This window comes from Candidatus Poriferisodalis sp. (assembly GCF_965205175.1).
GTDB lineage: Bacteria > Actinomycetota > Acidimicrobiia > Acidimicrobiales > Poriferisodalaceae > Poriferisodalis.
Genome location: NZ_OZ242038.1, coordinates 401,888 through 459,558, shown reverse-complemented (window position 1 = coordinate 459,558; position 57,671 = coordinate 401,888). Strand labels below are relative to the sequence as shown.

Below are 57,671 nucleotides of genomic sequence, written 5' to 3'. Positions count from 1 at the left end.
TGCCCGTGAATCACCGTCTGTGTCCACAATCACGGCTGGGTCCACCGCACCCATTGGCAGGCCTGTGTGCTGCCGTCGGGCCATACGATGCAGTCGGTGCCCGAGTAGCTCAACGGCCAGAGCACCGCTCTTGTAAAGCGGGGGTTGTGGGTTCGATTCCCACCTCGGGCTCGCCGGCTGCCGCGGACGGTCGGTGCCGGCGGTCAGCCGCGGCCGGCGGGGATCAGCTCACGCGAGGCAGTCGAGTCCGACAGGTCACCGACGCCAGCTCAGCTGCTGCAAGCCCCGAAACACGTCGCCGGCCCGAAGCCAGCCCCAGCAGGCAGCGCTGCCGTCTGAGCGCACGCCGCAGGCGAGGTCATTGCTGACAGACACCGTGGCGAATGGACCATCGGACGGGGTCTCATAGCCGTAGCTCCAGGACCATGTGTCACCCCAGCACGCGACAGCGCCGTCGGCACCGATAGCGCACGCAACCCCGTCGCCCACCGACACAGCGGTATGGGTCCCGCTGGGCGGCTGCATCTGAAACAGTCCCATCTCGCCGACGAACCACAGGCTGTCGCCCCAGCAGGTGATGGTGCCGTCGGTGCGTATGGCGCAGGCGTGCTCTCGGCCGACGGAGACGGCGGTGAACGTGCCTGACGGCGTCTTGCGCACGAGTTTCTGGTTGGTTCCCCAGCAGGTGACGGTGCCGTCGCTGCGGATGCCGCATGCTTGGTTGGTGCCGACGGAGACGGCGGTGAATTGGCCTGTGGGTGTCTTGGCAACGAGTTTCTGGTTGGTTCCCCAGCAGGTGTTGGTGCTGTCGGTGCGTATGGCGCAGGCGTGCTCTCGGCCGACGGAGACGGCGGTGAACGTGCCTGACGGCGCGTTCAGGTGGCCGCCGCCCAATTTGGCGGTGTCGCCCCAGCAGGTGATGGTGCCGTTGGTGCGCAGCCCGCACGCGAAGGAGGGAGCGAAGCTGTCGGGGTTGTCCACTGAGCCCCCGTCGATCGCTGTGAATTGTCCCGACGGCGGCTGGTACACGCGGCTGCGTATGGATCCCCAGCAGGCGACGGTGCCGTCGGTGCGCAGCCCGCACGCGTTTTCGTTGCCAGTCGGAACCACCACCGTGAACGTCTGCTTGGTCCGTGTCGGAAGCTGTTCGCCGGGCGACAGTGCCTTGCCGTAGTAGTTGTCGCCCCAGCAGGCGACGGTGCCGTCGGTGCGCACGCCGCACGCATGGTCGCGCCCGACGGAGATGTCGGTGAACTGGCCTGACGGCGCATCAGCCCGTCCGTCGTACACGGAACCTCGACAGGTGACGGTGCCGTCGGTGCGCAGCCCGCAGCTGTAGCTGCTGCCGACGCCGTATTCGACGTAGGTTCCGGAGAGCGGCGAGGAGTTCGCGCCGAGCCAGCAGGAGATCGAGCCGTCCGCGCGCAGTCCGCATCCTGTCGATGAGACTGCAGTGAATGTGCCTGAAGGCTGGTCCCATTCCTTGCTGTAGTCGCCCCAGCAGGTGACGGTGCCGTCGGTGCGCAGTCCGCAGGCGGCGTAGCCGCTCACCTTCACGTCGGCGAACTGGCCGGTCGGCACAGCGAACGTGAGTCCGGCGATGCCTTGCGGATAGAGGACCTTGTTGCGGAACGACCGGGGATTGACAATCCTGCCCCAGCAGGTGACGGTGCTGTCGGTGCGCACACCGCAGGTGCTGCTGCCGCCCGCCGACACGGCGGTGAACTTGCCGGACGGCGCGTCCGTCTCCCCGCCTCGGCCGTCGCCCCAGCAGGCGATGGTGCCGTCGGTGCGCAGCGCGCAGGCGTGAAAGCTGCCCGCAGAGACGGCGGTGAACGTGCCCGAAGGCGCGTCCAATTGGTTGCCTTGATGTCCCGCACTGGTGTCGGACCAGACTTGGCTCCAGCCATAGCTTCGGCCCCAGCAAGTGATGGTGCCGTCGGTACGCAGCCCGCACGAGAAGTCGCCTCCCGCGGCCATGGCGGTGAACCGGTCCTGGGTCGGGTCGGCGACTGTGCTGCCGGGCGCTCGGGACTGGCCGTAGTGGTCGCTGCCCCAGCAGGCAACGGTGGCGTCAGTGCGCACCCCGCACGCGAACGAGGCAGTTCCGATGCTGACGGACACCGAGGCGAATTTGCCGGATGGTGGGTTCGTTACGCCGAAAGCGTCCTCGCCCCAGCAGGCGACGGTGCCGTTGGTGCGGACCCCGCAGACTTGGGTATGGCCGGCGGAGATGGAGGCGAACTCGCCCGACGGCACATGCTGGCGCGGGTACGGGTTGTGTCCCCAGCAGGTGACGGTGCCGTCGGTGCGCAGACCGCATGAGTACGAGCGCCCCGCAGACACTGCGGTGAACTTGCCGGACGGCGCGTCCGTCTCCCCGCCTCGGCCGTCGCCCCAGCAGGTAATGGTGCCGTCGGTGCGCAGTCCGCAGGCATGCAGCAGGCCGACGTCAACAGCGCTGAACTCTCCCGCAGGACCGTTGACCCGCGTACGGTCGGGCTCGTCTGTATTGGGGTCTCGTCCCCAGCAGGCAATCTTCGCGTCGTCGCTGAGCGCGCACGAGAAATCGTCGCTGCTCGAGATAGCGGTGAACGTCCCCGATGGCGGGTCCGACTCGCCGCTTCGGTTGTAGCCCCAGCATTTGATCGTGCCGTCTGTGAGCAGTCCGCACGAGTGCCAAGCGCCGGTGGATACTGCGGTGAATTGTCCGCCGGGTGTGTTGGTTTGGGGCGCGTTGAGTTGGCCTTGTCGGTTGTCGCCCCAGCAGGTGATGGTGCCGTTTGTGCGCAGCCCGCAGGCGTGGTGGCCTCCGGCGGCGACTGCGGTGAAGGTGTTGGGGGGTGTGGGGTCGGTGGTGGAGGCGCCGTAGGCTTCGGGGTCGTCGTCGGTGATGGTGCCGGTGGCTTCGAGGGAGGCTCGGCCGCCTGCGAGGGTGACGCGGCTGTCTGAGGTTCGCAGGTTCTTGAGCCGCAGGATCAGTGTCTCGTCCTGCTCGGCGGCGGTGTCGCCGATGACTTGCACGGTGACGGTCTGGGCGAGCTGAGCGCCGGCGGCGCCGGCGGGGAACACGACGCGTTGTCTGGCGAACCCGAGGTAGTCGCGTCGGTCGTTCTTGTGGGAGCGGGTCGCGGTGGCGCGGCCTTTGGGCGACACCGCGGACGCCTGCACGGTCACCTCGTCGGTGGGCGTGCCGCTCAGCGTGACGGTGAACGTCAGGTTCGCGTGGCCGACGTCGCCCTCGGTCACGCTCGCGTCGCTGACCGACACGGTCAGCACCGCGGGCACCGCCGCCGTCGTCGTCGTGGTGGTGGTTGTAGTGGGCGGCGCGGTGGTCGTCGTTGTCGTCGTGGTCGGAGGCGCGGTCGTGGTCGTAGTGGTTGTGGTGGTCGTGGTGGTTGTGGGCGGCGCGGTCGTCGTTGTCGTAGTGGTGGTGGTCGTCGTTGTGGTGGTGGCGTTCCTTTGCGTCTGCGCGGCGGCGGGTTTGACTTTGGCGGTGGCGGAGCTTCCCCAGCGGTTGCAGTCCTGGGAGTAGGCGTGCACGTCGATTTGGTGCTTGCCGGTTCCTGTCAGGTCCAGCTCCAGGCCGCTGCCCGGGTGCTGCACGCTGTGCTGGGCGACCGCGTCGCCGCTGCTGTCGTACACGTACACCCAGTAGTGCGAGGTGGCGCAGCCCGGCTTGTTTGCTTTGCTGCGCTTGTTGCGCGGCTCGGCGCCGCGTGTCCACCACAGCGACACGCCGCCGTCGCGCACAGACGCGGTCAGCTCCATCGAGGCGTCCACCGACACCGCAGCCTCCTGCGCCGCGGCAGCGGGCGGCACCACCGCCGCCGTGCCTGCCAGCAGCGCCGACACCATCACGCCACGCAGCAGCCGCATCGCCACACCAGCCCTTCAGTCACCGCACACAGTCAAGCGTGCGAACGGTCATCCACAGGGCCACAGGGCCACAGGGCCACAGGGCCACAGGGCCACAGGGCCACAGGGCCACAGGGCCACAGGGCCACAGGGCCACAGGGCCACAGGGCCACAGGGCCACAGGGCCACAGGGCCACACTGACCCTAGCACAACACGACCAACACGCAACGACCAACACGCAGACCCGCGCACGCACGCCCGGCAAACGCCGTGCAGTTAACGCGAACCGCAGCCAGCCGCACACTGGGATTCAGGCACACTGGGAACCAGTGGAAGGCCAGCAGGAACCGGCACCGCGCATTGCCGTGGTCGGCAGTCTCAACGCCGATGTCACGCTGTGGGTGCCGAGGCGCCCGTCGCCGGACGAGACGATGCATGCCGAGCGCATCGCATGGTTCCGTGGCGGCAAAGGCGCCAACCAGGCAGTGGCCGCTGCCCGGCTGGGCGCAGAGGTGGCCATGGTGGGTCGGGTCGGCAACGACGAACACGGCCGATGGCTGCGCTCGGGCTTGGCAGCGGAGGGGATCGACTGCACGCAGGTGACAGCCGTGGAGGCGGCGACCGGTCTGGCGGTGATCACGGTGGACCCCCACGACGTGTCGATCGTGGTCGCCGCAGGCGCCAATGCGTTGCTCGATGCCAACGACGTGCGGGCGGCCGGTGCCGCCATCGCTGGTGCCGATGCGCTGCTGCTGCAGGGCGAGGTGAGCGCAGGCGCCGCTGCGGCGGCCGCCGAGATTGCGCGCGAGCACAGCGTGCTCGTGGTGGCGAACCCGGCCCCCTACAACGACGTCGCTGCGGCGGCGGTGCCGCTGGCGGACGTCGTCATCGTGAACCGGGACGAGGCACGGCGTCTGCGTGACGACATGGCCGCGGGTACCGCACCGGCGCTGCGCCCCGATGCCGTGCTGGTCGAGACGCGCGGCGCGCAGGGCTGCGTGGTGGTTGCGCCACGAGCGGCCGGCTCAGCGCGCCGGTCGGCGCCAGACGGGCCTGTGGATGCATCTGCTTCTGGGTATGCGACATCCCTCGTGTCAGGCGGCACTGCCCGGGGCGACGTCGTCGTAGCGGCGCCGCGTGTCGAGGTCGTGGACGCCACCGGTGCGGGAGATGCCTTCGCGGGAGCGTTCGCCGTCGCCATGGCGTCAGGTGCCACCGTCGAGGAGGCGGCACGGCTGGCGGTTCGTGCCGGCGCGTGGGCGGTGACCGTCGCCGGGGCGCAGCCGAGCCTGCCGACCATGGACCAGCTGCGCAGACTGGAAGACCACGCTGTCTCGGCTGTTTCGACTGCGCCCGCGTCAGGCTGAGCCGTAGAGCCGGTCACCGGCGTCGCCGAGGCCGGGGACGATGAACGCACGCTCGTCGAGGCGGCTGTCGACGGCTGCGGTGACGATGCGGACATCTGGGGCGGTGCGCTGCATCGACGCGACTCCCTCGGGCGCAGCGAGCACGCACACCATCGTGATCGGCCCCACGCCTGCCGCTCGGAGCACCCGAATCGCCGCCTGCGCCGAGCCGCCGGTGGCCAGCATCGGGTCCATTAGCAGCACCGGAGCGCCTTCCATCACACCTGGCAGCGATTCGAGGTAGCACTCGTGGCTGATGCCGTTGTGGCCCGAGCCGCCGGACGCTTCGATCCTTCGCATCCCGATGAATCCCACCGGCGCACCGGGTACCAGCCGGAGCGTCGCATCCAGCATGCCCAGCCCGGCGCGCAGCACGGGCACGATGGCGGGCAGCGGCTCGAGACGTAAACCCTCGGCCCGCCCCAGCGGCGTTTCCACCGGATCGGGGACCGTCGTTGCGTCGCGGAGCGCCTCTGCCACCAGCAGCAGCGTCAGCGCGCTCAGCCGTTGGCGGAACTCCTCTGTGGCAGTCTGCTTGTCACGCAGGCGGGTGAGCAATGCGGCTGCTGCCGGATGCGCGACGACACTGACGCTCGTTGAGTTGACATTCATAGGGCTGGTGCTCGGCCGGAACTCGTGATCTGGTGTGGAGCGGGCGGTTCGGCCCATCGGCAAGCTAGATGCTCAGGGGTACACCAGTCGGCGCCGCTTTGCCCCTACGCTCACGGCGATGAACAGCCAAGCTGGCGAGTCCAACAGCGGCGCAGCGGTGCGCGGGCTGCTGCTGGTGCTGGTGGCCGTCGTGGTGGGCGTGCTGCTGCTGCGCTCCGTGGACGATCCCGATGCCACCGCAGCCACCGACACGACGGCGCCTGCGCAGCCCGGCGACACGCTGCCGGCGGTCACGCAAGCGCCGACGCCCACGACCAGCCCCGCCGATGCGGCCCAGCCCGATCCCGGCACTGCAGTCACGGTCGCGTCCACGGTCACTGCGCCTCCCACCACGGCCGCGGCAGCGCCCTTCCAGCCTCGGCCAGTGTCGGAGGTGTCGGTGCAGGTGGCCAACTCGACCACAGTCCGCGGTGCCGCAGGCCGGCTGACGGACCGGTTCAAGACGCTGAGCTACATCACCAATACTCCCACCAACTACGCCGGGACACCGCTCGAGAAGACACGCATCTACTACCAGCCAGGTTCTTTGCTTGAGGCGCGTGCGATCGCAGAGGTGCTGCAGCTCGATGCGGACGAGGACGTGTCTCCGATGATGTCCGACACGTCGGCCATCCAGACGTTTGAATCTCCGCATGTGCTGGTGGCGCTGGGCAACGATCTGGCCGAGTAGGCGGCTGACCGTCACGATGCGACGGTGCGCCTGCGATGGCGCGGCATCGTGGCCCGACGGGTCGGCGGGCCTCCAGAGGTGAGTTCAGGTGAGGTTGTCGGCGCGCCATGCGGGTAGTCGCTTGTCCGGACAAGTTCCGCGGCACGGCATCGGCCGCGCAGGCAGCAGCGTCCATAGCGGCGGGCGTGCGTCGGCGCGCTGCCGCTGACGCCGAGGTCATCTGCCTCCCGGCAGCCGACGGCGGAGAAGGCACCCTCGATGCTCTGGGCGGTCCGAATCGCACCTCCACGGTGACCGGGCCGCTGCGTGATCGGGTAGCAGCCGGCTGGCGACTCGACGGCGACGAAGCGATCGTGGAGATGGCGCGTGCGAGCGGTCTGGCGCTGGCCGGCGGTGCCGACGGCAACGACCCGCTCACGGCGACCACGGCCGGCACTGGCGAGCTCATCGCAGAAGCGGCTGCGCGCGGCGCCAGACAGATCGTCGTGGCGGTGGGCGGCTCGGCCTCCACAGACGGCGGGCTCGGTGCTCTCGACGCCATGGCGCCGCTGTCTCGCCTCGCCGGAGTCTCGGTGGTGGTGGCGTGCGACGTGCGTACCGCCTTCTGCGATGCGGCGCGCATCTTCGGCCCGCAAAAGGGTGCCTCCCCTGCACAGGTCGAGCTGCTGACCCGCCGCCTCGTGCGGCTGGTGGATCTGTACCGCGAGCGCTACGGCGTCGACGTCAGTGAACTGCCCGCCGCCGGCGCGGCAGGAGGCTTGGCGGGCGGTCTGGCGGCCGGTCTCCGGGCTGAACTGGCGGCGGGCTTCGAGGTGGTGGCAACCCGGATCGGGCTGCGGGAAGCCATCGAAGGCGCCGATCTGGTGGTCACCGGCGAGGGTCGGCTTGATGCAGGCTCGTTCGACGGCAAGGTGGTGGGCGGTGTGCTGGCGCTGGCCGCCAAGGCCGGTGTTCCCGCCGCTGTCATCGTCGGCTCTCGTGCAGCAGGCACCGAGCTTCCGGACGGGCTTCGCCCCGGGGGCGGTGCTGCGCCGGCGAGTCTGGTGGTGCTGGCGGAGCGCTTCGGGGCGGACCGGTCCATGAACGACACGCTCGGGGCCGTCAGTGACGCAGCCGCCGAGGTCGTTGCGGATGTCTTTGGGTGAGCCTGCCTTGGGAGGAGCGATGGTGCTGATGCAGTGCGGTGCTGATGTAGTGCGGTGATGCCGAGTCGTGATGCCCAGTGATGCTGGCCAGTGGCGAGCTGACTGAGCGAGTTCGCCCAGTGAAATCGACGAGGGAAGTTGACGGGGCAAGTTGACGGTTAGCACTCTCGGCCCTAGAGTGCTAAACGCGCTGCCCGAAGCAGTGCAGCACAGAGCAGTGCCACCCAACGACAGGAGCCGCTTCACATGGCCAAGATGATCACCTTCGACGACAACGCTCGCCGCGCACTCGAGTCGGGCATGAACCAGCTCGCCGACGCGGTCCGCGTCACGCTGGGCCCCAAGGGCCGCAACGTGGTGCTCGACAAGAAGTGGGGTGCGCCCACCATCACCAACGACGGCGTGTCCATCGCCAAGGACATCGAGCTGGAGGACCCGGTCGAGCGCATCGGCGCTGAGCTGGTCAAGGAAGTCGCCAAGAAGACCGACGACGTCGCAGGCGACGGCACCACCACCGCCACCGTGCTGGCGTGGACGATGGTGCGCGACGGCCTGCGCAACGTGGCCGCCGGCGCCAACCCGATGGCGGTCAAGCGCGGCATCGAGGCCGGTGTCGAGGCCGCCGTGGGTGCCATCGAGGACATGTCCATCAGCGTCACCGACTCCAAGACCCACGTCGCGCAAGTGGCTGCGATTTCTGCCGCCGACAGCGACATCGGCCAGCTGATCAGCGACGCGTTCGACAAGGTCGGCAAGGACGGCGTCATCACCGTCGAGGAATCGCAGACGTTCGGCCTCGAGATGGACTTGGTGGAGGGCATGCGCTTCGACAAGGGCTACATCTCGCCCTACTTCGTGACGGATCCAGACACCCAAGAAGCCGTGCTCGAGGATGCCTACCTGCTGTTCATGCAAGGCAAGATTTCCGCGGTCCGCGATGTGTTGCCGGTGCTGGAGAAGGTGACCCAGGCAGGCAAGCCGCTCGTGATCGTCGCTGAGGACGTGGAGGGCGAGGCGCTCGCCACTCTGGTCGTCAACAAGATCCGCGGCACCATCCGCTCTGCTGCGGTGAAGGCACCCGGATTCGGCGACCGCCGCAAGGCGATGCTGGCCGACATGGCGATTCTCACGGGCGGCCAGGTCATCAGCGAGGATGTCGGCCTCAAGCTGGAGAACACCACGCTGGACCTGCTGGGTACGGCCCGCCGTGTGGTCGTCACCAAGGACGAGACGACCATCATCGAGGGCGCCGGCGACGAAGCCGAGGTCCGCGGCCGGATCGAGCAGATCAAGAACGAGATCGAGAACACCGACTCGGACTACGACCGCGAGAAGCTGCAAGAGCGGCTCGCGAAGCTTTCCGGCGGCGTGGCTGTGCTGCGCGTGGGCGCGGCCACCGAGGTCGAGCTGAAGGAGAAGAAGCACCGCATCGAGGACGCGGTCAGCACCACCAAGGCGGCCATCGAGGCCGGCGTGGTGGCCGGCGGCGGCGTCACCTTGGTGCGCGCTGAAGCCGCAGTGGGTGCAGTGGCGGACGGCCTTGAGGGCGACGAGTCCACCGGCGCCCGGCTGGTCCAGCGCGCGCTGGCCGGCCCGCTGAAGCAGATTGCCGAGAACGCCGGCCTCGAAGGCGGCGTGGTGGTCAGCAAGGTGCGCGAGCTCGAAGGCAGCACTGGCCTGAACGCCGCCACCGGCGACTACGAGGACTTGGTTGCGGCGGGTGTGATCGACGCTGCCAAGGTGACGCTGTCGGCGCTGCAGAACGCTGCGTCGATCGCGGCGCTGTTCCTCACCACTGAAGCGGTGATCTGCGACGAGCCCGATTCCGGCGGCGGCGCTGCTGGCATGCCGGACATGGACTTCTAGCCTTCGACTGCTCGGCATCAATTTTCCGACATCGGCTGCCAGCGGACGTTTCGAAGCGTCAGCTCTCTGGCACATCGGATCCGCCGGTGCGTCCGGCGCAGTCCGGCGTGACGACACGGCCCGGGTCCTGTACTCGGGTCGTGTCGCGTCGCGCACGGTGCCGCTGTCGCGCTGAGTGCATTGTCGAAGGACGATGCCGTGGCGAGTTTTTCGCGCTGCATGGCGATCGGTTCATGCCCCACGAGGCCCCGGCCCCGAGCGCTCTGCGCAGCCACTTGCACTGGGCCGTTGCGGGACTGCGGGTACGCTGAGCGCATGCGGCGCGGGCGCACGATGCGGGTGCTCGTGGACCGGTTGCGCGGGGGCACTTGGGCGCGTTCGCCGGATGAGGTCGTGGTGGAAGAGCCGCTTGAGATTCGCTTGGACGGCCACGTGGTGGCCACCACGATGCGCACCCCGGGCCACGACTACGAGCTGGCGGTGGGCTTCTGCGCGGGTGACGGACTGCTTGGCGGCGCGCTGGTGACCGGCGTGCGCTACTGCGGCTTGGGTCCAGCCGCGGAGTTCGAGTACAACGTGGTCACCGTCGAGACCGGCGGCAAAGCGCCCGTGCCCACGCCGCGCCTCGGCAACGTCAGCGCTGCGTGCGGCATCTGCGGCAGCACGGCCATCACCGACATGGCCGTGCGACTCGGGCCGCTCGCTGGCACCCGCCAATTCAGCGTCGCCGCGGTTCACGCAGCCGTCGTCGCCATGCCCGTAGCGCAGGAGATGTTCGGCCGCACCGGCGGGCTGCATGCCGCCGCCACGTTCGACGCTTGCGGCCGTATCGACATCGTGCGCGAGGACATCGGCCGGCACAACGCGGTGGACAAGGTCATCGGTCGCCGCTTGCTCGACGGGCGGCGCGATGGAGCCGACGTTGCACTGTTCGTGAGCGGGCGGGCCAGTTTCGAGATGGTGCAAAAGGCGTGGGCGGCCGGCATCGGGACGCTCGTGGCTGTCAGCGCCCCCAGCTCGCTGGCCATCGAATCGGCGCGGGCCGCTGCCATCACGCTGGCAGGCTTCGCACGCGGCGATGAGCTGAACGTCTACTGCGGCAGCCTGGCCGGCGTTTCGCAGCGCGCCGCTGAGGCTCGCCGGCGGGTCGCTGCGAGTTCCTGAGCGCCAGCGCATGTGAGGCAGTCGACTGCCTGATGCGGGCGCGCCGCTTCGCGTTCCATTGTCGTCCTTTGGGTCCGGGCGGGTGGGGGCAAGGCCTCCGTGCTCAAACAGTTGCGACGCATGTACTACGGGCTGGGGAGGGTGTGGCGTCGCAAAACTGCGCGCGGAGGCCCCTGCCCCCACCCGCCTTGGTGCCGTGGCACTGTCCGCAGGCCTGATCGCACTGCGCCGACCCGCTTTGGTGGCCCGCGTCCGATAGCTCTTGGGGCCGGCCATCTAGGCTGCGCTAGTGCTGCCGTCGCCGGAAGTGACCACCTCGGTCGGGTGGGGTGTGTTGCATCTGTTCTGCAAGCTGACGCCCGCAGCGGAACGTGCAGCGGTGCTGGCGGCCGTAGACGACACGGTCGACCGCGAACATCAGGTGCTGACGGTGGCGGTGCTGGGGCACAAGGCCGACGTGGCGTTCATGGCGCTCGGGCCGGATCTGTGGCGGCTGCGCAGCTTGCAGACACGGCTGCAACAAGCGGGCCTCGAGGTTGTCGACAGCTATGTGTCAATGACCGAGGTGAGCGAGTACGCGCCGGACCTGCCGCCGGAGATGAAGACGCCTCGGCTCTACCCGCAGCTGCCGCCCGAGGGCAAGCGGGCGTTCTGCTTCTATCCCATGTCGAAGCGACGCGAGGCGGTAGCCGACGGCAGCGGCAACTGGTTCACGCTGCCGTACGACACAAGACGGGAGCTGATGTACGACCACGGCAAATCCGGCCGACGCTTCCGCGGCCGGATCCTGCAGGTCGTCACCGGGTCCACCGGAGTCGACGACTTCGAGTGGGGCGTCACGCTGTTCGGCGAGCACCTCGACGACCTCAAGGACGTTGTGTACACGATGCGTTACGACGAAGCCAGCGCTATCTATGGCACCTTCGGCGCGTTCTATACGGGTCTGCTGGCCGACACCGCCACGGTGGCCGACCGCATCGGCCTGCGCTAGCCCGAACAGCGCGGCTCAGCGCGGTTCGGGTGCGCGCGACCTCACGTACACCGTCGCAACGGCGATCTCGTTCGTTGCTGATGCTGTTGTGGTCGCCCGCCGTCTCGCCGCGGTGTGCGGTTCCGCGTTTGGTGTTCGTTCCCGAACCGCAGGTACCCGCCATTCTGCGGCGCGCTAAGGTGGCCCTGTGGCCCTGCGGCCCTGCGAGTGTAGTCTGTTCGCTTCGGGTGATCGGGTGATCGAGAGGGGCTGGTTCTGATGCGGTTTGTGCGTTGCGTGCTGGTGTCGGCGTTGTTGGCGGGTGTGGCGGCTGTGGTTCCGCAGCCTGCTGCTGCGGAGGCGTCTGCGGTGTCGGTGGACGCCTTGATCAAGCTCGCAGCGTCAGTCCGCGATGGAAGTGTGTCGCTGTCGTGGACGCGCGGCGACGAGCCGCGCAAGAAGCGCAAAGGGCCAAGCTGCGCGACGTCTGACTACTGGGTGTACGTCCATGACAGGAGCGGCGACGCGGTCGCGCAAGAGGGCGTGCCGTTTCCGGGCAGCGGCTTGGTGCTGGACTTGACCGCTGACGCGAAGTACGAGACGGGTGCTAGGTACAAGGTGCAGGTGTACGCATACTCGACGGAGTGCAGCCGGTGGGGCACCGCCGCCACGGCCAAATTCAAGGCCCCCGCAGCGCTCGGCGGCGAGCCCCAGGCCCAGCAGCAAGACGCCACCACGACGACGACTACCACTACCACGACCACTGCGCCGCCGACCACGACCACTGCGCCGCCGACCACGACCACGTCCACCACCACGACTACCACCACCACGACGACTACGACCACTGCGCCGCCGACCACCACGACTACGACTGCCTATCCGTCGGTGCTGACCGTGTCGGTCGGCGACGCGAGCGTGGCTGAGGGCGACAGCGGACATGCCGAACTCGAGTTCACCGTATCGCTGAGCGGGACGCCGAGCGATGCGGTGACGGTGCAGGCATCGGCGGTGTCGCCCAACGGCCGCACCACCGCGACGCGTTCCCAGAGCAGCGCGGAACGCGACTATGTCGGCTTCGCCAGACGACGCGTAGTGTTCCCAGCCGGCGCGACAGGCGACCAGCTCGCCCGCACGGTCGTGGTGAAGGTCGTCGGCGACGACACGCCCGAGCCGGACGAGACGCTGATCCTGCGGCTCAAGAACCTGCGAACAGCAGACAGCCGCGTCACCTTCGCAGGCGGCGCAGGCTCTCTCGAAGCCATCGGCACCATCACCAACGACGACCCCGAAGCCTACGGCGCCTCCACCACCGACCCCGAACCAGACAAATACGTCTCGGTAGCAGCAGGGCGAGTCCATACCTGCGGGCTGCGCACCGACGGCGCCATCACCTGCTGGGGAAGTGGCGGCCATTCCTATTATTCGGAATCCTTGGGGACCTGGGTGCGCAGCAACCTGCTCAACGCTCCGTCCGGCAAATTCACCGCAATCTCAGGACACGACGGGCATACCTGCGCATTGCGAGCGGACGGTACCATCACCTGCTGGGGAGACAACCGCAATGGGCAGCTTGATGTGCCCTCCGGCAAGTTCGCCGCAGTGTCCGCGGGTGGTACCCATACCTGCGGGCTCCGTACGAACGGCGAAATCGTTTGCTGGGGTGACAGCCGGAGAGACGCGAACCCGAAGCGGTCCAAAGCGTCTGCAATTAAGGCACCGTCCGGCAAGTTCAGCGCTGTGTCCGCTGGCTATTACTATTCGTGCGGGCTGCGCATCGACGGCACTGTCGCGTGCTGGGGTGGCCAAGCGCCGTATCGAAAAGTGGTTGACCCGCCCTCGGGCAAGTTCACCGTGGTGTCGGCGGGCGAGTCCTTTGCCTGCGGCTTGCGCGTCAGTGGCAGCATTGAATGCTGGGGAGACAACGGAGCCAACGGGTCGTGGCATTCACTCGGCCGGGTTGCTCATGCGCCTTCGGGCAAGTTCACCAATGTTGCCGTCAATGTTTCTAGTGCCTGCGGTGTGAGATCTGACGGCGACGTCGAGTGCTGGGGGAGCGAGTTGCATGGTGCAGCGGATCCTCACCCGGGTCCGTTCACTGCTGTCTTCCCCGGTGTTTCGCATTCGTGCGGGTTGCGTACTGACGGCAGCGTCGATTGCTGGGGTGACAACAGCACTGGTCAATCGAGGCCGCCTGACAGCGAGCCCGATAACTCTCCAGTGAACCACTTCACTGCGATATCGGCCGGTGAACTTCATTCGTGCGGGTTGCGCACGGACGGTACTATTGCCTGCTGGGGTTCTGACTATATGGGCCAAGTCAGCAATGTACCGACCGGCGGATTCAGCGCCGTGGCTTCTGGGTATCAGTATTCTTGCGGGCTGAGAACTGATGACGCCGTCGAGTGCTGGGGAGGACGCAAACGCGACAATCTGAGGGATGCGCCAAGCGGCAAATTCGTCGCAATAGCGGCAGGCATGAGGGATGCGTGCGGTGTGCGCTCTGACAAGACAGTCATCTGTTGGGGATCGGGCGCCTGGGGAGTGGTCAGTGACAGTCCAACCGGTCAGTTCACCGCAGTGTCGGTGGGACATGACTATGCATGCGCTTTGCGCACGAACGGCAAGATCGTCTGCTGGGGAGACACTGTGACGCCGCATCCGGACGGCCGATTCAGTGCGCTCTCTGCGGGCAGGCTTTTTTCTTGCGGATTACGCATTGACGGAACGGTGGATTGCTGGAACCATCGCTCGCACTTCCCGAATCCGTTTGGGAATCTCGATGCACCGAACGGTCAGTTCAGCGCTATCTCTGCTGGCAGATCTCATTCATGTGGGTCGCGCGTCGACAACTCCATCACGTGTTGGGGCGGTGCAAGCAACAATCCGTATTTCCAAGAAGGCCAGACGACTGCACCTGAAGGCAAGTTCACGATGGTCGCCGCAGGCGAGAGGCATTCGTGCGCCATACGCGAAGACCGGTCCGTCACGTGCTGGGGTGCGAACGAAGCGGGCCAGTTGAGGGCACCCAAGCCGCCCAAGCCCGCCGAGTAGCCTTTACGCCGTTGTTGGCTGGCTTGCTGGTAACCGCTACGCACTTCGCTTGCAGCAGTGGGCGCTCCGATTGAAGTCAAGGCGGCAAGATCGGATAACCTACGGCGCAACGCAAATGCGCAACCCTATCATATGAGTCCCAGGGCCTGATCCACGATGTCGAACGGTCGCTGATCGAACACCATCCGAAACGCACCGCGCATCGGGCCGTTGTGAACAGTCATGACACCGCAGTCCCTACCACTGTCGTCGAAGGCACTGTCGGCAGTGAACGCCTCTTCAAGCACCTGCAGCACTTTCTGCTTGTACTCCGTGTCCTCTGATCCGGCCAGATGATCGCCCTTGAGCTCGAAGACCAGTAGATGCGAACACCCGCTTTCCGGCGATGCCATGGCGATGAAATCGGGCCAGATGCGTTCCGGCTTCCAGCCACGCAAGAAGTACTCGTCGCTCTGGCGTGCCGCTACCCGGTGCCACCATTTCAGCGCGTTGTGTCCGTCTAGGTAGAAGGCAAAACGCTTTTCCAGCTCTGAATCGAACTGTTCCTCGATCATGGGCACCATCAAGGACAACTGCAGCTGCGTGCCGACGCTCGGCTGGAGTTCATGAGCGTTGGACAGCGCGATCTCGTACGGGTCGGCTCGCAGCAAATGACTGGGAAGACTCGTGTCGAGTGAGAAGCGCATCTCGCCCGTCGTCAGTTTGTCGCGGAACATTTGCTCTGATTGCGTGTTGATTTGCCGCTGTACCTCCAGCCTCAGGCTTTCGGCCAGCGCCGCGCGCTGTCCGTAGATCTGTGCGTCCGAGAGGTCACCGGCACGCAGGTCCTTGAGCGCCTCGGACGCGACGCGAGCCGCCTGCCACGGATTGGGCGCCAAGTCGGCGAGACGGCGCGCATACCACGACAGTAGCGGCGACGGATCGGGCAGCCTCTCGGTTCGGCCCGTCCCCGCTGTCAAAGTACCTTGTTCCTCGAAGTCGACGGTCCCATAGTGCATCAATGGTTGCTGAGGCAGCGACTGCCGTGTGCCGGTGATCTGGATGTCGTTCCAGTCGATGTGGGAGAGAATGTGGCGCTGGTAATCCAAGTCGATCCACGCCGGTGCCCCGGTCGAACCGTCGGTGCCCCGGTGCAACACTCGGGGAAGCCGAATTTCCGAATTCGCCAAGGCTGGCCGCCGCGACAATCGGATGACTTGCATGTCGGGCGAATCGCCGCTCACGTCATCGCTCAGGTCGCCGAGCCCCTCGTGTTCCAGGCCACTCTTCACATGTGCCATCGCCTCGCTGACGGCGGTTTCCGTGCAGTAGACGTAGCATTGATCGAGGCTCGCGATTCCAGTCCTTCGAGCGTATGGTTGACGCATCACGCGCCCGACCAGCTGGGTGATAGCGCGCTTGGAGCCGGTGTTGTCGAGCACCACCAGCAGATAGGCGAAGGCGCAGTCCCAGCCCTCCATCAAGGCCGACTTGGTGATGATCCACCGCACGGGCGAGTACGGTGACATGAGGTCAAGGCCCGTTACCTCGTCGACTTCGGCTGACTTGATTGCGATCTGATCGGCAGGCACACCCAGCGCGAGCAGATGCTCGCGTGCGTCCTCGGCGTGAATCCGGCCGGCATCGCGCTGCTCTTTGCCCGTACGCTCCACACGGACCACCGCGATAGGCCGGATGTAGCGCCCGCCGTCCTCGGCGTAGGCGACCGCCGCGTGCTCCAAGTTTTCCCGCTCGTCAAAGGCTAGGGTCAGGGTCTGCCGCCAGCCCGTGTCGGTAGTAGTGCGTACCTGGATGGGCAGCTTGATCATCTGTTCGCGCTTCAGCGCTGGTCCTCCGATGTCGACCAGCAGGTTGCTGATGCCGGCATGGGGCGTCGCTGACAGCTCGATCACGAGGCTCGGATTGAAACGGCTGATCGCTCCGACGAACTCCTCTTCCGCGCCCTTTTTCGCGCCGTATGCCTTGTGTGCCTCGTCGAGCACTGCGACGGGGCGCACCAGCTTGAACACGTTCGCGAGGCTCTGCTTCGGGCGGTTGCCGCCGACGGTCTCAAGATCGGGATGCTCTCGCATCATCTGGTGCTGTGCCACGAGGTCGTCGTCGTCCGGGAAGAAGCTGGGATACTTGGCAGTGTCGCGGAACATCCGCAGATAGTCCTTGTTCTTCTTGCGGTTCGCGCCGTGCAGCGAGATGAGCATGACGCACAGATGGTGCTGGGCGTCATCGCGTGTGAAACGATCGTCCTTCTCGAGCACCTTGACGCGGCCCCCGCTGGCGCGTTCCAGCATCTGCCGATAGGGGTGCTGGCGATTCCACAGGGCGGACTTCGTCTGCGCATAGATCGCCTTGGACGGCACGAACCACAGAACGAGCCCGGTGCTTTGGCTCAGCCGTTCCAGTGCGCCCGCGCCCAGCAGGGTTTTCCCGCCGCCGGTAGGCACTTTGAAACAGACATGGGGTATGGCCCTGCCCTGCCCGTCGGTTCGCGGTATGTGCTCGCGGCCTGCCCTCGGCAAGTCGTCAACTTCGCTCAAGTTCTTCCAGGCAGTTCGAGGAACGTTGAGCAGCAGCCGTTGATGTTCCGAATCGGAGTCCGTCAGGACCGTTCTCAACTTCTCTCTCAACTTCTCAGTCTGCGTCTGCGCCTGGCCGAGCGCGTTGCGCCAGCGTGAGAAGCGTGCGAGCGCTTCTTGCTGGTATTCCTTGAGTTCCATCATCGCCCTCGCCCCTCACTCGCCGCGATGCAACTCGTACGGCAGCTGGCAGAAGGTGATGTTGCGATGCGTGAGGTCGCGCTGGGTGATGTACTTGCCAGCGGCGAATACCACCGCAGCGTTGCCGCGCCGCGCGATGCTGTCGGCCATATAGTCGAACAGCATCGCCTCGTTGCTGCGCAGCCACTCGATGTCAGGCCGATATATCAGGTAATAGTCGGTGCCGGACGCATCGTCACTGTAGAACGGTTCCCCGTCAACTTGCGATGGCGGCTCTCGCAGCGTGATCCCACAGGAAACGTAGAGCAAGTGCGCAGCGAGGTCAGAGTATTCGGGCAGTGACTCGCCGGTCAACATGTCTTCAGCATCGATGGGTTCGCCCAGGGTGCAGTAGGTGAAAGAGCCGCCCAGACCGGACCTCAGCGTTTCGTCCTTCGCGTTCGGCGTACCGTCGATGACCCGGCGTACCCGTTCGGCGGTAATGGTGTCGGCGTAGTCCTCGCACTCGACCATGATGAACTTGCGGTTGCCGCCGTCAGCATGGTTGAGTGCCAGAACCGCATGTGCGGTCGTGCCGCTTCCAGCAAAAGAATCCAGCACCACTGCATCAGGTTTGCGAACTATGTCCAGCAAATGCTGTATCAATTCGATAGGTTTAGGTTGGGAGAAAACGCCGCCGATCCCGAAGATGCACTTCAGCAATGAGGTGCCATCTTTGTTGAAACCAACGAGCTCAGGTTCGAGAAAAGTATCAGGTGGCTGCCCCTCCTGTACCTGTATCAAATATCGCTTGGCACGGGGCTCGGTACCAGAGAAGTCTAACTCGTCGTTCTGTTCCATCTCGCTGAGAGTGTCCTGTGAGTAACGAGGATAGCTGCCGGACGGTGCGCTCCAGGTCTGACCGTTACCGAAGGTATGCGTATACGTCTCGTAGAAATTGCGTGCGTGAAGCGGATCGAGCTTGTAGGGTCCGCGCCCATCGCCGTCGTCATGGGGGTACTTGTCGGTCTTGTCCCTCACAACGCGGATGTATCGGCTACGGTCGGCACCCCACCATTCCTTGTCGAGCGCGTAGACGTGAACATAATCTGTATTCAGATTGAAGTCCTTGCTGGAGTTTCTTACGGTGTGCATTGCTCGGCGCGAGAGGGTTGCAAAGAGATTGGCTTCGCCAAAGATCTCATCAAGCATCAGTCGGAGGTGATGCTGCTCGTTGTCGTCTATAGATATGAAGATGATGCCGTCGTCGGCGAGCAGCTGCTTGAGCAACTGGAGCCGTGGCCACATCATGCAGAGCCACTTGTCATGGCGTTCCAGATCCTCGCCGTCGACGATGCCGTTGCGTTCCAGCCATTCGCGCATGAGGGGGCTGTTCACGTTGTCGTTGTAGACCCAGCCTTCCTTGCCGGTGTTGTAGGGCGGGTCGATGTAGACACAGTTGATTCTGCCCGCGAAACGCGGCAGGAGCGCTTTGAGAGCCTCGAGGTTGTCGCCGTGGATGATGAGATTGTCGTCCGGCTCGCCCGCGTGCTGACCGTGCGACCTAGCGAGGTCGGGCAGTAGGGGTCGGTAGGGCACAGTCAGGTGATGCGCGTAGACGTGCGCCTTGCCCTTGAATTCAAGCGTGGGCATGAGCGTCGGCCCGAAGCGTTGTACATTTCACACCCGTGACGCTAGTCGGCCGGTGTGACACGAGCCGAGTTCAAATTTGCGGCGCTGACGGCGGACGCGTGGCTCTGCCCTGCATGGCGGCACGCAGACGCCGCGGTGTGGGGTTGCACGTGTGACATGCAGCAGCCTCGCTAGTCTCGCGGGAGACCCTGAGCGAAGAGGCGGGCGCAGTGTCGAGCGGCGAGCGGTGGTTCTGGCAGGAGATCGACGCAGGGGTCACCGCTGTCAGCGGCGACTTCGCCAAGGAATTCAAGAACGAGCCTGTCAAGGCGCCCGGCATCTTCGCGGCGGACCGGATTCCCCCTGAAGCGTCACTGCTGGTGCGCGAGGCCATTCAGAACTCGTGGGATGCGGCGCGCGAGCGGGGGGGGGGGGGGGTCATCGGCCCGAGAACTTCGCAGCGCGATTCCGGTTCCGCCAGCTTGAAGGCGACGCGCGTCGGCAATTCGCGGAGACACTCGGGTTGGACGATCTCGGGTACCGCGCTCGCGCCGTCACGCAAGCGAACGGCCGGGACGGTCGCCGGCGCCTTGGTCTTCTGCGTGAGCGGGACTGCCTGACGCAACTGGGCGAACAGCGACCGTTGCGCGTGCTCGAAATGTCCGAGGAGCACGGGGGCGGGATGAGCGGGCCGTGGAGCGGCGACAGGTCGAAGATGTACAAGGCGATGTGTTCGCTGGGCATCACGCCTTCGACCTCAGGTCGCGGCGGCTCCTACGGGTACGGCAAGGCGGGGCTGATCCGCGGCTCGGCAATACGCACTGTCGTGGCCTACACCTGCTTTCCCGAGCAGCGCGACGACCCGGGTGTGACCCGACGCTTGCTAGGCATGACCTACTGGGGCAGCCACGAGCTCGACGGGCGCAGCTTCAACGGCACACGTTGGTTCAGCGCCCGAACCTCAGGGGGCAAGGGCAGACCATGGGACAACGACGAGGCCGACGAGGTTGCTCAACGGCTGGGCATCTCGCGCCGACGCGCGAGGGTTCCTGCTGAGCTGGGGACGACGCTGCTGGTGATCGAGCCCACCGTCGATGCCGACGGCCTGCTGCGTGCCACCGAGCGCTACTGGTGGCCTGCGCTGTGCGACCGCCTCGTGCATTTCGAGGTGTCCGTCATGGACGAGTCGAGCGGCACCGGAGAGCGGTTACCGCGGCCGTCTCGTAACCCAGACTTGCAGCCGTTCATCATTGCGTTCGACAACGCGCTGTCGCCGCCGGACGCCAAGCGGGAGCACTACCGCGAGCATCGCCTCGGCGCAGTCGAAGGCGTCAAGCAGCCGGGCACGGTGGCGCTGGCATGCGACCCGGACGGCTGGTCGTTCCCTGCCGTCGGACCGAGCGCTGGTAGCGAAAACAACGCTGCTGTCCAGAACTCGGCCGACGAGACAGGCGACGAGTCCGCAGATCGGAGCGCCGATCTGATGACCGGAGACGTGTCGCATTGCAGCCTCGTGGCGCTCGTGCGCAGTCCGCGCATGGTGGTGGAGTACTACGAGGCCGCAAGAGCAGCGCCGCACATTCGAGGCACGTTCGTGGCATCGGAGGAGGCCGACGACAAGCTCCGAGACACGGAGCCGAAGGCCCACGATGCGTGGCACGCCGACTCGGATGCCGGGGATGTGGCGCCGGAGTCGGCGGCGTTGGCCAAGGCGGTGCTTCGCCGCATCAGCACCAACGTCAACAGGTTCCGCAAGGACATCAAGCCCAAGCCCAAGCCGAACCGCGACCTCAAGCTCCCAGTCTGGGACGAGCTGGCTCGACAGCTCGACGGCAGCGATCCAGCACCGGCACCCAGGCCGCAACCGAAACCGCAGGTGCGGCCGTTCCACATCCATCCAGGTGAGCGACTCGAGCCAGCGTCGAATGGCCGCGTCTGTGTGACGGGAAGGGCGGCAGTGAGCTTCAGCGAGCATCATGCAGTTGCCGATCCCGCTGCCGATCCCGCCGGCGACGTGATCGAGGTGCGCGTGCGTTACCAGTTCGAAGGCGCTGACCGCAAGGAAGCCGACGAAGTTGCCATGATCGTGACTGGGCCGGACGGCTTCGAGCCGGTTGAGGGCCGAGACGGTGCCTACCGCGGCCGACTGCTGCAGAACGAAGTGGCCATCTTCGAGTACGAGAGCGACCCGTACAACCCGGAGTGGTCTGGTGCCCTGAGCGTTGAGGCCGATCTGGTGCCAGACGGCCCGGGCAGGCGCCAGTGAGCAGCGAGCGCCGCACGGTTCGGCCGTTTGCGATTGACCCGAAGCTTGACGGGCTCTTCGACGACTCGGTGCTGCGGTTCGGCTCGCAAACGTGCTCGGCAGGGAGTTCTGTCGCCATTGACGACGACTTTGAGCGCTGCGCCGTCGGGCTGTGCTGGGCGGCCAATGACCAATTCGGCGATTTCGTGCATCGGTTGCGCACCGGGGTGCTGGATTCTGGCCTGCGATTGGAGGACACCAGCGTGGTAGTCTCGGCGCGTTCGGGCTACCTGAAGTCGCCCCGCGTCGTGTTTCGGCACTCGCTGGAGGATCCCAGCGCGCTCATCCCCGAGCCGCGGCTGGACGTCACGCCGACGGGTGAACGGCACGACGTGTTTCGCGCATCGACCCACGGAGTGGCGGTTGACGCTTACGTGGCGCTCGCCAGAACGCTGCCGCCGGATCAACGACGGCTGCTGGCGCCGTGGCGGGCTGGCACCTGGCTTGCGCATGCACGGTTTCGGGTCTCGACGCACGACGACGCAGAGCTGTTCCGGCCGCAACCGCTCGACGACACCAAGCGCAAGGAACTGCGGCTGCCCGAGGGTGCCGTCACCCATGCCGAGTTCGTCGGCGATGTCACCGACCCAACTGCCGACAGCGCCGATGTCTGCACCTTCTGGGTCGACGAGGCACTGCTGCAGTCCATCGACGCACAAGCCCGATCCGCCGCAGCGAACCTGTTGCAGCGCTGGTTGTTCGCCGAGTTCGCCTCGGCAGTGCTGCATCAGTACCGCATCGACATGGACGATTCGTCATCGAGGTCGGGCGACCTGGATGACCTGCGCACGAGCCTGTTCGGTCGTGTCGCGCGCCAGTTGGCCGGTCGCCATGCGAGCGACGAGGAGTTCACCGAGCTCGCACTTCGGTGTGCGAAGTCGCCCCACGCCGCGAGTGCGTTTGCTCAAGATCGCTTCGGGCTTCGCAAAGCTGCCATCTCTTCGCTGACGGCGGACGCGAAATGACCTATCCGCACCTGCCTGAGCGGACGGCCGTGAAGGTGGCCACTGAACGCGTGCGACTGATGTACGGACATGGGGCCTCCGTGCTGGACGACCTTGCGACAGACATTGAAGCAGGTGTTGATTGGGTCGGCATCGGGCCGCGTGTCGAGACCGGGCGCTTCGAACACGCGCGGGAGGAGATCGAAGCGCTGCTCTCCCAGCATCAACGCAATTCCAACCCTAGAGCTGCGACCGCCACGGCCAAGTTGGACGATGACCAACTGGAAGGCAAGGCGACCGTTCACGTGTTTGACGCGGTCGAAGCATCGCAAGCCGCGCCGTCCGCGCTCGACGATCCGGGCTTCTGGCGTTACCTGGCGCTAGCTCATCTGTGGAACTTCGCGGCGTGGAGAGAGCGGCGTGCGTTCACTGCAGTGCCAGATGACAGCGGCACGCTCACGGTGCCCAAGAATCTCGGCGACTATGTTGACGGCAAAAGGCAAGCTGTATGCGTGCCGCTGCGGATGTTCCTGCGGGTGCGCTGCTTGGGCGGAACATCGCATGCAGGCCTGGCCAGCGCCGTGCGACAAGGCACGGACTTCTGGCGCAGCCACATTCTGCGTGTCGTGGCCGGCGAGCATCCGACCATCGTGCGCGCCATGGTTCGACGACAAGCTGACGAATCCACGCGACTCAACACCGGTTCAGTGCGCGAGTTCGCCAAGGAGTTGAATCGCACCTTGGTCAACGTGGTGCCTGCGATGCTCGACGACGATGCCGCCGATGAGCTGGTGGGTGAACTGTGGCAGCGTCACTTGAACACACAGCAGTCGACATGAGCACTGTCGTTGCGCAAGAACGCCGGCTGCTGCGCGTGGTCCCGGTCGGTCGCTATCGGTTGGCCGCGGCCATTGACCCGTGGGCCGTGCCAGTGCTCAACGACGAGCTTGTGCGAGCCATTGCCGACGAGGCGTGCAACGACCCGCTCGGTGCATGGTGGAAGGCGGTGCTCGCTGGCGCCGAGCCGTTCGCCTTGTGCAACGGCGGCTCGGATACCGGCGCACTGCTCTAGACTGAGGGCGACCATCCCGGGGCCTTCACCAGCGCGTCTGCGCCGCAGCCTGGCTGGATGTCGAACTCAGCGGTGGGCGAACGCCGTTTGCCAGTGCTGCGCCATGGCACGTCCCGTGACGACCCGGCGCCGCTTCGTGTCGTGGACTTGTTCTGCGGCGTGGGCGGACTGACGGCCGGGGCGAGGCTCGCGGCGGCGGAGCTGGGCCGGCAGGTGCGCTGCGAGCTGGCAGTTGATGCCGACAGCGACGCATTGGCCGTCTTCGCTCGGAATCACGGAGCACGGCGGCGCTGCGATGAGTCGGTGCAGAGCTTGGTCGACTATCGCGTGCGAGGCGAGGGCGGTGACGCTGCGTTCGTGTATCCGCCGGAACTGCTCGACCCCGACATCGCGCAGCGCTGCGCCGATGCGGATCTCGTGCTGGCTGGCCCGCCATGCCAAGGTCACTCCAACTTGAACAACCACACGCGTCGCAACGACCGACGGAACCACTTGTATCTGAGCGCAGTGGCGTTCGCACTTGCGGCCCGAGCGCGGGCCGTCGTCATCGAGAACGTGGTCTCGGTGCTGCACGATGCCGGCCGTGTGGTGGACGGCGCACGGGTGCTGCTGGAAGCGCACGGCTACGAGGTCACCGACGGCGTGCTCGCTGCCGACGACATGGGGTGGCCGCAGACCCGACGGCGGCATTTTCTGGTTGCCCGACTGCTCGCAGATCAGCCCGGCGGCGACGGGTGTGCTGACGGTCCGGTCGCACTCGATGCCGTCGCCGCAGCATTGCGAGAGCAGTCGTGCCGTTCGGTCATGTGGGCTATCGGAGGCGGCCAGCGGCTGTCGCACGATCCGTGGCTGCACGAGCAAACGGAACTGACGCAGAAGAACCGAGACCGCATTGACTGGCTCTTCGAGAACGACGAGCACAACTTGGCGCTCGAAGAGCGACCCGACTGTCACCGCAACGGCACGACCTACGGCGCAACGTACGGACGCATGCGAGCGGACCGGCCGGCGCCCACGATCACCACCGGCTACACAACACCCGGCCGCGGCCGGTTCGTCCACCCGCACGAGCCGCGCACGCTGACCCATGCCGAAGCGGCCCGTCTGCAAGGCTTCCCCGACACGTACTGCTTCGAACCGGCGCCCGGCCGCCCCGCCACGCGAGCGCAGCTGTCGAAGTGGATCGGCAACGCTGTCCCGGCCCCGCTCGGCCACGCCGCCGCCCTCAGCGCCCTCCTCCCAGCCCTCGCCCCACCCAAGGAGCCAGCAGTCAATCCGTCGGAAGCGAACCCGCAGCCGCCCCCTGAGCAGCGATAGCCGCGCGGCAATACTCAAGCCACGTGACGGTGATGTTGGCTGTCAATCTCGCTGCGGGCAGCGAACATCAACGCGTTCGGCGATCGCGCAGGCGAGATTTCGGTAGTCTTGGTGACAGCCCTTGACGGCGTTCATGTGGCCGCCTACAGCGCCATCAGCGGGCTTCAGTAAGAACATCGGCTTGCGGGCATCCTGTGCGTAAGGCATAAGGCTCCGGTAGTTCTTGAGCAGTCCGAGACAGTGTGTATCCTCCTCAACAAGCCGGGTGCCGCGTGCGTCGTGTTGACTCAAGATCGCAGTACGATACTCGGCCGGAATGGCATCCGTCCAGCGCGCATAAGCCTTGACCGGTCGATCAAGGCGAACTGCGTGTTGCTGCACGACGTAGCCGATTGGTGTCATCTGTCCGCTTGGCAGCTTCAGTTCATTGAGTTCATCAGTCGTATTCGCTTTCTCTAGACGCTGACTCCAATCCTTCCTCCAATCTCGAAGCGTCGGTCCCAAATTGCGGAGGCCTTGGAGCGAATACAAGTCGGGTGCCAAGGGTACCACGACATAGTCCGCAGCAATGAGTGCAGCTCTGTTGATGGCACCTAGGTTCGGCCCGACATCAACGAGCACAAGCTGAGCCCCAACAGCCTTGCGCGCCATGTGAAGCATGCGACCGAATGCCGAAATCACACGAAATGCACGCATCTTTCCGTCCAAACACGACGGCCATTGGCTGGAGAACTCGTCCTCGGCTACGGAAAGTTTGAGGTCGCCTGGTACGAGATATAAGTCCGTATCCGCCTCATGAGTTTCCGGGATGTTGACATCACCAGTGCCGTCCAGCTGCGGCTTCAGAGCGCCGTAGACCGTCTTCCTTGGCTGAGTTGATGACCAGAGGTCGTCGATCTCTTCTTCGTCGACGAACATGATCGTCAGGTTCGCTTGCGGATCGAGGTCCGCCGCGATAACGGTGACGCCCAGTTGTGCGTACATCCACGCGAGGTGGTATACGAGCGAAGTTTTGCCAACTCCGCCCTTGTTGTTGAAGAAGGCGACAGTGGTCATCGCGCTGGCCTCAAGGTCACGAGCACATGGCCGTGCCCGACATCGAAATCGGCTTCGGGGTTACCATTCGACGCAAGTGCCCTTCTTGCTGCGGGGATGCCGTAGCCGAAACGCTGCGCGAAGCCGAGATTGTGCATGATCTCCGCTATCAGCGGGTTGCGGTAGTCGGTGGCACGGGTGCCAAGTTGCTCTGGAGTTACACGGCCGTACAAGCCTCCCGGACTCTCGATGGCGACGCGATCTGCGTACCAGTACAACCTCGTGGGCGCATTGGTGTTCTCATAGGAGCGATGCATGATGGCGTTGAAGGCAAGTTGGCGCAACGCTTCCAGCGGGTAGTCGGGGAACCGCTGTTCGCGCGGACCCGACACAATATCGAGCCGCGTCTCGATGTTGACCTGCAGGAGCTGGCTGAGGGCTTTGAGCACGCCCTCTAGTTGACCGACCAGCGTCGTGTTGCTGCGGACGGGGTCAGTTATTTCAGTACCGTCGAATCGTACGAACTGTACGTACGCGCCGGGCAGCCAGCGTAGCGGATCGTGGCCGAATGCAAGCAGCGCACCATTGGTTGGCTCGTGGCCAACAAGCAAGCGTAGCGCATGCATTTGATCTTCGAGCGAGCGCTGATTCTCCTCGAGTACATCGGCAGCAATTGCAGATGGGATGTACTCGCGTTCGACATACGCGTCGTCCAAATCCCGTAGCACTGCCGATGACCTCGGTCGCAGATCGAAGTGAACGTCACGACCGCGCCGGCGTTCGGCGAGGCGACGCTCGTCTTCGGGCACCGCTCGCCGCACGGTGGGTCCGACTCGCACCCACACTCTCCCGTCGTAGCGAACCGGCGGATCCGATGCCGGCTGCACTGTCACGACGGCGACATCGCAGCCATTGAGGGTGCGGCGCTCGACGTCCATGGAAGGAATCGGGAGCGTCTTGCCATCGCCACGAATGTTCGCGAGACGCGTGAGGAGGTTGTCGTCGACCCGCAGGCCAGCGCACTCCCCCTCATCAGTGACACCCACGAACAGGACACCCGGCTTGTCGCGTCCAGCCAAGTCGTTGGCGAAGGCGCAGATGGTCCTTCTGGCCTTCTCGGTGTCCGACAACGATTCCTTGCGCTCAACGAGGTCCGACTCCAAGTCAGTCATCATGGCTGCAAGCTCGTCGTCGGAATATGCGAGTTGCTCCACATCGGCAGTATACACGTCAATGTCACCGAGGCTGATCCGAATGAAGGGGATCGGAGTCTGCGGCATCGGTGAGCGGGTCGGTCTCAGGGCTCAGCGGGACGTGCGCGACGGCAGCGTCAGCCCAGCCGGCTGCTCAGGCCTGCACACGGCACGGCTTGCGGCAGTGCCGCTCGCGGTACGGCTGCAGCCGGTGGCTCTCGCGGGGGCAGGCGGGTCGTAGTCTGGGACTCGGGCAGATTTCTCGGGCCGGGAACGGCTGGCCGCAGCGTGCCGGCGATGCTCCGGCTGCCGAGCAGCGACGCCAAGTTGCGATATCTGGAGGCTCTTGATGTCTGAGTACCGCGCTCCTGTGGACGACATGGCTTTCGTGCTCGAGCACGTGGCGGACCTCGGCGGCCTGAGCATGCACGAGCAGTTCGCGCACGTGGACGCAGACACCGCACGAGCACTGCTCGACGAGGCGGGCCGGTTCATGTCCGCCGAGGTCGCCCCGCTGAACGCGCTCGGCGACCAGCAGGGGCTCCGCTTCGACGACGGCGTGATCACCCATCCCGACGGCTTCGCCGATGCCTACCGCAAGTTCGTCGGCGCCGGCTGGAACGGCATGGCCTTCGACCCGGAGTTCGGCGGCGGCGGGATGCCGTGGTGCGTCGGCCTCGCCGTCCAAGAAATGCTGACCTCGGCCAACATGGCCTTCAGCCTGTGCCCGCTGCTGACCCAGGGCGCCATCGACGCCTTGGTTCATCACGCCGACGAGACGCTGCAGCAGACGTTCTTGCCCAAGATGATCAGCGGCGACTGGTCCGGCACCATGAACCTGACCGAGCCGCACGCCGGCTCCGACGTGGGAGCGCTCACCAGCCGCGCTGTTCCGCAGCCCGACGGCAGCTACCGCATCACCGGCACCAAGATCTTCATCACCTACGGCGAACACCAGCTCACCGACAACATCGTCCACCTGGTGCTGGCCCGCACACCGGATTCCCCGCCCGGCACGCGAGGCATCAGCCTGTTCCTGGTGCCCAAGCGTCTCGTGAACCCCGACGGCTCGCTGGGGCCTCGAAACGACCTGCGCGCCGTGTCCACCGAGCACAAGATCGGCATCCACGCCAGCCCCACCTGCGTGATGTCCTACGGCGACGAGGGCGGTGCCGTCGGTTACCTCGTCGGCCCCGAGCACGGCGGCATGCGCGCCATGTTCACGATGATGAACAACGCCCGCCTGTCGGTGGGGCTGCAAGGACTGTCCCTCACCGAACGGGCATACCAGCAAGCACGCGAGTACGCGCTGACCCGCAAGCAGGGCCGGGCCATCGGCGCCGAGCTGCCGCCCGGCGAAGCCTCGCCGATCGTGGATCACGCAGACGTGCGCCGGACGCTGCTCACGATGCGGGCCAACGCCGAGGCCATGCGCTGCGTGATGTACCTGAACGCAGCGGCTATCGACCGCAGCGCCGTGGCGACCGACCCGGACGAGCGCGCACGCGCCGAAGAGCTCACGGCGATCCTGACGCCGATCAGCAAGGGCTGGGGCACCGACCTCGGCGTTGAGATGACCTCGCTCGGCGTGCAGGTACACGGCGGCATGGGCTACGTCGAGGAAACCGGCGCTGCGCAGCATTGGCGCGACAGCCGGATTGCGCCGATCTACGAGGGCACCAACGGCATCCAGGCCGCTGACCTGGCGTTCCGCAAGCTGCCGCTCGACGGCGGCAAGGCCGTGGCACGACTGATCGACGAAATGGGAGCGACGGCGGGCGCCTTGGCCCGCAGCGACCATGTTGGTCTGGCGGCGATCGGCGCCGCGCTCCACGACGGCGTGGCAGCACTGGGCGACGCAGCGATGTGGCTGGGCGCCCAGCTTGCGGCGGCGCCCAACGACGTGGCTGCCGGCTCGTCGCCGTTCATGCGGCTGGCCGGCATTGTGGCCGGAGGCTGGCTGCTCGGCCGGAGTGCGCAAGCGGCCGCCGGACTGCTCGCGCAGCAGGGCCTGACCCCGGAACAGGCCGCCACAGCAGCGGGCTCGGCCTCGACGGCCCGCAGCGACGGCCCGTCGCCGCAGTTCTTGGCAGACAAGATCACGACCGCCCGCTTCTATGCCGACCAGATACTGCCGACGGCACGCGGACTGGTGCCGGCGGTCACCGGCGGCGCAGCGCTGTTCTACGCCATCCCGGCCGACCGGCTCTGAGCGACGGCTCATGGCGTGCGGGCAGCGTCGACGACACAGCACGACCGCCTGCGGCGACGCTGCGCTGCGGCTGGCGCGTCAGCCGCCGCACGTCGGGTGCCGCAGGTTAGGTGCCGCGATGCCGGACCGGGAGGGCCGCATCGAGCAAGCGACCCATGCTGAACCAGATACATGCTGAACAAGACTGAAGTACCCCACACTGCAGGCGCCGTCGCAGCGCCGCTGCCGTCGACAGGGGACAGCTACCAGCGACTTCGCGCCTTCTTTGAGCGCTCGGGGCCGGTGGTGGTGGCATTCAGCGGCGGCGTGGACTCCGCATTGGTGGCGTGGACGGCCAGCTCGGTGCTGGGCGACGATGCGCTGTGCGTAACGGCGGTCTCAGCGAGTCTCGCCTCCGATGAGGCCGTGGCCTGTGCAGCCCTCGCGGCTGAGTGGGGACTCGCATGGCAGACCGTGGAGACCGACGAGATGTCGCGGGCGGCATACCGCGTCAACGACTCCGACCGGTGCTTCCACTGCAAGTCGGCGCTGATGGACCGGCTGGTGCCCTTGGCGGCCGCACACGACGCGACGGTGGTGCTCGGTGTGAACCTCGACGACTTGGGCGATCACCGGCCGGGCCAGCGGGCCGCACGCGACCGCGGCGCTCGCTTCCCGCTGGTGGAAGCAGGCTTCGCCAAGTCAGACGTGCGCAGCCTCAGCGCCGAGCTGGGCTTGCGCACTTGGGACAAGCCGGCAGCGGCCTGTTTGGCCTCGCGGGTGCCCTACGGCACCGCAGTGACCGTGCCGCTGCTGGCGAAGCTGGACCGGGCCGAAGCAGCACTGCGCCGCCTGGGCTTCGGCCAGCTGAGAGTGCGCGACTACCAGGACACGGCCCGCATCGAGCTGCCGCTGGACGACCTGGCAGCAGCGCTGCGACAGCGTGAGGCGGTGGTCGAGGCGATACAGGGCGTCGGCTACCGCTACGTCACGCTCGACTTGGAGGGCTTCCGCTCCGGCAATCTCAACAGCGTCTTGGCTGACACCACGGTTTCTTCTGCTGTCGAGGTCGAACGATGAGTCGGGTCGAACGATGAGCGCTGTCTGTCGCCAATCGGGTTCAGGCGCCGCGCACGCCGCAGCCGCGCAGGTCGCAGCCGGCACTCTCGTCGTCAGCCGACCGATGAGCCCGACTGGGCGTCAGCACTTCGTCCAGGGACGGCACGCGTTCGGGTTCCTCGCCGTCAGCCGACTGGCGAGCGCAATTGGGTATCGGCACCGCGAGGACTCAGCCGAGGACGCAGCGCGGGTGCGGTCGGCGCTTGCGGCTCGGGCCGACCGATGAACTCACAGGCGGGCGCATGAACCCAGCGGCGGGCGCAACGGTCGGTGAACGCGGTGCTGTCTCGCCGGCCGATATCCCGATGCCTCGCACGTTGGAGGAAGCGGCGCAGCTGCTCGGCGACGCTGCGGTTGCAGCGCTGCCTGGCTGGGTGGAGCGGTGCGTCGTCGCGGCGTGCGAGCGTGCAGGGTGCAGCGCTGCGGACCTCAATGCCCGGGCGGCCGCGGCGGGCGAGCGCTGCGCGGCCGAGATCGCTCCGACCCTACGAGAGCTGCTGGCGACCGACGTTGACGAGCAGCGGACCACGCCGCTGAGCGTGCTGCGCAGCGCAGTGCGCTACCCGACGCAGGTGCTGGCCGAGGGCGGCGTGCCCGCTCCTCGGCGTGACGAATTCGACGCAGCCCGCTTCCCCGACGACCCCTACGGGCTGACGCCCGCCTCGTTCGCTGACCTCACCCCTGCGCTTGGCCCCGTCGGCATCGCGTGGGGGGCCGCCAAGGCGTTCGAGGTGCTGCAGCGCCGTCGCACGGCCGAGCCTGCGAGGCGCACAGACAGAGCCGAGCCTGCGAGGCGCACAGACAGAGCCGAGCCTGCGGGGCACGCAAACGCGGCCGAGCCGTTGGCGCGCAGCGACATCGGCGCGCAGCGGTGACCTCGTTCGGCGAGCAGCGAGCGGCGCTGGTCGCCACCGCTGACGCAAGTGAACTTCCGGCGTCGCTGTCGTCGTTGACCGACGCCTGGTTGGCCGAGCGCTTTACAGCAGAGGCCGTTGTGTGCGGTCTCGCCGATCCGCGCAGCGACCGCGCCCCGCAGACGGACGCACCTCCGGACCGCACATCGCCAGGCAGCGCACCTGAGTCCGGCGAACCCCAAGCCAGCCCACCCTGGGTCAGCGCACGCAGGGATCCTTCGCCCGAACACAAAGCCGTGATGGCCGGTGCCGGTGTCGCACTCGTGGCCGTCGGCGGATACGGCCGCGGCGAGCTGTGTCCGGGCAGCGACATCGACTTGCTCCTGGTACACGACGACATCGACACCGGCAGCTTCGCGGACCGCATCTGGTACCCGATCTGGGATGAGAAGCTCAAGCTCGGGCACGCTGTGCGCTCGCTCGCTGCCACGCTGGAGCTGGCTGCCTCGGACATCGACACGGCAACCGCCATCGCAGATGCGCGCCACCTTGCAGGCGACGAGTTGCTGACCGAACGCCTCATCAACGGCGTGAAGGCCGACTGGCGCGACAACGCCACCCAGCGGCTTGAGGCCCTGCAGCGGGCCGTGCGGCGACGGCACAGCCGCAACGGCGAAGTGGCGTTCTTGCTGGAACCCGACCTCAAGGCCGGTCGCGGCGGGTTGCGCGATGCGCACGCGATCAGATGGGCGCGTCTGGCAGGCGCACAGCTTCCCTCCGCCGACACCGAACGCCTCGATGCCGCCTACCGCACGCTGCTGCGGATCCGGACCGAGCTGCATCGCACCGTCGGCTGGCGCAGCGACGTGCTGTCCGCCGACGACCAGGACGGCGTGGCTGAGCGTCTGGGCGCAGCCGACGCAGATGCCCTCATGGCCGAGGTCGCAGCGGCCGGGCGCATCGTCGCGTTCTTGTCGGACCAGCTGTGGTCGAGCGTTGCCCGCCAGCAAGCAGAGCGCGTGGTCCCTGAAGTCGACGTCGCCGGACTGTCGGTGCGAGACGGCGAGCTGGTGATCGACGGCGACCCGGCGACTGACGTGGTGCTCGTGCTGCATGCGGCAGTGCAGTCCGCTCGGGGGAACGTGCCGATCAGCCGCGCCAGCCTCGACAAGCTCTCACAGCGGCAGGCACAGTTTCCGGATCCGTGGCCCCAAGGCGCTCGCTCGCTCTTCGTCGAACTGCTGCGTTGCGGGCACAAGGCCGTGGGCGTGATCGAGACGCTCGACTACTTCGACGTGTGGACTCGGGTGCTGCCCGAGTGGGCGCCGAACCGGCACCGGCCCCAGCGTTCCCGCTACCACCGCTTCACCGTGGACCGGCACTTGCTGGAAGCCGTAGCGGAGGCAGCGCGCCTCACCCATCGAGTGGCTCGACCGGACCTGTTGCTCATGGGCGCCTTGCTGCACGATCTCGGCAAGGGCTATCCGGGCGATCACACGCAGGCGGGCATGCGGCTGGCGGGCCCGATCGCTCGGCGCTGCGGCTGGCGTCCGGACGACGCTGACACGCTGGTGCGTCTGGTGCAGCATCACCTGTTGCTGACCGACGTCGCCACCCGACGCGACCTCGACGACCCGCTGACGGTTGCCACGGTCGCGCGTGCAGTGCAGACCTCGGAGTTCCTGGAGCTCTTGGCTGCGATGACCGAGGCGGACTGCTTGGCGACAGGTCCCATGGCGTGGGGGGACTGGACGGCCAGCCTGGTGACGACGCTGGTGGAGTTGACCGCCGAGCACCTGAGCGGTGCTGATCCGGCGCCGTCGCTCCACCATCGGCTTCATCGTCGGCTGCTCACCGAGGAGGTGATGGAGCTCATGGCAGCAGGCGACACGGCGATGCGTGTCGACAACGACGTGCTCACCGTGGTCGCGCCCGACGAGCGGGGCCTGTTCAGCCGAGCCGCAGGCGTGCTGGCACTGCGTGGACTCGACGTGCTGCAGGCCGATGCGTACTCGAGCCCGGCGGGCATGGCGGTGTCGTCGTTCCGCATCGTTCCGCCGGAAACGCCAGTGGACTGGGAGCGGGTCGTCTTCGATGTACGCCGGTCGCTGCGGGGCCACTTGGCGCTGGAAGCACGCATCGCCGAGCGAGCCCGGGTGTACCGGCGCAGGCGTGCGCTCGCTGCAACACGCGCCGCTACGAGTGTCACGTTCGACGCAGCGTCGGCAACCGGGGCGACGATCGTGGAGGTCCGAACCGAGGATCACATCGGCGTGCTGTACAAGCTCACGCGGGTGCTGGCCGAGATGGGCTTGGACATTCGATCTGCCAAGATCCAGACGCTGGCGAACGAGGTGGTCGACTCGTTCTACGTGGTGGGTCCCGACGGGCCGGTCATCGAGGAGGCGCACCAGCGAGAAGTGGAGCTGGCGCTGAGGCACGCCTTGGACTAAGGCCCGCGCAGCAGGTCATGCTGTGCTTGCAGCCGTTTACTCTGGTTCCTGCTGACGCAGCGGTTTACTCTGGTTCCTGCCGGCGCAGCCGTTTACTCTGGTTCCTGCTGACGCAGGAACTGCTCCAACTCCATGATGAGGCCGTCGGGGTTGGCGACGGTCTCACTGAAGTCGTCTACCGCTTCGGCGGCCGATTCTTCGAGAATCTGCTGCGCGTACTGCGCCAGCGTTTCATCGCCGGCCACCAGTTCGTCGATCTGGTGGCCGTAGCTGGCGGCGGCGCTGTGCAGTTCGGACTCGCCGAGCGCAATGCCCAGGAACTGCCCGACCCGCTCGGCGAGCGCCAAGGCAGCCTTGGGCGAGGGGTAGTTGTGGACGTAGGTGGGAACCGTTGCCCAGAACGAGACGCTGTCGAAGCCCGCCCGGTGGCACGCGTCGTTCAGGACGCCGATGATCCCCGTGGGACCTTCGTAGGTGGACTGGCGAAGCCCCATGTTCAAGTTGAGGGCGGTGTTGTTGGATGCGCCCACGACGTTGACCGGCGCGCTGTGGTGGGTGTCGGTGAGCAGCGCTCCCAGCGTGACCACCGTCGAGACGCCCAGCGATGTGGCCATCTCGATGATGACCTCGCAGAACGTGCGCCATCTCAGCCGAGGCTCCACGCCGAGCAGCGTCACCACGGGACGTCCGTCGTCAGCCTCGCCGATCCGCACGTCGGGCGTGGGCCAGTCGATCTGTCGTTGTCCATCGACGACGTGCACGCTGGGTCGAACCGAAGCGAAGTCGTAGAAGAACTCCGGGTCGATCTGGGCCACTGGATGGCAGCGGAATCGACGACGCAGGAACTTGGCGGATTCGGTGGCGGCGTCGCCGGCGTCGTTCCAACCCGAGAACGCTGCGATCAAGATGGCGTCGTCGGCGGACTCGGGCCGCTCGAACCACTCAAGATGACCCACGTCGGCGAGGCTAGCGGCGCGCCCCGCTGTGGTTGGCCCCTCAGCCCCGTGCCAGCCCTACGCTGCGCCTCGTGCCAGACCGTGTCAAGACAGCGGGTGTCGAAACAGCAACGCGCGATGCCGGTGCATGTGATGACGGCGCCTGTCAGATAGAGGTGTGCGAGGTCGTGGACGATGCGTTGGTGGCGGCGTTCGCTCGACTGCACCCGCAGCTGTCGAGTTCGCCGGCACCAGACGCTGCAGCGCTCGCCCGCATCGTCGAGCACCCGGCCACGACCGTGCTGCTCGCCCGCTCCACGCTCGCTGCGTCGCACAGCACAGCGGCCGCGACGGCGCCCGGTGAGATCGTCGGAGCGATGACGCTCGTGCTCTTCCCGCTCCCCAGCGGCTTGCGGGCCTGGATCGAAGACGTCGTGGTGGATGCATCGTCGCGAGGCCGGGGCATCGGTGCTGCGCTCAACCGACATGCCATCGAGATCGCCCGCGAAGCTGGCGCACGCACCGTGGATCTGACCTCTCGGCCAGACCGAGCGCCCGCCAACCGCCTGTACGCCAGACTCGGCTTCAACCGGCGGAACACCAACGTCTACCGGCTCGACCTGTAGCGGCGATGTGGGCGCGCACGCGTCAACGTGTCACCGTGGGTTGCGTCATCTCTGAACTGCAACAGCGTGAACTGCAACACTCCGAGCCGCAGCATCTCGATTCGAGCCACACCGAGGAGGCCGCCGCACCATGGATCCAGACATCATCACTCAAGACAGTCTCCGTCTGGGCCTGAATCTGGGCCTGTTCGTGCTGCGGGTCGTCGTGGGAGTCACGCTGGCGCTGCACGGTGTCGCCAAGTTCCGCGGCGGCATCCGCGGCGTGGGCAACTGGTTTGACGCAGAGGGCCTGCGCCCGGGGCTGCTGCACGCCTGGCTGGCGGCCTGCGTGGAGATCGGCGCCGGCCTTGGATTGGCACTGGGCCTGTTGACGCCGTTCAGCGCCATGGCCTTCGTCGGTGTCATGGCTACCGCCGGCTGGGTCGGTCACCGCACGAACGGCTTCTTCATCATCCGCGAAGGATGGGAGTACGTGTTCGTGCTGGCTGCTGCTGCCGCGGCGGTGGCGGCCACCGGTCCCGGCGAGTGGTCGGTAGACCATGCGTTGGGCCTTGCGTGGCACGGGCCGGCCTGGCTCGCTGTCGCAGCGGCCGGCGGACTGATCTCCGCGGTGTCGCTGCTGGCGGTGTGCTACCGGCCGAGTGCCCCGTCGGAGCAGTGAACCGCGCGCCCAGAAACCGGAACCCCATGAGCCGAGTCCCGATCAGCGATGCGCCGATGAGCAAAGCACAGTGAGCTGGTGAGGAGGTGGGGGCTGCTGAGCAGATTGCTCGGCTTCAGCGCCGTGTCGGCCGGCACCGTTGCCGTGACCCAGGCGGTGCTGCTGGTGGCGTACGCAGTGCTGGCATGGCCCGCACTCGTCGCCAATGCCGTCGCCGTGTGTGTCGCTGCCGGCCCGGCCTACTGGGCCAACCGCCGCTGGGTGTGGTCGCGCACCGACCGGCACTCGCTGTCCCGCGAGATCCTGCCGTTTTGGACCTACAGCCTCGCCGGGCTGGGCGTCTCATCTGTGCTGGTTGCAGCCGTCGAGGCGTGGTGGGAGTCTGCTGCGGCGGTGTCGGCCGCCAATCTGACGGGATTCGGCTTGCTGTGGATCGGCAAGTTCGTGCTGCTCGAACGAGTGTTGTTCGCCCGCCCGCCCTCGCCGGTGACCTCTGACGTCCCGCAACGATGATCGCAACGACCATGAGGCGCAAGACGTGCGCCCGTCCAGACGTGCGCCCGCCCAGCGGTGAGGCCGCCCAGACCTGCGCCCGCCCAGCGGTGAGGCCCCAGACGTGAGACTGCGGCATTGACGCCCGAGCTGGCGTCGTTGGCCCAGCAGGTGAAGGGCTTCATGCCCCACCATGAGGGCTTGGCGCTGTACCGCGCGGCCCGCGCCGTGGCGTCACGCGGTCCGCTCGTGGAGATCGGCGCCTACTGCGGCAAGTCGGCGGTGTACCTGGGTGCCGCGGCCGCAGAGGCGGGAGGCGTGCTGTTCACCGTCGACCACCACCGCGGTTCGGAGGAGATGCAGGCCGGATGGGAGCACCACGACCCGGACCTCGTCGATCCTCGCACCGGCCGTTTCGATTCACTGCCGCAGCTTCGCCGGACCCTCGAACGTGCAGGCCTTGAGGATGTCGTCGTGGCCGTGGTGGGCGACTCGGTCACGATCGCAGCGCACTGGTCGGATGCCGCGCTGGTGTTCATCGACGGCGGTCACGGGCCGGCACCAGCCCACGCCGACTACGAGGCTTGGTCGCCCAGAGTCATGCCCGGAGGACTGCTCGCCATACACGACGTGTTCCCCGACCCGGCCCACGGCGGCCGGCCGCCCTATGAGATCTGGCTACGAGCCCGAGACGATGGCTACCTCGAGCACGCAGCGGTGGGCAGCCTGCGCGTCCTCCAGAAGCGGGAGACGGTCAGCGGGCCGGTGCGGTGACGAGCGCGTCGGCAGCCGGCGAGCGTCGGTCGAGCGCATCGGCAGCGAGCAGCACAGCAGCAGCCGAGTACGTGGACCGCTCCGCAGGCGGGAACGTCTTGTCCTGCGGCACTACCCAGCCGGTGAAGTAGCTGCCGTCGGGGGCGCGCAGCGCTGAAGTGGCCTCGAAGAGCCGGCGGGCTGTGGTCGTTTCGCCGATGCGCAAGTAGGCGAGCGCGCATTCGCTGGTCTCGGCGGCTGTCACCCATGGTTGGTCGGCCACGCATCGCACGCCGTGGGCGCCCAGCAGGAACTTCGGCGCTCCTGCGGCGAGGCGACTGCGGGCTTGGCCGCCGTCGAGCACGCCGCACAGCACCGGGTAGTACCAGTCCATGGCCCAGCGCGCCTTGGGCTCGAAGCCGTCCGGTCGTCGGCGGATCTGGTGCTGTGTGCGGGCCAGCGTGCGAGCCCACGTGCGGCGCTCATGACCGAGCAGGTCTGCGAGTGCCGAACCGCATCGCAGGGCATGGCAGATCGACGACGAGGCGGTCAGCAGCGCGTAGGACCACGGTGTGCCGTCCACATGGACCGCCCACGGGATGTGGCCGCTGGCGGTGCGCAGGCTCACGACGAAGTCCAGCGCACGCGCCACTGTCGGCCACATCGATTCGACGAAGCCTCGGTCGCCGCTGACCAGCCAGTGGTGCCAGACGCCTGCCGCAACGTATGCGCAGCAGTTCGTGTCGATCTTGGCGTCCTTGACGTCGTGCGCGGTGTAGTAGTTGTGCCAGCTGCCCGCCGGGTGTTGGTGGGCGGCGAGCCAGTCGTATGCCCGCTCGGCAGCGGCCTCGCGGCCCGCGGAGGCCAGCGCCATAGCCGACTCGACGTGATTCCAGGGATCCGCGTGTCCGCCGTCCATCCACAAGATGAGCCCGTCGGGCTGTTGACAGGCTTCGATGGCATCTGCGGTCGCTGAGACTTGGTCGTGGGTGAGCATCGGACCAGTGCGCTCGGCCCACCCCGCGCGCCCAGCGACATGGTCGCGGCCGCGTCGGTCGGCGGCAACCGTCGGGGCCTCTGAAGCGGCGCGCTCAGCGGTCATGTGCGCTGCGGTCTGGTTGGCGAACGGTCGTGGACGGAGTTGTGTCAGTCCCAGCTGCGACGCAGGCCGCGCCGACCGGTGGGGCACCGGCCGTGACGCTCGGCGCCATCTGCTTGCAGGCGTAGAGGACACTCGACTTGGGCAACACGACGCTGAGCAGGCGATCCAGTGTGCGCGTCAGTGCGGGAGCCGCGGTCATGTCCCACACCAGCAGCCGGTGGTAGGACCGAACCCACGGGTTCTCGTCATTCTGGGGACCGGCAAGACACCGCAGCCACCAGTACGGGGTGTGCAGTCCGTGCGCGCCGTGGCTGTCGGCGACCTGCAGGCCCGCGCTCGCCAGCTTCGCCCGCAGCTCGTCGGCGCCGTAGATGCGCACGTGTCCGCCCGGCACGGCTGGCGCGTGGTAGTCGCTGGAGAGCGCCCAGCAGACCCGTTCGGAAACAGGTGCCGGTACGGTGATCGCAATCGTGCCGCCGGGGCGAAGCACCCGTGCCAGCTCGGCGATGGCCAGTTCGTCATCGACGATGTGCTCGAGGATTTCCGCGGCGATGATCCGGTCGAAGCTGGCGTCTGGGTAGGGCAGCGCTGTGGCATCGGCCACGACCGCATAGCTGAGACGCCGGCTTGCAAGCTGACCCGGCGCCGCATCGATCCCTCCGGCACTGAGTTCGGCGGCATCGGGCTCGGCGGCACTGAGTTCGCCGGCGCTGTGCATGGCCGCCAACATCTCGTCGACCACGCGCACCTCGTCCCGATCACGGTCCGAGGCCACCGTCATGCAGCCGCGTCTGGCGCTCTCGAAGGCGTGACGGCCGGCGCCGCAGCCCAAGTCCAGCACTCGGTCGCCGCGCACGGCGCCGAGGCGCTCGTAGTCGACCGTCAGCATCAGCGGGCAGCCGACGCCCAGCGACCGAGGACGCGCCGTTGCCGCAGCGAGGCGTCTGCGAGCAGCGCGCGGTACTGCTCAACGGTCTTGGCGGCTGTCGCCGACCACGAGTACTTCGAGCGCACCCGTGCCCGGCCGGCAGCCCCGACGGTGGCGCGCAGGTCAGGCTGAGCCAGCGCCCAGCCGATGCGCGCAGCGAGCGCTTCCGCGTCGCCGGGCGGCACCTGCAAGCAAGTCTCGCCGTCGGTGCCGGTGACTTCGGGCAAGGCGCCGCCGGTGGTGGTGACCAACGGCACACCGCACGACATGGCCTCGACCGCAGGCAGCGAGAAGCCCTCGTACAGCGACGGCACCACGGCCAGCTGGGCTTGGTTGTAGAGCTCGATGATGCGCTCGTCGGGCACGCCGCTCACGAACTCCACGCTGCCGCCTAGATCCAGCTGCTCAATGAGCCTGCTCGCTGCCGAGTCGTCCTTGGGTCGACCGATCACGACGAGATGCAGCGCTGGGTTCTCGGTGCGCAGCTTCGCCAACGCTTCGAGCAGGTAGGCGAGTCCTTTCATGGCGACGTCCGCGCTGGCGGTGGTCATGAGTCGCCCGGGCACGGGCGTCACGCTGTCGAGGGGCCGGAACTGCTCGGGATCGACACCGACGGTGACCACCGCCAGCCGCGCCGGATCCACCCCCATGTCGGCCACGATGTCGTCGAAGCTGCTGGTCGACACGGTCACGATGCGGTCCAGCCGTCGAGCCACCCGGCCCTGCATGCGGGTGAACGCGTAGAAACGGCGCATCGCGAGCCGCTTGCGTCTCGTGGGCGCGTGGGCGATTTCGAGGCGCCGGTCCACGGTGATGGGGTGGTGGATGGTGCCCAGCGTGGGCATGCCGCAGCGCCGCAGCCAGTCGATGCCGTAGCCGAGGCACTGGTTGTCGTGTACCAGGTCGAACGCGTCGAGCCGTCGGCGCAGTGCCCCGAACGCTCGCAGGCTGAACGTCAGCGGCTCGGCGAATGACGCCGTGGCGGTGATGGCGTACTCCGCTACGTCGACGACCGAGCGAAACTCGGCAAGCTTGGGCACGCGGAACGGGTCGGGCATGCGGTACAGGTCCAAGCTGGGCAGCCGGGTCAGCCTGACGTCGCCGTCGAGGTGCGGGTAGGGCGGCCCGCTGAACACTTCGACGCTGTGGCCCAGCGCAGTCAGCTCCCGAGCGAGGTGGCGGACGTAGATGCCCTGGCCGCCGACCCACGGATGGCCGCGGTAGGTCAGCAGAGCGACACGCAGCGGTGCCTCGCTGTCAGCCGATCCGTGAGCGGACCGCGTGCCTGCTGGTCCGGTGCCGGTAGCCATCGCTGCATCTCTCCATCGCTGACCCCACCCAACACTGCGTTGGGCCTTCACGCTCTTCGCCCGACGCTGCCTCCGCCCGCCTGCGACATCTCGGGATGGCCTTCTCGGACGTGTGTCGGCAAGGCATGCCGGCGATGCAGTCGCGTGGGTCAGGCGAGGCTAGCGGCTAGTTCGCGTGAGGCAGTTGACGGCTGCTGCGGGCTTGGCGCGGCTGATGCTGCTGTCAAGCTGGTTCATTGTGGACACGCGGGGCGGCGGGTGCTATACATGGCGCGGCGTGACTGGTGCTCGGGTTGGCGGCGTGTGCTTGCACGGAGTAGCCTACGAGGGTTCGCCGCCTACGTGTGCGGGACAATGGCGATGCGTCGAGAGTGGTGTTGATGTTTGACAGCGGTTTTGTTGCGCGTTTGGGATGCCGTCCTCGGGGGGGGGGGGGGGGTCGGTGCGTGGCTGATGGGCGGCGGTGCGGTTGGCGTGGTTGGGGCTGGGGGTTGGTTGGGGTAGTGCTGTTGGTGGGGTCGGTGGTGGTGGTTCCTACGGGTGTGGGTGGCCAGAGTTCGGTGCCTGTGGCGCCGGTGGGGTTGGTGCCGTTCGGTGGTGATGGTGCGGTGGGGCTGTATTGGCATGATCCGGGGGATGCGTCGATTATTCGGTATGAGTACGTGCTCGGCACTGCTCGGAGTCCGGTGGTGTCGTCGTCGGATTGGCTGGCGTTGTCGGGTTCGGGTGCGTCGACCACTTCGTTGACTGTGTCGGTGTCGAGCACGGAGCAGCACTTCATCAAGATTCGGGCGGTGAACGCGACTGGCAACGGCGCGGCTTCTGCGGTGATCGCGGTGCAGCCGATGATTTTTCCGAATACGTTGATCGCGATGAGTGTGAGCCCGGGGCGGACGGGCGAGGGCAATGCGGGTGTGACGGCGGACGTGACGTTGTCGGTGACGTTGCCTGCTGCGGCGCCGTCGGGAGGCAGGACGATGGCCTTGGAGAACGCGTCGGGATCGGCGACGGCGGCGGCGACGTGGAACTCGAATTACACGAAGGCGACGTCGTGTTCGGCGCCGAATCCTGCTGCGGCTGACATTTGTTGGCCGAACGGTCGCACGATCACGATCGACGAAGGGCAGACGCAGGGTTCGTTGACGTTCAGCGTGCGGGGTGACGCGACGCAGGAGTCCGCGACCGAGTACCTAGTGATCAGAATCTTGACCGGCAGCCCCCCGTTCCAATTGAATGGCTGGGCGCGGCTGTTGATCACCGACGACGACGGCGACAACGCGCCGGCCACGACTACGACGACCACCACTACGACTACGACGACCACCACTACGACTACGACGACCACGACTACGACTACGACGACACCGACGACTACGACTTCCACGACTACGACGACGGCGCCGACCACCACAACGACGACTACCACCACCACAACGACGACGACGACGGTGCCGGTGCCGGCGAAGCCGTCGGGTGTGGGGTTGGCGAGGGTTGGGACTTCTAATCGGTTGAGGGTGACGTGGAGCGATCCGGGTGATTCGACGATTACGGGTTGGCAGTATCAGTGGCGGCCTCCGGGCGGGTCCGACAGTGGCTGGTATTCGATTGGGGGTTCGGGGGCGTCGACGACGTCGCACACGATTAGGCGGTCGGGGGGTTTGGCTGCGGGTGTGTGGCGGATGCAGGTGCGGGCGGTGAACGCGACCGGCACGGGGCCTGCGTCGGACTGGGCGACGTTCACCGTCGCCGCCGCCACAACGACAACTACGACCACGACTACGACCACATCGACGACGACTGCGGCGGGGGTGCCTGCGAAGCCGTCGGGGTTGTCGTTCAGTCGGCGTGGGAGTACGAACACGTTTGATGCGTCGTGGACGAATCCGAATGACGTGACGATCAATCGGTGGGCGTATCGGTGGGAGTATCCGGATGAGACGCGTTCTACGTGGAGGAATGTGCCGAGTTCGGGCAGTTCGACGACGTCGTTGGCGTTCGGTCCGGTGTCGGGGATTACTGATGGCAGGTGGAGGTTGCAGATTCGGGCTCGTAATCCGTCCGGCTGGGGGCCGGTGTCGGACTGGGCGGTGTTCAACGTCGGTGCCACCACAACGACCACTACGACGACGACTTCCACTACTACGACCACCACGACCACAACCACCACCACGACTACGACAACCACTACGACCACTACGGCGCCGACTACGACGACGGCATCGCCGACCACTACGACTTCGACGACTGCTGTGACGACCAGCACGACGACGGCGGCGCCGCGGTCTTCGTCGGGTGGAGGCTCCGGCGGCGGTTCGGGCGGCGGCGGGGGTGGTGGCTCTGGCGGTTCGGGTGGTTCTGGTGGTGTGGTGGTGTCTGGGAGGCCGTGGCAGCCGTCGGGGGTGCGCGTCGAGTCGGGCGGCGGTGTGCTGCTGGTGTCGTGGTCGGTGCCGGGCGGCGGTGCTTGTGAGGCGTCGGGGTTCTTGGTGCGGGTTCGCGAACGGTCTCGTGGCGGCGGGTCGGGTGTGGGGCGTGTGGTGGCGGAGTCGCTGGTGCTGTCGGGCACCACGAGCTGGCTGGTGACCGGTCTCGACCCCGGGGTGAGCTACACCGCGGAAGTGCTGGCGTACAGCGCTGTGTGCTGGAGCTTCTCGCCGCCGGCGACGCGCACGTTCACCGTGACCGCAGCAGGCAGGCCGCCCGGTCCGCCGAGGCGGCCGTTGATGAGCCCGATGCCGGTGCAGGAACTGAAAGTGGACACTGCGAAGCCGGGTCGGGTGACGGTCACCTGGACGAAGCCGGCTGCCGTGCCCGATGTGCAGCGCGATGTGCGTTGCGCGTACACCCGTCCGGGTGTGCCGCACTGGGTGAAGACCGTCCGCTACGCGTACGCAGTCCACAATGTGACCACCGGCGAACGCGTCGGGGCGGGCACCTTCGAGTCCGCCGGCCCCACCCTCTCCCGCACGGTCACGCTCACCGGTCACGCAGCAGGCGCCGGCTACCGGCTGCGGGCAAGCGTCGTCGCTTATTCGGAGACCTGCAAACGCTGGTCCGCGATACGCCGCGTCTTCTGGTGGACCAAAGCCCCATAGCCGCAGTCGTCAGCCGCGCCGCCCGCGCGTTAGCTGCAGCCCAAAGCTCGACAGGTCGGTGCGGTCACCGCGAGCCTGCATCTGGCGGGCGGCGAATGACCTGAGCGAGGTGAGCGGAACGCGACCAGGCAAGCCGCGGAGACTGTGCAACATCCGTTGTTCGGGGCGAGTGGTCTCACCGGTGAGGGCGGAGTGTGGGCAGGGGCCTCCGCGCGCAGTTCTGCGACGCCACCCACCCCGCGCGTTCAGCAGATGCGTCGCAGCTGTTTGAGCACGGAGGCCCCTGCCCACGCTCCACCCGGACGAGACACTGCCGGCAGCCGTGCTGCCACGCACCCCGCGCGTTCAGCAGATGCGTCGCAGCTGTTTGAGCACGGAGGCCCCTGCCCGCGCTCCGCCCGGACAAGACGTTGCAGGAGGCATCGGCGTCGCAACTGTTCGGGCACGCAGGCCCCTGCCCGCGCTCCGCCCGGACAAGACGTTGCAGGAGGCATCGGCGTCGCAACTGTTCGGGCACGCAGGCCCCTGCCCGCGCTCCGCCCGGACAAGACGTTGCAGGAGGCATCGGCGTCGCAACTGTTCGGGCACGCAGGCCCCTGCCCACGCTCCGCCCGGACACAACCCTGGGGAGCGGCACCGTGCAGCCCGAGAGGGGGACCGGGCGGGCGAACGGGGCGGGTACCGTTCGCAGCCCATGGCCGATGCCGCCCGACCTGCCGCCGCGCCGACAGGACTGCTGCCGGCCGATCACCCCAGCCATCGCTTGAGCGACAGCCGCTACCTGCGCGCCGCCCGCTGCCAGCCGACCGAACGCGTGCCGGTGTGGTTCCAGCGCCAGGCAGGCCGCTCGCTGCCCGAATACAGGGCCCTTCGCGGCGAGGGCAGCATTCTCGACGCCATCGCTGACCCGCACATCGCAGCCGAGATCACGCTGCAGCCGGTACGCCGATACGGGGTCGACGCGGCCGTGCTGTTCTCCGACATCGTGGTTCCCGCCGCGGCAGTCGGCTTCGGCATCGACATCGTGCCCGGCGTAGGTCCGGTCGCCGCAGAGCCGTTTCGCAGCCGGGCCGACCTCGGGCGGCTGCCGCTGCTTGATGCCGACGTTCACACTGCCCACGTGCTGGACACGGTGCGCTTGGCGTGCGCCGAGCTGGCGGTGCCGCTCGTGGGTTTTGCCGGTGCGCCGTTCACGGTGGCCAGCTACCTGATCGAAGGCCGTCCGTCGCGTCAGCACCTGGCGACGAAGTCGCTGATGCACACGGACCCGAAGCTGTGGCATGACCTCATGGAACGTCTCGCTGCTATCGCCGTCGCGTCGATGCGCTCGCAGGTGCTTGCGGGCGCCAGCGCAGTGCAACTGTTCGACTCGTGGGCCGGAATCCTCTCGCCCGACGACTATGCGGCATTCGTTGCGCCGCACAGCACGCGGGTCTTCGACGAGCTGGCCGACCTCGGCGTGCCGCGGGCGCACTTCGGCGTCGGCACCGGGGAGCTGCTCGACCAGATGGCGCTCACTGGCGCGGACGTGGTGGGGGTGGACTGGCGCGTGCGGCTCGACGTCGCGCGCCGACGCGTGGGTGAAGGCGTGGCCCTGCAGGGGAATTTGGACCCGGCGCTGTGCGTGGCCGGATGGCCTGCGGCGCGGGTCGCAGCCGATCGCATCTTGGAACAAGGCACCCAACGGCCCGGCTTCATCTTCAATCTCGGTCACGGCGTGCTGCCCGAGACCGATCCGGCGGTGCTCGAACAGCTCACGCATCACGTGCAGGCGTACCTCCCGCCGCAAGCCCATCAGCACCCTTGAGCCGTCGTGACTAGGCGGGTCGTGGTGGTGGGGGGCGGCATCACCGGACTGAGCGCCGCCTACCGACTGCTCCACCCCGTCGACGCGCGAACGGCTGTGCCCACGGTGGTGCTGATCGACAGCGCCGAACGCTTGGGCGGCAAGATCTGTACCAGCGCTTTCGACGGCCGCATGGTCGACGAGGGCGCCGACGCCTTCTTGCTCCGGGTGCCGTGGGCTCGGGAACTCTGCGAAGAGCTAGGCATCGGGGCCGAGCGCATCTCGCCAGCGGTCGGCGGCGCCTCGCTGGTGCATCGAGGTGCACGAGGCCCGCAGCTCACATCGCTGCCCGACGGACTGGTGGGCGGCGTGCCGACGCGGCTGCGGCCGCTGCTCCGCTCCCCGCTGTTGGGACCTGTGGGCAAGCTGCGCGCCGCGGCGGACTACGTGCTGCCGAGCCGGTACACGGCTCGCCGATCAGCCCCTGCCCGGGTCGAAGCTGGCCGGGCGGACCCTGCCCAGGTCGGCGCTGTCAGCGTGGGCGAACTCGTTGCATCCCGTCTCGGGGCGGCGGTGGCATCCAGCGTGGTCGATCCACTGCTCGGCAGCATCGGCGCGGGTGCCATCAGCCGACTGGACGCAGCAACGTCGGCGCCGATACTGGTCGACGCGCTCGCACACAGTCGCTCGCTCATGCGGGGCCTGCGCCGACTGCAGCCGGCCTCTCCCCCTTGGCACCGAAGCGGAGCGGCTGCCGCGAGTCCAGCGCCGATCTTCGGCAGCTTCGAGACCGGCATGGGCCGGCTGGTTGACGCGCTGACCGCACGGCTCGACGACTGCGACATGCGGCTAGGCACCCCGGTGGAAGCGATACGCAGTTCCGGAGCGCAGCTCGCCGTGGACACCGGGTCTGAGGCTGGGTCCGAAACCGGGTCTGAGGTGTTCACCGCGGATGCTGTCGTCGTCGCCGTGCCCGCTCACGCTGCCGCGCAGATGTTGCCGGGCGCGCCCACGGCAGCGGCGGAACTCGCGCGCATCGAGTACGCGTCGGTTGCGGTGATCACGCTCAGCGCCCGCTGCGAGGCCATCGAGACGCCGACCGAGGCAGGCTTTCTCGTCACCCGCGATACGGGATGGCTGACCACAGCCTGCAGCTACGGCTCCGCGAAGTGGCCCAGCTGGTCGGGCGCCGGCGCCCCGACAGCGGTGCTGCGCGTCTCGGTCGGCCGCGACGACGACGATCGACACACCCGACTCGACGATGCCGCACTGCGGGATGCCGTGCTTACCGAGCTGTCGAGCCTTGCGCCGCTGCGCGGCCTGCGTGACCCGGGAGCGGTCACTGCATGGCGCGTTTCTCGCTGGGCGCAATCCCTGCCGCAGTATCGACCGGGCCATGGACGCCTCGTCGAGCGCATCGACAGCGCGCTCAGCCGAGAACTCCCCGGTGTGTTCGTGACCGGCGCGGCGCACCGAGGCCTCGGCATTCCCGCGTGCATCCGTCAGGGCAACGAGGCGGCGGCAGCAGTGGTGGCACATCTGGGTCTCGACCGGTCCGCCGGGCCGCCCGGTGCGCTGCGGCCGGCCCATGACTCGCCGTAGCCGACGTCGCCGGCTGGCGCGCGACAGCCTCGCGTGCGCGCTCGGAGCGCTCACCATGCTGTCGCTGCCGCCTTGGGGGCTGTGGATCGCGGGGCCAGTCGGCATCGGCTTGTGGCTGCGCTGGTGCAACCGCGGCACTGAGCGCTGGCGCGATCGGCTCGAGGTTGCCGCGGCGTTCTGGCTGGGGGCCTACGGGCTCGGTCTGTGGTGGATGACCGAGCTGACCGTTCCGGGATGGATCGCCGCAGTGCCGGTGGAGTCGCTCATCATGGCACTGCCGCTGTCGCTGATTTCTGGGCAAGCCCGGTGGCGCGCCATCGGTGTCCCTGCAGCGCTGGTGCTGGGCGAGGCCGTGCGATGGCGGGTGCCCTTCGGCGGTGTGCCCATGTCCAATCTCGCACTCGGACAGGTCGACGGGCCGTGGCTCGGCTCGGCGCTGTTCACCGGTTCGCTCGGAGTGATCGGGCTAGTGGGCCTAGGGGCGGTCATCGTGGAGCGGCTGTTTGTGCGCGACTGGCGAGCAGCACTCGTGCCCGCGGCAGTGGCGGTGGGCGTTCCGGTCGCTGCGGCGGCATGGCCCGCAACCGAAGCCGACGCTGCAGTCGCCGTTGCGGTGGTGCAGGCCGGCGGCGATCTGGGAACCCACGTCGACACGCCTCAGCGCAGCGTGCATCTCCGCCACGTCGAAGCCACGGACTCTTGGGCCGGCAGCGCCGATCTCTTGGTGTGGAGCGAGAGCAGTACGTCCAGCGACGGACCCTTGGAGGCGTCGGCGAACCTCGCCGAGCTGGAATCGCTGGCCGAGCGCCGAGACGTGGTGCTGATTGCCAACTTCTACGAACGCGACGCAGACGCGCAGCGGTTCCGCAACGCCACGGTCGCCATCGACCCTGACACGGGGCTGTTGGACCGCTACGACAAGGTTCACTTGGTGCCCTTCGGCGAATACGTGCCGTTGCGGCGCCTAGTCGAGCCGTTCGCTGACTTGTCGCTGATCTCGCGTGAAGCCGTTGCCGGGCGCGGCCCCGGCGTGCTGAAGACTGCCCTCGGCGACATCGCCGTTGCCACGTCGTTCGAGGTGTACTTCAGCGAGACGGTCCGCGCCGGCGTGCGCGCGGGGGGCCGCATCATCGCCAACCCGACGCTGGCGTCCTCCTACAGCACCCGAGCAGTGCCCGCTCAGTCGCTGGCCAGTGCCCGACTGCGGGCTGTGGAGACCGACCGCTGGGTGCTGCAGTCCTCCACCACCGGCTACAGCGCCGTCATCTCGCCCGACGGCGCCGTCACTCACCGAAGCGAGTTGCGCGAATCGGTCGTGCTGTCCGCCACGGTGGCGCTCCGGTCGGGTTCGACGCCCGCCACGGCTCTCGGTTCGTGGCCGCTGGTCGCTACAGCGGCTGCGGCGCTCGCCTGGATCGGCGGGCCGGCCCGAACGCGCCGCGGCCGCGCGCAGACATGACGTCTGACTCAGGAATCGTGTCTCGCCGGTAGCCTCGTTCGGCCCCAGAAACGGTGACGAGCCCCAGCGTGAGCCATCCGGAAATCCAGACAGAGCAAGCTCATATCGACCGCGCGTACTCGCTGTTGGAGTCGTCACGGCAGCGTGCGCAGCGATTGCGCACGATGGTCGAAGTGGGGCGCGGCGGCACGCGGCAGGCTCGCTTCGAACGCGATGTGATCGAAGACACCGTCGCAGGACGCCTGAGCCGGCTCGAGATCGGTTCGTCGTCGTTGGTCTTCGGCCGCATCGACCGCCGGACGACACCAGAGGCGGGCGCATGCGAGACGTTCTGCATCGGCCGCCTCGCCGTCGCCGACGAACGTCAGGAGCCGGTGGTGGTGGACTGGCGAGCACCGATCGCGGAGCCGTTCTTCCGCGCCACCGGAGGCCATCCGCTCGGATTGGCGCGTCGACGACACTTCGTCTGCCGCGGCCGCACGCTCATCGACCTCGAGGACGAGATCTTCGACTTCGAGGCTCTCGAGCGCGGCGATGCAGACACTGCCGGCCCGAGGCTGCGCGCCCACGGCGCGCTGTACGCCGCACTCGAACAGCGCCGCGACGGCCGGCTGCCCCAAGTGGTGGCAACGATCCAGGCCGAACAGGACGAGATCATCCGCAGCCCGCGCAAGGGCGTGCTGATCTGCCAAGGAGGTCCCGGTACCGGCAAGACCGTCGTGGCGCTGCACCGTGCCGCCTACCTGCTGTACACGTACCGATTCCCGCTGGCGGGCCAAGGCGTGCTGGTGGTGGGTCCCAATCGGCTCTTCCTGCGCTACGTGGAACGGGTGCTGCCGAGCTTGGGCGAAGCAGGCGTGCATCTGTTCGTTCTGGCGGACCTGTTCAACGAGCTCTTTCCCGAGGTGCGCGTCCGTCTGGCAGATGCGCCCGAGGCAGCACGCATCAAGGGCGACGTCGGGATGGCGCAGGTCGTGTCGAACGCTGTGCGGGATCGTCAGCGAGCGCTGCGCAGCGACCTGCGTCTCGAGTTCGGATTGGGGTACGTCACGCTCTCCGCGCCCGCCTCACGGGCCATCGTGGCCGAAGCACGCCGCCGATTCCGGCAGCACAACGGCGGCCGCGCCTACGTCGAGCAGGCGATCTACGAGGCCATGGCCGGTTCGCATCGCCGCCGCCCCGACCCGTCCGAGCTGCGCCGACGGTTGTCGCACCACCCCGAAGTGGTCGCGGCGCTGGAGCGCATGTGGCCGCTGTTGACCCCCGCCCAACTGCTGCGTGATCTCTACGGGTCGCGTGCGCTGCTGCGGTCTGCTGCTGCGGGAGTGCTGGCCGATGGCGAGCACGAGCAGCTGTACCGGCCGCGGGGCGCCGACGCGGCCGACTACGAGTGGAGCGATGCCGACGTGCCCGTGCTGGACGAAGCCCACGCAGCGCTTGGGCCGCGCTCACGCAAGCACCGCAACGAGGCCGAGACGCGTACCTACGGCCACATCATCGTGGACGAGTGCCAGGACCAGTCGCCGATGGCGCTGCGGATGATCGCCCGACGGTCGCTCAACGGCTCGATGACGCTGGTGGGCGACATCGCCCAAGCCACGTCCGCGCATGCGCCGTCAAGCTGGGACGAGATCCTCGCCCACCTGCCCTCAGGCCCCGCCGCCCCGCGGACGTCCGAGCTCACCGTGAGCTACCGCATCCCGGCGCCCAGCCTGCGGCTGGCCAATCGGGTGCTCGCGGCGGCTGCGCCGGACATGGCGCCGCCCGCAGCGGTGCGCATCGACGGCCCGCCGCCGCGGTTCGTGACGGTGCGGCCTGCTACAGGCGCGACGGGGCCGGCTGTTGATGGCTCGGCTGCTGTCGAATTGGGTGTCGCGCCGGCTGGAGCGGGGCTGGCTGGTTCGGCGCTGGCTCGAGCAGTGCTCGATACCGTGCTCGTCGAGGTGTCGGAGCTGGACGGAGGCGGCGTGCTGGTGGTGTCGCCCGCCGAGCACATGGACGACATCGCTGCGCGGTTGGCCGACGCCGGCGTGGATTTCGGTCGCGCGACCGCGGCCAGCCGAAACGCCACCGGCGCGTTGCACCCCCACATCACCCTGGCGCCGGTGCGGCTGTGCAAGGGCCTCGAAACCGACGGCGTGGTGGTGGTGGAGCCTGCCGCGATCGTCGAGGAGGCCCCGCAGGGCTTGCGTGCGCTGTACGTGGCGCTCACCCGCGCCACCAAGCGCGTCGCGGTGGTGTCGTCGCGGCCGCTGCCTGCACCGCTCCGCACCGTCGCGGCATCGCGTGACACCTCGGCCTGATCGCGTACCATTCGCTCGGCAAGCAGCGAGTTGGCGAGGACAGGAGATTCGCATGGCCGAGGTGACCGTGACCGTTCTGAACAATGGGCCGCTCCTGGTCCGTGGCGTGTGCCAGATCGACGATCACGACGGGAACAGAGTTGCCGACAGCGATTCGGTCGTGGCGCTGTGCCGCTGCGGCGAGTCGAACACGAAGCCGATGTGCGACGGCAGCCACAACCAAGGCTTCGACGGCGCGCTGAACCCTCCCAGCTAGCCGGCGCTACCCGGCTGGCCGATTGCCGACCGGTCGGATGCCGACCGGCTTGGACGACATCACCGCCCGCGAGACGTTCGCCGCGATGCACCCGGCGCTAGCGGGCTTCTCTGCGCCGACGGCTGCTTGGTTCGCGTCCACGTTCGCTGCCCCGACCGAGTGCCAAGTCTCTGGATGGCAGGCCATCTCGGCCGGTCACCACTGTCTGATCGCGGCACCCACGGGTTCTGGCAAGACGCTCGCAGCGTTCTTGTGGGCCATCGACCGGGTCATGTGCGAGCCGGAGCCGCCCCGTGCCGAGCGCACGCGGGTGCTGTACCTGTCGCCGCTGCGCGCGCTGGCGGTGGACGTCGACAAGAACCTGCGAGCGCCGCTTGCGGGCATAGCACTCGCGGCTGAGCGACTCGGCGTCGACGTGCATCTCCCGACGGTGGGGGTGCGCACCGGCGACACCAGCGCAGCCGAACGACGACGGCTCGTCGCACGTCCCCCCGACATCGCCATCACCACGCCCGAATCGCTGTACCTCATGCTCACCTCGCAAGCGCGTGAGACGCTGCGGTGGGTGCGGTGGGTGATCGTGGACGAGATTCACTCGGTGGCCGCCACCAAGCGCGGCACGCACCTGGCACTGTCGCTGGAACGACTCTGCGAGCTGACAGCCCGCGGCACCCCGAACCGTGCGCCGCAGCGCATCGGGCTGTCCGCGACCCAGCGCCCGCTGTCGGAGGTGGCCAGATTTCTCGGCGGCAACGATCCTGCACGGCCATCGTCGCGTCACGTCGAGATTGCCGACGCGGGCACGACCAAACAGCTCGACGTCGAGATCATCGTGGGCGTATCCGACATGGGCGACCTGGCGTCCGCCGGCACGGTGCCTTCGGGGGCAGGCGCAGGGCCCGAAGCTGCCCGGCGCGTCGACGTCGACGACGACTTCGCTCCGCCGGCCACACACGCGGACGAGCAGCCCGAGACCCACTCCAACAGCATCTGGCCGGCGATCCACCCGCGCCTGCTGGCGCTGATCTACGCCCATCGCTCCACCATCGTCTTCGTCAACGCGCGCCGCTTGGCCGAGCGGCTGGCCGCGCGGCTCAACGAACTGCATTTCGACGGGCTCAACCGTGCCGCGGAGGCGCAGGGCACCTCGCCCTCGGAAGGCGCCCTCGTGCTGGCACACCACGGCTCGCTCAGCCGTGAGCAGCGGCTCAGCATCGAGGACGATCTCAAGGCGGGGCGCGTGCGCGCCATCGTGGCCACGTCGTCGCTGGAGCTGGGCATCGACATGGGCGCTGTCGACTTGGTGATCCAAGTGGCCTCGCCGCCGTCGGTCGCGGCGGGCATGCAGCGCATCGGCCGCGCCGGCCATCAGGTGGGCGAGCCGAGCGTGGGCAAGATCTTCCCCCGTCACCGAGGCGATCTGGTCGAGGCGGCAGTAGTGGCGCAGCGGATGGGATCCGGCGAGATCGAGTCGATCCGCTACCCGCGCCAGCCGCTCGACGTGCTCGCCCAGCAGATCGTCGCGATGGTCGCGGTCGACGACTGGACGGTCGAGAACTTGCTGGGTGTGGTGCGCCGCGCAGCGCCCTACGAGCAGCTCAGCGAGGAAGTGTTCTGCTCGGTGCTGGATTTGCTGGCGGGCCGCTACCCGTCGGAGGAGTTCCGAGAACTGCGGCCGCGCATCGTGTGGGATCGCTCCACCGGGACGCTGCGGGCACGGCAGGGCGCGGGCCGTCTGGCAGTCACCAACGCCGGCACGATTCCCGACCGCGGGCTGTATGCAGTGTTCACCACCGACGGCTCACGCGTGGGCGAGCTCGACGAGGAGATGGTGTACGAAGCCCGCGTCGGCGAGACGTTCCTGCTGGGAGCATCGACCTGGCGGATCGCAGAGATCACGTTCGACCGTGTCGTGGTCACGCCGGCGCCGGGCGAGCCGGGCAAGATGCCGTTCTGGCACGGTGACGGGCCGGGCCGGCCGCTGGAGCTGGGCCGAGCGGTGGGGCAGTTCGTTCGCACGACCAGCGACGAGCTTCCCGCCGATCTAGAAGCCCACCTGATGCAGCTCGATGCCGCAGCAGAGCACGCCCGCGTCGCGAAGAGGCGAACGGACAAGGCGGCGCAACCGACCGCACAGCTGATCGAACGGCTCCAACGCGAGCACTGCTTGGACCGAACCGCCGCGGTCAACGTGCTGCGCTATCTGGACGCGCAGCGATCAGCCACCGGCGTCGTGCCCGACGATCGCACGATCGTGGTGGAGCGCTTCCGCGACGAGATCGGCGACTGGCGCGTCTGCATCCTGACCCCGTTCGGCGCTCGGGTGCATGCGCCGTGGGGCATCGCGCTGGGTGCCAAGTTCGCCGAGCGAGGCGGCGAGGCGAACGGCGCCGCCGGCATCGAGCTGCTGTGGAGCGACGACGGCATCGTGCTGCGGTTGCCCGATGTGTGGCCGTCAGAAAGCTGGCCACCAGACAACGCGACTGAGCGTCCGGCGAGCCCGAGCGGCGTCGGCGGCCGGCCTGCGCTGGACCCGTCGGTCACCGATACGTTCGATGCAGGGCGCGCGCCGGTGCTGGACGCAACGGACTTGGCGCTCGACCCCGACGACGTGCGGGAAGCCATCGTGGGTCACCTGCCGTCGACGGCGCTGTTCGCCTCGCGATTCCGAGAAGTGGCAGGCCGAGCGCTGCTGCTGCCGCGCCGTCGTCCCGGCGAGCGGGTCCCGCTGTGGCAGCAGCGCCAGCGCTCCGCGGGCTTGCTGGAGGTGGCGGCCAAATACCCCAGCTTCCCGATGCTGCTCGAGACCTCCCGGGAATGCCTGCAGGAGGTGTTCGACGTGCCGGCGCTGGTCGAGGTGCTGTCTGACGTCAGGTCTCGCAAGATTCGCATGGTCACCGTGGACACCGACGGCGCCTCGCCCATGGCGCAGAGCCTGCTGTTCGACTGGATCTCGGTGTTCATGTACGGCGGCGACGCGCCGCTGGCGGAGCGACGAGCAGCAGCCCTGGCGCTGGACAGCGACCTGCTGTCGGACCTGCTGGGCGCCGAGGAGCTGCGCGAGCTGCTCGATGCCGAGGTGCTGGCACAGCTTGAGCTGGAGCTGCAGCGCCTGGCGGACGGGCGGAGGGCCCGCAGCACCGACGACCTGGCGAACGTGCTGGCTCGGGTCGGCGATCTCAGTGCGGCCGAGCTGTCGCACCGCTGTGATCCAGACGCCCAAGACTCCGTCGAGGCGCCGGGCGGCAGGTGGCTGGCCGAACTGGTGGCCCAGCGCCGCGCAGTGGAGCTTCGCGTCGCGGGCGAGCCGCGATATGTGGCGGCGGAGGATGCTGCCCGCTACCGAGATGCGCTGGGTTGCGCTTTGCCGGTGGGTCTGCCCGCTGCGCTGACCGTCGACGTGCTGCCGGCGGGAACCGATCCGCTCGACGAGCTGGTGGCTCGGTTTGCCGCGACTCACGTGCCGTTCGAAGCCGAAGCCGCTGCTGCGCGGCTGGGCATTCCGGCGGCGCGTGTGGCGGCGGCGCTGAGCCGGCTGGAGACGGCGCGCCGGGTGACGCGGGGCGCGTTCCGGCCCGGCGGCACGAGCCCCGAGTGGTGTGACACGGCGGTGCTGCGCACCATTCGCCGCCGTTCACTGGCACGGCTGCGGCGCGAGGTGGAACCGGTGCCACCAGAGGCCTACGCCAGGTTTCTGGCGGCGTGGCACTGTCTGGACCGGCCGCGTCGCGGCGCCGACGCGTTGGCGGACGCCATCACGCAGCTCGCGGGAGCACCCGTCGCGGCCTCGATCCTGGAGACCGACGTGCTGGCAGCCCGGGTGGCCCGCTACAGCAGCGCCGAGCTGGATGCGCTGCTGGCCGGCGGCGAGCTGGTGTGGATCGGATCGGGTTCGCTCGGTCCCAACGACGGGCGTGTTCGGCTGTACTGGCGCGACGAGATAGCCACACTGGCACCGCCGGCCGCCGACGCGCCAGCCGACCCGGTGGCCGCAGCAGTGCTCGACCACCTCGGCGAACGCGGCGCGGCGTTCTGGCCGGACCTGCTCGGTGCCGTCCACGCTGTTGGCGCGAATGAGCCTGTCGCAGACGTGGCCGGCCTGTCTCAGCGGTTGCTGGCCGCGTTGTGGGACTTGGTGTGGGCAGGGTGGATCACCAATGACACCCTCGTTCCGCTTCGGGCACTCGGCCCTCGCCGGGCGACTCGGCGGGCGCGTCCCCCAGCTGGGCGTGCTTTGGCCGGGCGAACGGCGGGGCAATCAGGCGCGCGCCGTTCCGGAGTGCTCACACGCAGCGGACCTTCCCGCCGCCCGGGCCGGCTGCGCACGGGCGGCCCGCCGAGCGCAGCCGGTCGCTGGTCGCTGGTGTCGCCACTGCGCGAACCGGCACCGTCGCCCACCGAGCGTGCCCACGGCGGCGCGCAGGCACTGCTGGAACGACACGGCATCGTGACCCGACCCGGCGTATTGGGCGAGAGCCACCCGGGGGGCTTCGCTGCGGCGTACGGCGTGCTGCGCGCGCTGGAGGAGCGAGGCAGTGTTCGACGCGGCCACTTCGTCGAGGGCCTCGGCGCGGCGCAGTTCGCGACTGCGGCTGCAGTGGAGCGCTTGCGTGACCACCGCGAGGGCAGTGGAGACGTGCTGCTGCTCGGTGCCGCCGACCCGGCTCAGCCCTACGGCGCTGCGTTGGGTTGGCCACCGAGCGGGGGCAGGCCCAGCCGCAGCACCGGCGGCCATGTCGTGCTCGCCGACGGCATCCCGCTGGTGATGCTGGAGCGCGGCGGACGTTCGCTGCACACGTTCGAGCACGCGGCGGACGATCTGCGCTGGATCGACGCGCTGCGTGACGGTTGGGCCGCCGCGCGTCTGACCCGGGTCGAGCTGGCCCGCATTGACGCCGGCCCTTCAGCCGACCACCCGATCTGCGACACGCTCGTCGCCAACGGCTTCACACCTGGCTACCGCGGTCCCACCTTGCAACCGTGAGTTCAACGATGAGTCGAGTGGCCTCGCCGTTCGGAAGGATCATTGCTCAAGGCCCATAGCTCACCGAATGGGAGCGCGTTACGGCCAATGCTCAATGTAGTCCGTGAGCCATGAGTCATCAGCGTCACAGTCGTACTGCTCGTGGGGAGGCCAAGGTTCAGGCATTTTTTCTGAGTCTTGAGAGGTGTCCGAGGTGTCGATGGGGTTGGCAAACGAGGCGACCACCTTGTCGCCCACCTTGATTCGGTCGCTGCGGCCGACCCACAGAGACTGTGACTCCTCGTCGTACAGCGTCGGAAGCCATGCGATTGCGTGTTCGAATCCGCGACCATGGTCATCCGACCGATGAAGCGGCGGAGTCCGGAAATGCGGCACGAGGTCGGGCAGCAGCAGCATGGTGCGACGGCCGGGTTGTTCTAGCCCGGAGTCGTCAATGACGAGCACACAGTTCCCTTCGATGACGAGCCGACCCTCAAGTCCCATAGTGTGAGCAAAGCCGTAGGTGCCTCGGCGGGGATGTTGCCACATGCCCTCAAAACTCGGCATGTACGCGGTAGACGGTCGCTCCGGTATACCGACATGATCGCATCCCACGAGTAGAGGTATGACGCTCAGCGCTACAGCGACTATGCGCCGCCGACTATGCGCCGCAATGATCTGTGCGTCTCGTCCAAGCACATCTCCTCATGTTCTCTCGCCGAGCGGTGCGACCGGGCGAGACGGCTCGCCACGAGCGCTTCGCTGATACCGGCATAGCACACCCTCAGCGGGTGTTGTGCGCGCGGCCAGATGTGGCGGACGGTCTGGTGGGCGCGGGCGCAGTCCGCCGGGCACGATGGGCCCGGTCGCGATGGTCGGCGGCACCGGGGGCGGGGTAGCGTTGCCTGCTGGTCAAGCACCCCACCGCTCAAGACCACGCCGTCGCAGACCACGCTGGTCGCGACGCTGGCCCTGCCGCTACATCCCACCCCGTTCTCGATGCCCTGTGCTCGCTGTTCTCGAAACTCGCCGAGGAGGCCCCGTGTCCGCTGAAGCACCTGCACCACCTGACGCGCCGGCAGCACCGCCTACGCACGCAGCAGCGACGGCTCTCGCAGCCACCAAGATCTACGGCTCGGGCGACACCGAGGTGCGTGCGCTCGACGCCATCGATGTGGAATTCCGCAAGGGCCAGTTCACCGCCATCATGGGGCCGTCAGGGTCGGGCAAGTCCACGCTCATGCACTGCATGGCCGGACTGGACCGTGTGACCGACGGGAAGGTGTTCATCGGCGACACCGACATGTCCGAACTGTCCGAACGCGACCTGACGCTGCTGCGCCGCGACAGCGTGGGCTTCGTGTTCCAGGCGTTCAACCTGATCCCGACGCTGACGGCGCACGAGAACATCATGTTGCCCATGGACCTCGCCGGCAGACAGGGCGACGGCGACTGGATCGACGAGGTCATCGGCGCCACCGGCCTGGCTGACCGCCTCACCCACCGGCCCAGCGAGCTGTCGGGCGGGCAGCAGCAGCGCGTGGCGGTGGCGCGGGCGCTGGCCGGCAAGCCGCAGGTGATCTTCGCCGACGAGCCCACCGGCAACGTCGACCTCAACACCGGCGCCGAGATCCTGGGTTTCATGCGCAACGCCGTGGAGAAGATGGGCCAGACCATCGTGATGGTGACCCACGACGCGGTAGCAGCGGCGTATGCGGACCGGGCGGTGTTCCTGGTGGACGGCAAGATCGTGGACGAGTTCGACGGCCCCACGCCGGAGACCATCCGC

The 57,671-nt window shown here is 67.7% G+C and carries 42 protein-coding genes and 1 tRNA gene (1 of these 43 cut by a window edge); 32 read left to right on the top strand and 11 right to left on the bottom strand.

From position 1 onward, the window contains the following. Positions 1 to 98: 98 nt before the first annotated feature. A tRNA-Thr gene (locus ACOGI4_RS01940) sits at positions 99 to 171 on the top strand. Positions 172 to 255: 84 nt separating this feature from the next. Here ACOGI4_RS01940 and ACOGI4_RS01935 read toward each other — a convergent pair. Next, positions 256 to 3,879 (bottom strand): RCC1 domain-containing protein, encoded by a 3,624-nt coding sequence (locus ACOGI4_RS01935; protein ID WP_419842279.1) that lies wholly within the window; start codon positions 3,877 to 3,879, stop codon positions 256 to 258. A gap of 309 nt (positions 3,880 to 4,188) precedes the next feature. Here ACOGI4_RS01935 and ACOGI4_RS01930 point away from each other — a divergent pair, with 309 nt between their 5' ends. Continuing rightward, positions 4,189 to 5,226 (top strand): PfkB family carbohydrate kinase, encoded by a 1,038-nt coding sequence (locus ACOGI4_RS01930; protein ID WP_419842278.1) that lies wholly within the window; start codon positions 4,189 to 4,191, stop codon positions 5,224 to 5,226. Here the strand turns inward: ACOGI4_RS01930 and upp are convergent. Continuing rightward, positions 5,218 to 5,877 carry a uracil phosphoribosyltransferase gene (upp, locus tag ACOGI4_RS01925; protein WP_419842277.1) on the bottom strand — a complete coding sequence of 220 codons (660 nt, stop codon included), beginning with the start codon at positions 5,875 to 5,877 and terminating at the stop codon, positions 5,218 to 5,220. The genes ACOGI4_RS01930 and upp overlap by 9 nt on opposite strands. A gap of 118 nt (positions 5,878 to 5,995) precedes the next feature. Here upp and ACOGI4_RS01920 point away from each other — a divergent pair, with 118 nt between their 5' ends. From ACOGI4_RS01920 to ACOGI4_RS01895, 6 genes are all read left to right on the top strand, one after another. After that, a complete protein-coding gene (locus ACOGI4_RS01920) occupies positions 5,996 to 6,607 on the top strand; it encodes a LytR C-terminal domain-containing protein (RefSeq protein WP_419842276.1) in 612 nt (203 codons plus the stop codon). A gap of 107 nt (positions 6,608 to 6,714) precedes the next feature. After that, positions 6,715 to 7,752, top strand: coding sequence for a glycerate kinase (locus ACOGI4_RS01915; RefSeq protein ID WP_419842275.1), 1,038 nt, complete (start codon positions 6,715 to 6,717; stop codon positions 7,750 to 7,752). A gap of 246 nt (positions 7,753 to 7,998) precedes the next feature. Further along, positions 7,999 to 9,618: a chaperonin GroEL gene (groL, locus tag ACOGI4_RS01910; protein ID WP_419842274.1), complete on the top strand. Its 1,620-nt coding sequence runs from the start codon at positions 7,999 to 8,001 to the stop codon at positions 9,616 to 9,618. Between the two features lie 315 nt (positions 9,619 to 9,933). Continuing rightward, a complete protein-coding gene (fdhD, locus tag ACOGI4_RS01905; protein WP_419842273.1) occupies positions 9,934 to 10,782 on the top strand; it encodes a formate dehydrogenase accessory sulfurtransferase FdhD in 849 nt (282 codons plus the stop codon). Positions 10,783 to 11,071: 289 nt separating this feature from the next. Then, positions 11,072 to 11,773: a chlorite dismutase family protein gene (locus ACOGI4_RS01900; RefSeq protein ID WP_419842272.1), complete on the top strand. Its 702-nt coding sequence runs from the start codon at positions 11,072 to 11,074 to the stop codon at positions 11,771 to 11,773. Positions 11,774 to 12,031: 258 nt separating this feature from the next. Next, positions 12,032 to 14,806 (top strand): hypothetical protein, encoded by a 2,775-nt coding sequence (locus ACOGI4_RS01895; RefSeq protein ID WP_419842271.1) that lies wholly within the window; start codon positions 12,032 to 12,034, stop codon positions 14,804 to 14,806. 128 nt (positions 14,807 to 14,934) lie between these two features. On the opposite strand, the gene ACOGI4_RS01890 is transcribed toward ACOGI4_RS01895, so the two are convergent. Together ACOGI4_RS01890 and ACOGI4_RS01885 are read right to left on the bottom strand one after the other, a co-directional pair. After that, positions 14,935 to 17,520, bottom strand: a complete 2,586-nt coding sequence (locus tag ACOGI4_RS01890) for a DEAD/DEAH box helicase (protein WP_419842270.1) — start codon at positions 17,518 to 17,520, stop codon at positions 14,935 to 14,937. Between the two features lie 15 nt (positions 17,521 to 17,535). Continuing rightward, the gene (locus ACOGI4_RS01885) at positions 17,536 to 19,152 is read right to left on the bottom strand and encodes a site-specific DNA-methyltransferase (RefSeq protein ID WP_419842269.1); all 1,617 of its coding nucleotides are present in this window, start codon (positions 19,150 to 19,152) and stop codon (positions 17,536 to 17,538) included. 209 nt (positions 19,153 to 19,361) lie between these two features. Here ACOGI4_RS01885 and ACOGI4_RS01880 point away from each other — a divergent pair, with 209 nt between their 5' ends. The 6 genes from ACOGI4_RS01880 to ACOGI4_RS01855 are packed head-to-tail and all read left to right on the top strand — an operon-like array spanning position 19,362 to position 24,769. After that, a complete protein-coding gene (locus ACOGI4_RS01880) occupies positions 19,362 to 19,751 on the top strand; it encodes a hypothetical protein (protein ID WP_419842268.1) in 390 nt (129 codons plus the stop codon). A 23-nt stretch (positions 19,752 to 19,774) separates the two neighbouring features. Next, entirely contained in the window at positions 19,775 to 21,397 is a 1,623-nt protein-coding gene (locus tag ACOGI4_RS01875) for a hypothetical protein (protein WP_419842267.1), read from the top strand. Further along, positions 21,394 to 22,401 carry a hypothetical protein gene (locus ACOGI4_RS01870; RefSeq protein ID WP_419842266.1) on the top strand — a complete coding sequence of 336 codons (1,008 nt, stop codon included), beginning with the start codon at positions 21,394 to 21,396 and terminating at the stop codon, positions 22,399 to 22,401. The genes ACOGI4_RS01875 and ACOGI4_RS01870 overlap by 4 nt, the downstream gene beginning before the upstream one ends. A 29-nt stretch (positions 22,402 to 22,430) precedes the next feature. After that, positions 22,431 to 23,219: a hypothetical protein gene (locus ACOGI4_RS01865; RefSeq protein ID WP_419842265.1), complete on the top strand. Its 789-nt coding sequence runs from the start codon at positions 22,431 to 22,433 to the stop codon at positions 23,217 to 23,219. After that, entirely contained in the window at positions 23,216 to 23,452 is a 237-nt protein-coding gene (locus ACOGI4_RS01860) for a hypothetical protein (protein ID WP_419842264.1), read from the top strand. The genes ACOGI4_RS01865 and ACOGI4_RS01860 overlap by 4 nt, the downstream gene beginning before the upstream one ends. 57 nt (positions 23,453 to 23,509) lie before the next feature. Beyond that, a complete protein-coding gene (locus tag ACOGI4_RS01855) occupies positions 23,510 to 24,769 on the top strand; it encodes a DNA cytosine methyltransferase (RefSeq protein ID WP_419842263.1) in 1,260 nt (419 codons plus the stop codon). Positions 24,770 to 24,811: 42 nt separating this feature from the next. Here the strand turns inward: ACOGI4_RS01855 and ACOGI4_RS01850 are convergent, their stop codons facing one another. Next, complete coding sequence (locus ACOGI4_RS01850) at positions 24,812 to 25,825, bottom strand: ParA family protein (protein ID WP_419842262.1); 1,014 nt, start codon at positions 25,823 to 25,825, stop codon at positions 24,812 to 24,814. Continuing rightward, positions 25,822 to 27,018: an RNA-binding domain-containing protein gene (locus ACOGI4_RS01845; RefSeq protein WP_419842261.1), complete on the bottom strand. Its 1,197-nt coding sequence runs from the start codon at positions 27,016 to 27,018 to the stop codon at positions 25,822 to 25,824. The genes ACOGI4_RS01850 and ACOGI4_RS01845 overlap by 4 nt, the downstream gene beginning before the upstream one ends. A gap of 40 nt (positions 27,019 to 27,058) precedes the next feature. Here ACOGI4_RS01845 and ACOGI4_RS01840 point away from each other — a divergent pair, with 40 nt between their 5' ends. The 6 genes from ACOGI4_RS01840 (at position 27,059) to ACOGI4_RS01815 (ending at position 33,614) form a co-directional block, all read left to right on the top strand. Continuing rightward, positions 27,059 to 27,238, top strand: a complete 180-nt coding sequence (locus ACOGI4_RS01840; RefSeq protein ID WP_419842260.1) for a hypothetical protein — start codon at positions 27,059 to 27,061, stop codon at positions 27,236 to 27,238. Between the two features lie 108 nt (positions 27,239 to 27,346). Continuing rightward, positions 27,347 to 29,209 carry an acyl-CoA dehydrogenase gene (locus tag ACOGI4_RS01835; RefSeq protein WP_419842259.1) on the top strand — a complete coding sequence of 621 codons (1,863 nt, stop codon included), beginning with the start codon at positions 27,347 to 27,349 and terminating at the stop codon, positions 29,207 to 29,209. Positions 29,210 to 29,380: 171 nt separating this feature from the next. Next, complete coding sequence (gene larE / locus ACOGI4_RS01830) at positions 29,381 to 30,268, top strand: ATP-dependent sacrificial sulfur transferase LarE (RefSeq protein WP_419842258.1); 888 nt, start codon at positions 29,381 to 29,383, stop codon at positions 30,266 to 30,268. 13 nt (positions 30,269 to 30,281) lie between these two features. After that, complete coding sequence (locus ACOGI4_RS01825) at positions 30,282 to 30,533, top strand: hypothetical protein (RefSeq protein ID WP_419842257.1); 252 nt, start codon at positions 30,282 to 30,284, stop codon at positions 30,531 to 30,533. A 16-nt stretch (positions 30,534 to 30,549) separates the two neighbouring features. Beyond that, entirely contained in the window at positions 30,550 to 31,182 is a 633-nt protein-coding gene (locus tag ACOGI4_RS01820) for a hypothetical protein (RefSeq protein ID WP_419842256.1), read from the top strand. Then, the gene (locus ACOGI4_RS01815) at positions 31,179 to 33,614 is read left to right on the top strand and encodes a [protein-PII] uridylyltransferase (RefSeq protein ID WP_419842255.1); all 2,436 of its coding nucleotides are present in this window, start codon (positions 31,179 to 31,181) and stop codon (positions 33,612 to 33,614) included. Before ACOGI4_RS01820 ends, ACOGI4_RS01815 begins: the two co-directional genes overlap by 4 nt. A 92-nt stretch (positions 33,615 to 33,706) precedes the next feature. Here ACOGI4_RS01815 and ACOGI4_RS01810 read toward each other — a convergent pair whose 3' ends face one another. Further along, entirely contained in the window at positions 33,707 to 34,570 is an 864-nt protein-coding gene (locus ACOGI4_RS01810) for a PAC2 family protein (RefSeq protein WP_419842254.1), read from the bottom strand. Between the two features lie 71 nt (positions 34,571 to 34,641). On the opposite strand from ACOGI4_RS01810, the gene ACOGI4_RS01805 reads away from it, so the two are divergent. The 4 genes from ACOGI4_RS01805 (at position 34,642) to ACOGI4_RS01790 (ending at position 37,102) form a co-directional block, all read left to right on the top strand. Continuing rightward, positions 34,642 to 35,175 carry a GNAT family N-acetyltransferase gene (locus tag ACOGI4_RS01805; protein ID WP_419842253.1) on the top strand — a complete coding sequence of 178 codons (534 nt, stop codon included), beginning with the start codon at positions 34,642 to 34,644 and terminating at the stop codon, positions 35,173 to 35,175. A gap of 130 nt (positions 35,176 to 35,305) precedes the next feature. Next, a complete protein-coding gene (locus ACOGI4_RS01800; protein ID WP_419842252.1) occupies positions 35,306 to 35,836 on the top strand; it encodes a DoxX family protein in 531 nt (176 codons plus the stop codon). Between the two features lie 78 nt (positions 35,837 to 35,914). Beyond that, positions 35,915 to 36,349, top strand: a complete 435-nt coding sequence (locus ACOGI4_RS01795) for a GtrA family protein (RefSeq protein WP_419842251.1) — start codon at positions 35,915 to 35,917, stop codon at positions 36,347 to 36,349. Positions 36,350 to 36,466: 117 nt separating this feature from the next. Further along, a complete protein-coding gene (locus ACOGI4_RS01790; RefSeq protein WP_419842250.1) occupies positions 36,467 to 37,102 on the top strand; it encodes a class I SAM-dependent methyltransferase in 636 nt (211 codons plus the stop codon). On the opposite strand, the gene ACOGI4_RS01785 is transcribed toward ACOGI4_RS01790, so the two are convergent. Genes ACOGI4_RS01785 through ACOGI4_RS01775 form a run of 3 tightly spaced genes read right to left on the bottom strand, consistent with a single transcriptional unit; the run spans position 37,083 to position 40,421 of the window. Beyond that, a complete protein-coding gene (locus tag ACOGI4_RS01785) occupies positions 37,083 to 38,183 on the bottom strand; it encodes a prenyltransferase (protein ID WP_419842249.1) in 1,101 nt (366 codons plus the stop codon). The two genes, ACOGI4_RS01790 and ACOGI4_RS01785, sit on opposite strands and share 20 nt — an antisense overlap. Further along, a complete protein-coding gene (locus tag ACOGI4_RS01780) occupies positions 38,173 to 39,072 on the bottom strand; it encodes a class I SAM-dependent methyltransferase (protein ID WP_419842248.1) in 900 nt (299 codons plus the stop codon). The genes ACOGI4_RS01785 and ACOGI4_RS01780 overlap by 11 nt, the downstream gene beginning before the upstream one ends. Then, positions 39,072 to 40,421, bottom strand: a complete 1,350-nt coding sequence (locus ACOGI4_RS01775; RefSeq protein ID WP_419842247.1) for a glycosyltransferase family 4 protein — start codon at positions 40,419 to 40,421, stop codon at positions 39,072 to 39,074. The genes ACOGI4_RS01780 and ACOGI4_RS01775 overlap by 1 nt, the downstream gene beginning before the upstream one ends. 503 nt (positions 40,422 to 40,924) lie before the next feature. Between ACOGI4_RS01775 and ACOGI4_RS01770 the strand changes: the two genes are divergently transcribed. The 7 genes from ACOGI4_RS01770 (at position 40,925) to ACOGI4_RS01740 (ending at position 55,903) form a co-directional block, all read left to right on the top strand. Further along, positions 40,925 to 43,513: a fibronectin type III domain-containing protein gene (locus ACOGI4_RS01770; protein WP_419842246.1), complete on the top strand. Its 2,589-nt coding sequence runs from the start codon at positions 40,925 to 40,927 to the stop codon at positions 43,511 to 43,513. Positions 43,514 to 44,207: 694 nt separating this feature from the next. Further along, on the top strand, positions 44,208 to 45,320 hold the full coding sequence (gene hemE, locus ACOGI4_RS01765; RefSeq protein WP_419842245.1) for a uroporphyrinogen decarboxylase: 1,113 nt from the start codon (positions 44,208 to 44,210) through the stop codon (positions 45,318 to 45,320). Positions 45,321 to 45,326: 6 nt separating this feature from the next. Beyond that, positions 45,327 to 46,901 carry a protoporphyrinogen oxidase gene (hemG, locus tag ACOGI4_RS01760; RefSeq protein ID WP_419842244.1) on the top strand — a complete coding sequence of 525 codons (1,575 nt, stop codon included), beginning with the start codon at positions 45,327 to 45,329 and terminating at the stop codon, positions 46,899 to 46,901. 55 nt (positions 46,902 to 46,956) lie between these two features. Next, positions 46,957 to 48,360: an apolipoprotein N-acyltransferase gene (lnt, locus tag ACOGI4_RS01755; RefSeq protein WP_419842243.1), complete on the top strand. Its 1,404-nt coding sequence runs from the start codon at positions 46,957 to 46,959 to the stop codon at positions 48,358 to 48,360. Between the two features lie 68 nt (positions 48,361 to 48,428). After that, positions 48,429 to 50,663 (top strand): HelD family protein, encoded by a 2,235-nt coding sequence (locus ACOGI4_RS01750; protein ID WP_419842242.1) that lies wholly within the window; start codon positions 48,429 to 48,431, stop codon positions 50,661 to 50,663. Between the two features lie 52 nt (positions 50,664 to 50,715). Continuing rightward, entirely contained in the window at positions 50,716 to 50,919 is a 204-nt protein-coding gene (locus ACOGI4_RS01745; protein WP_419842241.1) for a CDGSH iron-sulfur domain-containing protein, read from the top strand. A 37-nt stretch (positions 50,920 to 50,956) separates the two neighbouring features. Further along, positions 50,957 to 55,903, top strand: a complete 4,947-nt coding sequence (locus ACOGI4_RS01740; RefSeq protein ID WP_419842240.1) for an Lhr family helicase — start codon at positions 50,957 to 50,959, stop codon at positions 55,901 to 55,903. Between the two features lie 78 nt (positions 55,904 to 55,981). On the opposite strand, the gene ACOGI4_RS01735 is transcribed toward ACOGI4_RS01740, so the two are convergent. After that, on the bottom strand, positions 55,982 to 56,449 hold the full coding sequence (locus tag ACOGI4_RS01735) for a hypothetical protein (RefSeq protein WP_419842239.1): 468 nt from the start codon (positions 56,447 to 56,449) through the stop codon (positions 55,982 to 55,984). A 475-nt stretch (positions 56,450 to 56,924) separates the two neighbouring features. On the opposite strand from ACOGI4_RS01735, the gene ACOGI4_RS01730 reads away from it, so the two are divergent. Then, a protein-coding gene (locus tag ACOGI4_RS01730; protein WP_419842238.1) for an ABC transporter ATP-binding protein crosses the window boundary here: on the top strand, positions 56,925 to 57,671 show its 5' portion. Its footprint extends 27 nt past the window's final position; the window shows 747 of its 774 coding nt (coding positions 1–747); the start codon lies at positions 56,925 to 56,927; the stop codon falls past the right edge of the window.

Coding starts and splice junctions, on each gene's coding strand:
- ACOGI4_RS01780 (WP_419842248.1), bottom strand. CDS start 39,072: ATGCTGACGGTCGACTACGAGCGCCTCGGCGCCGTGCGCGGCGACCGA.
- ACOGI4_RS01915 (WP_419842275.1), top strand. CDS start 6,715: ATGCGGGTAGTCGCTTGTCCGGACAAGTTCCGCGGCACGGCATCGGCC.
- upp (WP_419842277.1), bottom strand. CDS start 5,877: ATGAATGTCAACTCAACGAGCGTCAGTGTCGTCGCGCATCCGGCAGCA.
- ACOGI4_RS01775 (WP_419842247.1), bottom strand. CDS start 40,421: ATGGCTACCGGCACCGGACCAGCAGGCACGCGGTCCGCTCACGGATCG.
- ACOGI4_RS01855 (WP_419842263.1), top strand. CDS start 23,510: ATGTCGAACTCAGCGGTGGGCGAACGCCGTTTGCCAGTGCTGCGCCAT.
- hemE (WP_419842245.1), top strand. CDS start 44,208: ATGGCCGATGCCGCCCGACCTGCCGCCGCGCCGACAGGACTGCTGCCG.
- fdhD (WP_419842273.1), top strand. CDS start 9,934: ATGCGGCGCGGGCGCACGATGCGGGTGCTCGTGGACCGGTTGCGCGGG.
- ACOGI4_RS01735 (WP_419842239.1), bottom strand. CDS start 56,449: ATGCCGAGTTTTGAGGGCATGTGGCAACATCCCCGCCGAGGCACCTAC.
- groL (WP_419842274.1), top strand. CDS start 7,999: ATGGCCAAGATGATCACCTTCGACGACAACGCTCGCCGCGCACTCGAG.
- ACOGI4_RS01800 (WP_419842252.1), top strand. CDS start 35,306: ATGGATCCAGACATCATCACTCAAGACAGTCTCCGTCTGGGCCTGAAT.
- ACOGI4_RS01745 (WP_419842241.1), top strand. CDS start 50,716: ATGGCCGAGGTGACCGTGACCGTTCTGAACAATGGGCCGCTCCTGGTC.
- ACOGI4_RS01850 (WP_419842262.1), bottom strand. CDS start 25,825: ATGACCACTGTCGCCTTCTTCAACAACAAGGGCGGAGTTGGCAAAACT.
- lnt (WP_419842243.1), top strand. CDS start 46,957: ATGCTGTCGCTGCCGCCTTGGGGGCTGTGGATCGCGGGGCCAGTCGGC.
- ACOGI4_RS01785 (WP_419842249.1), bottom strand. CDS start 38,183: ATGACCGCTGAGCGCGCCGCTTCAGAGGCCCCGACGGTTGCCGCCGAC.
- ACOGI4_RS01740 (WP_419842240.1), top strand. CDS start 50,957: ATGCCGACCGGCTTGGACGACATCACCGCCCGCGAGACGTTCGCCGCG.
- ACOGI4_RS01860 (WP_419842264.1), top strand. CDS start 23,216: ATGAGCACTGTCGTTGCGCAAGAACGCCGGCTGCTGCGCGTGGTCCCG.
- ACOGI4_RS01820 (WP_419842256.1), top strand. CDS start 30,550: ATGAACCCAGCGGCGGGCGCAACGGTCGGTGAACGCGGTGCTGTCTCG.
- ACOGI4_RS01840 (WP_419842260.1), top strand. CDS start 27,059: ATGAAGGGGATCGGAGTCTGCGGCATCGGTGAGCGGGTCGGTCTCAGG.
- ACOGI4_RS01835 (WP_419842259.1), top strand. CDS start 27,347: ATGTCTGAGTACCGCGCTCCTGTGGACGACATGGCTTTCGTGCTCGAG.
- ACOGI4_RS01935 (WP_419842279.1), bottom strand. CDS start 3,879: ATGCGGCTGCTGCGTGGCGTGATGGTGTCGGCGCTGCTGGCAGGCACG.
- larE (WP_419842258.1), top strand. CDS start 29,381: ATGCTGAACAAGACTGAAGTACCCCACACTGCAGGCGCCGTCGCAGCG.
- ACOGI4_RS01895 (WP_419842271.1), top strand. CDS start 12,032: ATGCGGTTTGTGCGTTGCGTGCTGGTGTCGGCGTTGTTGGCGGGTGTG.
- ACOGI4_RS01825 (WP_419842257.1), top strand. CDS start 30,282: ATGAGCGCTGTCTGTCGCCAATCGGGTTCAGGCGCCGCGCACGCCGCA.
- ACOGI4_RS01890 (WP_419842270.1), bottom strand. CDS start 17,520: ATGGAACTCAAGGAATACCAGCAAGAAGCGCTCGCACGCTTCTCACGC.
- ACOGI4_RS01885 (WP_419842269.1), bottom strand. CDS start 19,152: ATGCCCACGCTTGAATTCAAGGGCAAGGCGCACGTCTACGCGCATCAC.
- ACOGI4_RS01920 (WP_419842276.1), top strand. CDS start 5,996: ATGAACAGCCAAGCTGGCGAGTCCAACAGCGGCGCAGCGGTGCGCGGG.